Origin of the sequence: Rhizobium sp. YTU87027, from assembly GCF_050644135.1 — a bacterium.
Classification (GTDB): domain Bacteria; phylum Pseudomonadota; class Alphaproteobacteria; order Rhizobiales; family Rhizobiaceae; genus Rhizobium.
The window spans coordinates 3,122,525-3,178,354 of record NZ_CP098440.1; the positions used below are offsets into that span (position 1 = coordinate 3,122,525).

At 60.5% G+C, this 55,830-nt stretch carries 56 protein-coding genes (2 of these 56 only partly in view); 26 read left to right on the forward strand and 30 right to left on the reverse strand.

The features are described from left to right. The 3 genes in view from NBG89_RS15485 to tsaD are tightly spaced (at most 10 nt apart) and all read right to left on the reverse strand, a layout consistent with a single transcriptional unit that may run on beyond the window. Positions 1-183, reverse strand: the 5' portion of a protein-coding gene (locus tag NBG89_RS15485; RefSeq protein ID WP_431320667.1) for a YciI-like protein. It extends 111 nt beyond the left edge of the window; 183 of the gene's 294 nt are visible here — the first part of the coding sequence; it begins with the start codon at positions 181-183; its stop codon lies off the left edge, out of view. Between the two features lie 10 nt (positions 184-193). Continuing rightward, positions 194-1,177, reverse strand: coding sequence for an NAD(P)H-dependent glycerol-3-phosphate dehydrogenase (locus NBG89_RS15490; protein ID WP_431320668.1), 984 nt, complete (start codon positions 1,175-1,177; stop codon positions 194-196). Then, positions 1,174-2,271 carry a tRNA (adenosine(37)-N6)-threonylcarbamoyltransferase complex transferase subunit TsaD gene (tsaD, locus tag NBG89_RS15495; protein ID WP_431320669.1) on the reverse strand — a complete coding sequence of 366 codons (1,098 nt, stop codon included), beginning with the start codon at positions 2,269-2,271 and terminating at the stop codon, positions 1,174-1,176. Before tsaD ends, NBG89_RS15490 begins: the two co-directional genes overlap by 4 nt. Positions 2,272-2,344: 73 nt before the next feature. Between tsaD and hemC the strand changes: the two genes are divergently transcribed. The 7 genes from hemC (at position 2,345) to NBG89_RS15530 (ending at position 8,789) form a co-directional block, all read left to right on the forward strand. Then, the gene (gene hemC, locus NBG89_RS15500; RefSeq protein WP_431320670.1) at positions 2,345-3,274 is read left to right on the forward strand and encodes a hydroxymethylbilane synthase; all 930 of its coding nucleotides are present in this window, start codon (positions 2,345-2,347) and stop codon (positions 3,272-3,274) included. A 7-nt stretch (positions 3,275-3,281) separates the two neighbouring features. Next, complete coding sequence (locus NBG89_RS15505) at positions 3,282-3,989, forward strand: uroporphyrinogen-III synthase (protein WP_431322710.1); 708 nt, start codon at positions 3,282-3,284, stop codon at positions 3,987-3,989. 89 nt (positions 3,990-4,078) lie between these two features. Continuing rightward, the gene (locus tag NBG89_RS15510) at positions 4,079-5,308 is read left to right on the forward strand and encodes a COG4223 family protein (protein WP_431320671.1); all 1,230 of its coding nucleotides are present in this window, start codon (positions 4,079-4,081) and stop codon (positions 5,306-5,308) included. A gap of 3 nt (positions 5,309-5,311) precedes the next feature. Then, entirely contained in the window at positions 5,312-6,904 is a 1,593-nt protein-coding gene (locus NBG89_RS15515; RefSeq protein WP_431320672.1) for a heme biosynthesis protein HemY, read from the forward strand. Positions 6,905-6,919: 15 nt separating this feature from the next. Then, positions 6,920-7,405, forward strand: coding sequence for a TerB family tellurite resistance protein (locus tag NBG89_RS15520; RefSeq protein ID WP_431320673.1), 486 nt, complete (start codon positions 6,920-6,922; stop codon positions 7,403-7,405). Beyond that, the gene (locus NBG89_RS15525) at positions 7,395-8,153 is read left to right on the forward strand and encodes a glutamine amidotransferase (protein WP_431320674.1); all 759 of its coding nucleotides are present in this window, start codon (positions 7,395-7,397) and stop codon (positions 8,151-8,153) included. The genes NBG89_RS15520 and NBG89_RS15525 overlap by 11 nt, the downstream gene beginning before the upstream one ends. A gap of 150 nt (positions 8,154-8,303) precedes the next feature. Continuing rightward, positions 8,304-8,789, forward strand: a complete 486-nt coding sequence (locus tag NBG89_RS15530) for a RidA family protein (RefSeq protein ID WP_088692964.1) — start codon at positions 8,304-8,306, stop codon at positions 8,787-8,789. Positions 8,790-8,795: 6 nt separating this feature from the next. Here NBG89_RS15530 and NBG89_RS15535 read toward each other — a convergent pair whose 3' ends face one another. After that, positions 8,796-10,043, reverse strand: coding sequence for an MFS transporter (locus NBG89_RS15535; protein ID WP_431320675.1), 1,248 nt, complete (start codon positions 10,041-10,043; stop codon positions 8,796-8,798). A gap of 139 nt (positions 10,044-10,182) precedes the next feature. On the opposite strand from NBG89_RS15535, the gene NBG89_RS15540 reads away from it, so the two are divergent. Next, positions 10,183-10,473: a YggT family protein gene (locus tag NBG89_RS15540; protein WP_016556606.1), complete on the forward strand. Its 291-nt coding sequence runs from the start codon at positions 10,183-10,185 to the stop codon at positions 10,471-10,473. Beyond that, positions 10,470-10,784 (forward strand): DUF167 domain-containing protein, encoded by a 315-nt coding sequence (locus NBG89_RS15545; protein ID WP_431320676.1) that lies wholly within the window; start codon positions 10,470-10,472, stop codon positions 10,782-10,784. The genes NBG89_RS15540 and NBG89_RS15545 overlap by 4 nt, the downstream gene beginning before the upstream one ends. On the opposite strand, the gene ppa is transcribed toward NBG89_RS15545, so the two are convergent. The 6 genes from ppa to NBG89_RS15575 all read right to left on the reverse strand — a co-directional run bounded on the left by ppa (position 10,785) and on the right by NBG89_RS15575 (position 20,677). Further along, positions 10,785-11,321: an inorganic diphosphatase gene (gene ppa / locus NBG89_RS15550; protein WP_431320677.1), complete on the reverse strand. Its 537-nt coding sequence runs from the start codon at positions 11,319-11,321 to the stop codon at positions 10,785-10,787. A gap of 112 nt (positions 11,322-11,433) precedes the next feature. Beyond that, the gene (locus NBG89_RS15555) at positions 11,434-14,085 is read right to left on the reverse strand and encodes an AMP-binding protein (protein WP_431320678.1); all 2,652 of its coding nucleotides are present in this window, start codon (positions 14,083-14,085) and stop codon (positions 11,434-11,436) included. A 137-nt stretch (positions 14,086-14,222) separates the two neighbouring features. Beyond that, positions 14,223-14,729: a GNAT family N-acetyltransferase gene (locus NBG89_RS15560; protein WP_088692969.1), complete on the reverse strand. Its 507-nt coding sequence runs from the start codon at positions 14,727-14,729 to the stop codon at positions 14,223-14,225. A 203-nt stretch (positions 14,730-14,932) separates the two neighbouring features. Further along, complete coding sequence (gene typA / locus NBG89_RS15565; RefSeq protein ID WP_088692970.1) at positions 14,933-16,750, reverse strand: translational GTPase TypA; 1,818 nt, start codon at positions 16,748-16,750, stop codon at positions 14,933-14,935. A gap of 124 nt (positions 16,751-16,874) precedes the next feature. Further along, entirely contained in the window at positions 16,875-18,455 is a 1,581-nt protein-coding gene (locus tag NBG89_RS15570; RefSeq protein WP_431320679.1) for an alkaline phosphatase D family protein, read from the reverse strand. A 134-nt stretch (positions 18,456-18,589) separates the two neighbouring features. After that, on the reverse strand, positions 18,590-20,677 hold the full coding sequence (locus NBG89_RS15575; RefSeq protein ID WP_431320680.1) for a M3 family metallopeptidase: 2,088 nt from the start codon (positions 20,675-20,677) through the stop codon (positions 18,590-18,592). A 212-nt stretch (positions 20,678-20,889) separates the two neighbouring features. Between NBG89_RS15575 and NBG89_RS15580 the strand changes: the two genes are divergently transcribed. Then, on the forward strand, positions 20,890-21,321 hold the full coding sequence (locus NBG89_RS15580) for a hypothetical protein (protein WP_431320681.1): 432 nt from the start codon (positions 20,890-20,892) through the stop codon (positions 21,319-21,321). 2 nt (positions 21,322-21,323) lie between these two features. On the opposite strand, the gene NBG89_RS15585 is transcribed toward NBG89_RS15580, so the two are convergent. Next, positions 21,324-21,965 (reverse strand): LysE family translocator, encoded by a 642-nt coding sequence (locus NBG89_RS15585; RefSeq protein WP_431320682.1) that lies wholly within the window; start codon positions 21,963-21,965, stop codon positions 21,324-21,326. Positions 21,966-22,169: 204 nt separating this feature from the next. Between NBG89_RS15585 and NBG89_RS15590 the strand changes: the two genes are divergently transcribed. Beyond that, positions 22,170-23,354, forward strand: coding sequence for a multidrug effflux MFS transporter (locus tag NBG89_RS15590; protein ID WP_431320683.1), 1,185 nt, complete (start codon positions 22,170-22,172; stop codon positions 23,352-23,354). A 48-nt stretch (positions 23,355-23,402) separates the two neighbouring features. Here NBG89_RS15590 and NBG89_RS15595 read toward each other — a convergent pair whose 3' ends face one another. Then, a complete protein-coding gene (locus tag NBG89_RS15595; protein ID WP_431320684.1) occupies positions 23,403-24,626 on the reverse strand; it encodes an argininosuccinate synthase in 1,224 nt (407 codons plus the stop codon). Between the two features lie 187 nt (positions 24,627-24,813). On the opposite strand from NBG89_RS15595, the gene NBG89_RS15600 reads away from it, so the two are divergent. Continuing rightward, positions 24,814-25,668 carry an SDR family NAD(P)-dependent oxidoreductase gene (locus NBG89_RS15600; RefSeq protein ID WP_431320685.1) on the forward strand — a complete coding sequence of 285 codons (855 nt, stop codon included), beginning with the start codon at positions 24,814-24,816 and terminating at the stop codon, positions 25,666-25,668. An 81-nt stretch (positions 25,669-25,749) separates the two neighbouring features. Continuing rightward, positions 25,750-26,391, forward strand: a complete 642-nt coding sequence (locus NBG89_RS15605) for a LysE family translocator (RefSeq protein WP_431320686.1) — start codon at positions 25,750-25,752, stop codon at positions 26,389-26,391. Positions 26,392-26,429: 38 nt separating this feature from the next. Here the strand turns inward: NBG89_RS15605 and NBG89_RS15610 are convergent, their stop codons facing one another. The 5 genes from NBG89_RS15610 to NBG89_RS15630 form a co-directional block, all read right to left on the reverse strand. Next, the gene (locus NBG89_RS15610) at positions 26,430-27,224 is read right to left on the reverse strand and encodes an ABC transporter ATP-binding protein (RefSeq protein ID WP_431320687.1); all 795 of its coding nucleotides are present in this window, start codon (positions 27,222-27,224) and stop codon (positions 26,430-26,432) included. Further along, positions 27,221-28,102, reverse strand: coding sequence for an ABC transporter permease (locus NBG89_RS15615; protein WP_431320688.1), 882 nt, complete (start codon positions 28,100-28,102; stop codon positions 27,221-27,223). The genes NBG89_RS15610 and NBG89_RS15615 overlap by 4 nt, the downstream gene beginning before the upstream one ends. 118 nt (positions 28,103-28,220) lie before the next feature. Continuing rightward, the gene (locus NBG89_RS15620; protein ID WP_431320689.1) at positions 28,221-29,174 is read right to left on the reverse strand and encodes an ABC transporter substrate-binding protein; all 954 of its coding nucleotides are present in this window, start codon (positions 29,172-29,174) and stop codon (positions 28,221-28,223) included. Positions 29,175-29,268: 94 nt separating this feature from the next. Then, a complete protein-coding gene (rlmN, locus tag NBG89_RS15625; protein WP_431320690.1) occupies positions 29,269-30,504 on the reverse strand; it encodes a 23S rRNA (adenine(2503)-C(2))-methyltransferase RlmN in 1,236 nt (411 codons plus the stop codon). A 228-nt stretch (positions 30,505-30,732) separates the two neighbouring features. Further along, entirely contained in the window at positions 30,733-31,296 is a 564-nt protein-coding gene (locus tag NBG89_RS15630) for an invasion associated locus B family protein (protein WP_431320691.1), read from the reverse strand. Positions 31,297-31,630: 334 nt separating this feature from the next. Between NBG89_RS15630 and NBG89_RS15635 the strand changes: the two genes are divergently transcribed. Then, positions 31,631-32,191 (forward strand): sigma-70 family RNA polymerase sigma factor, encoded by a 561-nt coding sequence (locus tag NBG89_RS15635; protein WP_431320692.1) that lies wholly within the window; start codon positions 31,631-31,633, stop codon positions 32,189-32,191. Positions 32,192-32,202: 11 nt separating this feature from the next. Here the strand turns inward: NBG89_RS15635 and NBG89_RS15640 are convergent, their stop codons facing one another. Both NBG89_RS15640 and NBG89_RS15645 read right to left on the reverse strand, forming a co-directional pair. Continuing rightward, positions 32,203-32,592 carry a YkvA family protein gene (locus tag NBG89_RS15640; RefSeq protein WP_088692982.1) on the reverse strand — a complete coding sequence of 130 codons (390 nt, stop codon included), beginning with the start codon at positions 32,590-32,592 and terminating at the stop codon, positions 32,203-32,205. Between the two features lie 51 nt (positions 32,593-32,643). Then, positions 32,644-32,949, reverse strand: coding sequence for a 4a-hydroxytetrahydrobiopterin dehydratase (locus NBG89_RS15645; protein WP_431320693.1), 306 nt, complete (start codon positions 32,947-32,949; stop codon positions 32,644-32,646). A gap of 34 nt (positions 32,950-32,983) precedes the next feature. Here NBG89_RS15645 and NBG89_RS15650 point away from each other — a divergent pair, with 34 nt between their 5' ends. After that, a complete protein-coding gene (locus NBG89_RS15650; protein WP_431320694.1) occupies positions 32,984-33,484 on the forward strand; it encodes a low molecular weight protein-tyrosine-phosphatase in 501 nt (166 codons plus the stop codon). Here the strand turns inward: NBG89_RS15650 and thpR are convergent. Further along, entirely contained in the window at positions 33,391-33,984 is a 594-nt protein-coding gene (gene thpR / locus NBG89_RS15655) for an RNA 2',3'-cyclic phosphodiesterase (RefSeq protein ID WP_083929825.1), read from the reverse strand. The genes NBG89_RS15650 and thpR overlap by 94 nt on opposite strands. A 68-nt stretch (positions 33,985-34,052) precedes the next feature. Then, positions 34,053-34,697, reverse strand: coding sequence for an arylesterase (locus NBG89_RS15660; protein ID WP_431320695.1), 645 nt, complete (start codon positions 34,695-34,697; stop codon positions 34,053-34,055). A 53-nt stretch (positions 34,698-34,750) separates the two neighbouring features. Between NBG89_RS15660 and NBG89_RS15665 the strand changes: the two genes are divergently transcribed. The 4 genes from NBG89_RS15665 to NBG89_RS15680 all read left to right on the forward strand — a co-directional run bounded on the left by NBG89_RS15665 (position 34,751) and on the right by NBG89_RS15680 (position 39,573). After that, complete coding sequence (locus tag NBG89_RS15665; RefSeq protein ID WP_088692986.1) at positions 34,751-35,458, forward strand: ABC transporter ATP-binding protein; 708 nt, start codon at positions 34,751-34,753, stop codon at positions 35,456-35,458. After that, positions 35,455-37,998 (forward strand): ABC transporter permease, encoded by a 2,544-nt coding sequence (locus tag NBG89_RS15670; RefSeq protein WP_431320696.1) that lies wholly within the window; start codon positions 35,455-35,457, stop codon positions 37,996-37,998. The genes NBG89_RS15665 and NBG89_RS15670 overlap by 4 nt, the downstream gene beginning before the upstream one ends. A gap of 178 nt (positions 37,999-38,176) precedes the next feature. Continuing rightward, positions 38,177-38,905: a Bax inhibitor-1/YccA family protein gene (locus NBG89_RS15675; RefSeq protein WP_088692988.1), complete on the forward strand. Its 729-nt coding sequence runs from the start codon at positions 38,177-38,179 to the stop codon at positions 38,903-38,905. Between the two features lie 110 nt (positions 38,906-39,015). After that, complete coding sequence (locus NBG89_RS15680) at positions 39,016-39,573, forward strand: GNAT family N-acetyltransferase (RefSeq protein WP_088692989.1); 558 nt, start codon at positions 39,016-39,018, stop codon at positions 39,571-39,573. Between the two features lie 6 nt (positions 39,574-39,579). On the opposite strand, the gene NBG89_RS15685 is transcribed toward NBG89_RS15680, so the two are convergent. The 3 genes from NBG89_RS15685 to acnA all read right to left on the reverse strand — a co-directional run bounded on the left by NBG89_RS15685 (position 39,580) and on the right by acnA (position 44,003). Further along, complete coding sequence (locus NBG89_RS15685; protein ID WP_431320697.1) at positions 39,580-39,981, reverse strand: DUF2794 domain-containing protein; 402 nt, start codon at positions 39,979-39,981, stop codon at positions 39,580-39,582. A gap of 365 nt (positions 39,982-40,346) precedes the next feature. Continuing rightward, the gene (locus tag NBG89_RS15690) at positions 40,347-41,084 is read right to left on the reverse strand and encodes a DUF1223 domain-containing protein (protein ID WP_431320698.1); all 738 of its coding nucleotides are present in this window, start codon (positions 41,082-41,084) and stop codon (positions 40,347-40,349) included. Positions 41,085-41,312: 228 nt separating this feature from the next. Next, positions 41,313-44,003: an aconitate hydratase AcnA gene (gene acnA, locus NBG89_RS15695; protein ID WP_431320699.1), complete on the reverse strand. Its 2,691-nt coding sequence runs from the start codon at positions 44,001-44,003 to the stop codon at positions 41,313-41,315. A 259-nt stretch (positions 44,004-44,262) separates the two neighbouring features. Here acnA and ccmA point away from each other — a divergent pair, with 259 nt between their 5' ends. From ccmA to NBG89_RS15720, 5 genes are read left to right on the forward strand one after another with little or no spacing between them, the layout of a single operon-like run. Then, positions 44,263-44,910, forward strand: a complete 648-nt coding sequence (gene ccmA, locus NBG89_RS15700; protein ID WP_431320700.1) for a heme ABC exporter ATP-binding protein CcmA — start codon at positions 44,263-44,265, stop codon at positions 44,908-44,910. Further along, the gene (ccmB, locus tag NBG89_RS15705; RefSeq protein ID WP_088692994.1) at positions 44,907-45,566 is read left to right on the forward strand and encodes a heme exporter protein CcmB; all 660 of its coding nucleotides are present in this window, start codon (positions 44,907-44,909) and stop codon (positions 45,564-45,566) included. The genes ccmA and ccmB overlap by 4 nt, the downstream gene beginning before the upstream one ends. A gap of 47 nt (positions 45,567-45,613) precedes the next feature. Beyond that, positions 45,614-46,375 (forward strand): heme ABC transporter permease, encoded by a 762-nt coding sequence (locus NBG89_RS15710; RefSeq protein ID WP_431320701.1) that lies wholly within the window; start codon positions 45,614-45,616, stop codon positions 46,373-46,375. A gap of 2 nt (positions 46,376-46,377) precedes the next feature. After that, positions 46,378-46,545: a heme exporter protein CcmD gene (gene ccmD / locus NBG89_RS15715; RefSeq protein WP_431320702.1), complete on the forward strand. Its 168-nt coding sequence runs from the start codon at positions 46,378-46,380 to the stop codon at positions 46,543-46,545. Then, positions 46,542-47,147, forward strand: a complete 606-nt coding sequence (locus tag NBG89_RS15720) for a DsbE family thiol:disulfide interchange protein (RefSeq protein WP_431320703.1) — start codon at positions 46,542-46,544, stop codon at positions 47,145-47,147. Before ccmD ends, NBG89_RS15720 begins: the two co-directional genes overlap by 4 nt. On the opposite strand, the gene NBG89_RS15725 is transcribed toward NBG89_RS15720, so the two are convergent. The 5 genes from NBG89_RS15725 to dapF all read right to left on the reverse strand — a co-directional run bounded on the left by NBG89_RS15725 (position 47,148) and on the right by dapF (position 52,207). After that, entirely contained in the window at positions 47,148-47,735 is a 588-nt protein-coding gene (locus NBG89_RS15725; protein ID WP_431320704.1) for a DUF2585 domain-containing protein, read from the reverse strand. After that, positions 47,732-48,376, reverse strand: a complete 645-nt coding sequence (locus tag NBG89_RS15730) for a septation protein A (protein WP_431320705.1) — start codon at positions 48,374-48,376, stop codon at positions 47,732-47,734. The genes NBG89_RS15725 and NBG89_RS15730 overlap by 4 nt, the downstream gene beginning before the upstream one ends. Before the next feature lie 64 nt (positions 48,377-48,440). Beyond that, positions 48,441-50,015, reverse strand: coding sequence for a signal recognition particle-docking protein FtsY (gene ftsY, locus NBG89_RS15735; RefSeq protein ID WP_431320706.1), 1,575 nt, complete (start codon positions 50,013-50,015; stop codon positions 48,441-48,443). A gap of 15 nt (positions 50,016-50,030) precedes the next feature. Next, positions 50,031-51,305, reverse strand: a complete 1,275-nt coding sequence (gene mtaB / locus NBG89_RS15740) for a tRNA (N(6)-L-threonylcarbamoyladenosine(37)-C(2))-methylthiotransferase MtaB (protein WP_431320707.1) — start codon at positions 51,303-51,305, stop codon at positions 50,031-50,033. Further along, positions 51,302-52,207 (reverse strand): diaminopimelate epimerase, encoded by a 906-nt coding sequence (gene dapF, locus NBG89_RS15745; protein WP_431322711.1) that lies wholly within the window; start codon positions 52,205-52,207, stop codon positions 51,302-51,304. Before dapF ends, mtaB begins: the two co-directional genes overlap by 4 nt. A gap of 208 nt (positions 52,208-52,415) precedes the next feature. Between dapF and NBG89_RS15750 the strand changes: the two genes are divergently transcribed. After that, positions 52,416-54,374 (forward strand): elongation factor G, encoded by a 1,959-nt coding sequence (locus tag NBG89_RS15750; RefSeq protein WP_431320708.1) that lies wholly within the window; start codon positions 52,416-52,418, stop codon positions 54,372-54,374. Between the two features lie 3 nt (positions 54,375-54,377). Here NBG89_RS15750 and NBG89_RS15755 read toward each other — a convergent pair whose 3' ends face one another. Continuing rightward, entirely contained in the window at positions 54,378-55,382 is a 1,005-nt protein-coding gene (locus NBG89_RS15755) for an MBL fold metallo-hydrolase (protein WP_431320709.1), read from the reverse strand. Positions 55,383-55,686: 304 nt separating this feature from the next. Here NBG89_RS15755 and ffh point away from each other — a divergent pair, with 304 nt between their 5' ends. Then, positions 55,687-55,830: the start of a signal recognition particle protein gene (gene ffh / locus NBG89_RS15760; RefSeq protein ID WP_431320710.1), read on the forward strand. 1,431 nt of this gene lie beyond the right edge of the window; only the first 144 of its 1,575 coding nucleotides appear in the window; it begins with the start codon at positions 55,687-55,689; its stop codon lies off the right edge, out of view.

The following is a 55,830-nucleotide window of genomic DNA, read 5'->3' on the forward strand; positions in this document are numbered from 1 at the left end:
CGTATCGGCATGAATGATGACGAGGCTGCCGCACGGCTTGCCCTCGCCATCGAGAAACGGTCCGGCCATCTTCAGCACACCCTCGGCATTGAGCTTGTTGAGATGTTCCACGTGGGCGGGCCGTGCCTCCATGCGGACATTGAGGTGATCGGGCTTATCCTTGCAGAGGAGAGCAAAAAGCATATCGGAACTCCTATTCAGTCGTAATCGGACGTGTCATGAGCTGATCGATGGCTTCGGCAATACCGAGCTTACCTTCGATGATAGCCGAAACTGCATCGGTGATCGGCATGCTGACGTTGAGCGACTGCGCCAGACGTGACGCCACTGCTGCCGCAAAAGCGCCCTCGACGAGTTCGCCATGGGCGGGATTGACGGTCTCGCCGCGACCGAGCGCAATGCCGAAACGCAGGTTGCGCGACTGATGGCTGGTCGCCGTCAACACCAGGTCGCCGAGGCCAGAGAGCCCTCGCACCGTATCCGCCTGCCCGCCTTTGGCGACGACAAAGCGCGACATTTCGGCAAGTCCGCGCGCAATCAGCGCCGCTCGCGCAGAGTCGCCGATACCGGCCCCCTCGACGATGCCGCAGGCAATCGCCAAAACGTTCTTCAGCGCTCCGCCGAGCTGGACGCCGATCCGGTCAGACGAGGCATAGAGCCGGAACGTCCGCCCGGAAATCGCATGGGCCAGCCTTTCGGCGACATCCATATCCGCCGCGGCGATTGCCATCGCCGTCGGCAATCCCTTCGCGATATCGGCAGCAAAGCCGGGTCCGGACAACACAGCGATCGCGTGGCCGGGTATTTCGCGCTCCAGCATGTCGGTCAGCAGGTTGCCGGTTGCCCGCTCGATGCCCTTGGCACAGGTGACAACAATGGCATTGCTTGCGAGATAAGGCCGGTACTGCCTCGCTGCGTCCGCTTGTGCCTGCGAGGGCATCGCGAAGAGCACGATGTCGGCATCACCGATCGCGTCCGGTTCGGCGGAAAAGTCCAGCGACTCCGGCAACGCAATGCCTGGCAAGGCGGCGTCATGCCGATGCTCGGCCTCCAGGTCGGCGATCAGCTCCGGGTCTCGGCCGATGAGCGTTACCGCATTGCTCTCCGTCAGGGCAATCACTGCGGCAAGCGCCGTTCCGAAAGCTCCAGCTCCGACGACGGCAATCTTTTCACTCATGCTTTCGCTCCACGCTTGCCGAAGCCCAGCAACGTCTCGGCATTGGAATCCAGTGGCCAGCGCGAGCGCGGCTGCACATCGAGGTCATCCGGCTCGACACCTGTCGCCATGCGCTCCAGACCCGCCCAAGCGATCATCACGGCGTTATCCGTGCACAGTCGGAGCGGCGGCGCTACGAAGCGAAAACCATGCTTGTCGCACAGCGACTGCAAGGTACTGCGAACCTCCAGATTGGCCGCGACCCCACCGGCAACCACCAGGGCCGGTCCGCCTTCGACATTTGGGAACTCCGCCTTGAAACGCTCCAGCCCGCGACCGATGCGATCCTTCAGCGTTCGTGAGATCGCCCTCTGGAAGGAGGCGCAGATATCCGCGACATCCTGCTCGGTCAATGGCGCGATCTCGGTTGCCGCCTGACGCACGGCTGTCTTCAGACCGGAAAACGAGAAATTGAGCTTCGCCTCCCCGACCAGAGGTCGCGGAAAATTGAAGCGGTCCGGGTTACCGCTCTTGGCCGCGCGCTCAACCGCCGGCCCGCCTGGATAAGGCAAGCTCAGCAATTTCGCCGTCTTGTCGAAGGCTTCGCCGAGCGCATCGTCGATTGTCGTACCCCAACGCTCGTATTGCCCGACGCCGCGCACGAGAATAAGCTGGGTGTGGCCGCCGGACACGAGTAGCATCAGGTAGGGAAATGCAAGCCCATCCGTCAGCCGCGCCGTCAACGCGTGCCCTTCGAGGTGGTTGACGGCATAGAGCGGTTTTCCGGACGCCTTGGCGATCGCTTTACCGGTCATAAGGCCGACGAGCAGGCCGCCGATAAGGCCGGGCCCCGAGGTTGCCGCGATGGCATCGATATCGGAGAGCGACACATTGGCGCGTTTCAAGGCTTCATCGATCAGCGTGTCGAGAGCTTCGACATGGGCGCGGGCGGCGATCTCGGGTACAACACCGCCATAGGCGCTGTGCTCCTCGAGCTGGCTCAAGACGACGTCCGAACGCACCGTCGGCTGCCCGTCGACAGCTCGCTCGACCACTGCCGCGGCGGTTTCGTCGCAGCTTGTTTCGATGCCGAGGATGCGTAGAAAGGGCGCCATGAAACCTGATCGTTGATTGCGATGGGTCTTAAACCTGTTTACGAGGAACTCCGGTAACAACGGATCAATGCGGATGCAAACAAAACCTTTCCGGATCGGCACTCGAGGCAGCCCGCTGGCGCTCGCTCAGGCTCACGAAGCACGTGACAGGCTGATGGCGGCGCATGGGCTGCCGGAAGAGATGTTCGAAGTCGTCGTGCTGAGCACCAAGGGCGATCGCATCACCGACCGCTCACTGGCCGAGATCGGCGGCAAGGGACTTTTCACGGAAGAGTTGGAGCAGCAGCTTGCGAGCGGCGACCTCGACCTTGCCGTGCATTCCGCCAAGGACATGCCGACACAGCTTCCCGAGGAGCTCTGTCTGTCCGCCTACCTGCCGCGCGAGGATGTCCGCGACGCGGTAATCGGGCGCACAGCGCCAAGGCTGATCGACCTGCCTCATGGCGCGACTGTCGGCTCCTCGTCGCTTCGCCGCCAGGCGCTGATCCGCCGGATGCGTCCTGATATCAACGTCATTACCTTCCGTGGCCTCGTCGATACGCGGCTTAGAAAGCTGCAGGAAGGCCAGGTCGATGCGACGCTGCTTGCGCTCGCCGGATTGAAACGGCTCGGCAAGGTCGAGGTGATAACCGATATCCTCGCCGCGGAAACCTTTCCGCCCGCACCCGCTCAAGGTGCGATCTGCATAGAAAGCCGTATTGGTGATGCCCGCATCGACGCGCTCCTTGCTCCCATCAATGATACGGCAACCTTCGATGCCGTTTCCTGCGAGCGGGCCTTTCTCGCCGCCTTGGACGGCTCCTGCCGCACGCCGATCGCCGGTTATGCCGTCTGCGAAGGTGACCAGGTGCGCTTCTCTGGTTTGATCATCACACCGGACGGCCGTAACCAGCATGCCGTTACCGTCGATGGCCACAGGCGCGATGCGGCGGCATTGGGGACCCGTGCCGGGCAGGAGATCCGCGCACGCGCCGGCGGCAGCTTCTTTGACGACTGGAGTTGATGTGCCGATGCGCGTGCTCGTGACCCGTCCTCGACATTCGGGCGAGCGCACCGCCAGGCGTCTTCGCGACCTGGGACACGAACCGATATTGCTGCCCCTGTCACGACCGGTTCACGATGCAAATGCGGCGTTGCGCGGTTTGCGTATGACCAAGGGCACTATCGCGATCACCAGCGCCGAAGCGATCAGGGCACTCGCAAAGCCTGACGTCGAGCTAGCTACCCATCTCAAACGCCCGGTCTTTGCGGTCGGGGATGCGACGGCCGAAGAAGCGCGAGCGATCGGTTTTATCTCCGTCACGGCATCGGGCGGAAGCGGCACTGAGCTTGCCGAGACGATCGCGAAAAAGGCAGGCGGCCCGGTTCTCTATCTCGCCGGCTCGCCGAGAGCGGAGACCTTCGAGAAGCGCGCGCACGAAATCGGCCTGAAGATCACCGTCTCGGAATGCTACCGGATGGAGCCGACACCGATCGCCCCGCAAACGCTGGACACGATCTTTGAGCAGCAACCGCCGGATGCAATCCTCTTTTATTCACGCCAAACAGCCGAAAATTTCTTCCGCGCGGCCGAAGTGCGGATGCGGTCAGGCCGGACAGATGGAATACGTCTTCTCTGCCTCAGCAAATCGGTTGCCGAAGCGGTCCCGGCGTCGCTGCGGGGCACAGTGAGCATCGCTGTAATGCCGGAGGAGCGCAGCCTTTTGTCGCTCCTCTGAACGCCTTGTGCGCCCAAATTTTATCTAACCTCTTTTCTTGACTGGCATCACTGACTAGTTTCGTTGCAATGCATAAGTAAGAGGATCTCATGGCACCAGGAAATCCGCCTCGCCACTCGAAGAACACCGAAGAGCCGGTCACAATCGATCTGGATACGCAGGAATTTGCTTCTGCCAAGGATACCGAAACGAAAGCCGAGGAGCCGACCGGCGTATCGGATGTGAGCCCTGCGGATGAGCCTCCGGCGCAGCCCGAATTGACCAGCGAACCGTTGCCTGACGAAACGCCAAAGGCTGCTGCCGAACCCGAGCCCAAGACGAATGAGCCGGTTTCGCCAGCATCGCCCGCCCCGCTGCGCAGCAACATATCGGGCCTGATCGCCGCCGGTATTGTCGGCGGCCTGATCGCGCTTGTCGGTGCAGGCGCCATTCAATATGCGGGCTACCTGCCGGGTTCGTCCACGCCCGAGACACCATCCGCCGAGATTGCCAATTTATCCGCCGAGATCGACGGCCTCAAGCAATCGGTCGCCAATCTCGCCGCTGCCCCCGCTACGTCGGATAACGGTGCGCTGGAACAGCGCATCGCAGCGTTGGAGGCGACGGCAAAGACCTCGCCCGCTATGCCCGCCGACACAACCGCGGTCGACGCTCTCAATCAGAAGATTGCCGACCTGACCGCCCAGATCGATCAGTTGCGTGGCGCCGTCACGCAAGCCTCGGAGCAAAAAACCTCCAATAACGCCGATATCGAGCAACGTCTGGCTGAAGCCGAAAAGAAGCTCAACGAACCGCGGCAGGACGTCGCCGTCGCCAAGGCCATCGCCGCCGCCGCGTTGAAGGCGGCGATCGATCGCGGCGGGCCGTTCGTTGCCGAGCTCGACACCTTTGCTGGGGTCTCCCCCGATGATCCTGCCATTGCGGATCTGCGCAATTTCGCGGAGACCGGCGTTCCCTCGCGCGCCGAGCTTGTCCGCCAGGTACCGGACGTCGCAACGGCTATCGTCGATTCCATCAATCAAACCGATGCCAACCAGAGTTGGTCCGACCGGTTGATGGCGAGCGCCAAGTCGCTGGTGACGGTCCGCCCCGTCGGTAACATTGAGGGTGAGAGCGTCGAGGCGATCGCCGCGCGCATGGAAGACAAGGTGAAGAATGGCGACCTGCCAGGCGCCGCAGCCGAATGGGCCGATCTGCCGGCTCAGGCGAAACAGGCATCCGCCGCCTTCAAGCAATCGCTGGAAGCCCGCATCCGCGTCGAGGATCTCGTGGGCAGTGCCCTATCCAAGGCCGTTTCCAATGCTGGCAAGGAGGGCTGAGGCATGATCAGGCTCGTCATATTCGCCGTCCTCGTCCTCGTACTCGGCTATGGATTTTCTTGGCTGGCCGATCGCCCGGGCGATCTTTCATTGATCTGGGAAGGGCAACTCTACCAGACCCGTCTGATCGTTGCGGCAAGCGCCCTGATCGCACTCATTGCGGTCGTGATGATCCTGTGGTGGCTGCTGCGGACAATCTGGACGTCGCCTTATTCGGTTGGCCGCTATTTTCGTGCCCGCAAGCGCGATCGCGGCTATCAGGCGCTGTCGACCGGCCTGATTGCAGCAGGCGCCGGTAATGCACTGTTGGCCCGCAAGATGGCCGCCCGCTCCCGCGGTTTGATTCGCGCCGATCAGGAGCCACTGATCGCGCTCCTCGAGGCACAGGCCGCGTTGATCGAGGGCCGCCACGACGAAGCCCGCGCCAAGTTCGAAGAGATGACCAACGATCCGGAAACTCGTGAACTGGGTTTGCGCGGGCTGTATCTGGAAGCCAAGCGGCTCGGCGCCAATGAAGCGGCGCGCCAATATGCCGAAAAAGCCGCCGACAACGCGCCCTACCTCCCTTGGGCCGCCCAGGCAACGCTCGAGTATCGCAGTCAGGCCGGTCGCTGGGATGATGCGATCCGCCTGCTAGAGCAGCAAAAGGCGGGTCGTGTCATCGAAAAGTCCGAGGCTGACAGGCTTCGTGCCGTTCTGCTGACGGCTCGCGCCACCGAGAAACTCGAGAGCGATCCGGCCGGCGCGCGCGACGATGCCACGTATGCCCTCAAGCTCGCCGCCGACTTCGAACCTGCCGCAATCATCGCCGCCAAGGCGCTGTTTCGCGAAGACAAGCTGCGCAAGGCGGCATCCATCCTCGAACAGGCGTGGAAGTCAGCGCCGCACCCGGACATCGGCCGCACCTATGTTCGCGCCCGCAGCGGCGATTCTGCTGCCGACCGCCTAAAGCGTGCCGAGCGCCTGGAGGGGATGCGGCCAAACAACGTCGAATCCCTGCTTCTCGTGGCGCAGGCCGCTCTCGACACTCAGGATTTTGCCAAGGCCCGCGCCAAGGCGGAAGCCGCTGCCCGTATCGAGCCACGCGAAGCCGCCTTCCTGCTGCTGGCCGATATCGAGGAGGCCGAAACCGGCGATCAGGGCCGCATTCGCCATTGGCTAGCGCAGGCGCTCAAGGCGCCGCGCGATCCGGCATGGGTGGCGGATGGCTTCGTTTCCGACAAATGGTTACCGCTCTCGCCGGTGACCGGTCGATTGGATGCCTTTGTCTGGAAGGCACCGTTCGACCATGTGGATAAAGCGGTCGATGAGAGCACGACAATCTCCATCGACAGCGCATTGAAAACACTGCCGCCGGTCCGCGATGGTCGCACCGAACGCATGGCCAGCGATCACCGCATCATCGAACTGGAGCGAGCTGCCACGATAGCCGAGGCAGTGCGTCCATCTCCCAAACCGCCGGCGCCCAGCAAGCAAGCGGCGGACGCAGCAACTTCACCCGAACCGCGCCCCTTCTTTGGTGGCCTGCCGGACGATCCCGGTGTTCGCAATCCAGCGGCAGAGCCGGAACCCAAGACGCGGCTTCGCCTTTTCTAGACAAACAGGATCTAAATGTTCGAACGCTTCCAGGAATTCTTTCAGAATCTGACTTCCGACAATGCAAAGAAAGGTTTCGCGCCCGACGATCCACGCATCGCGGTGGCCGCGCTCTGCATGCAGGTCATGGAGGCGGACGGGCAGGTCAAGGACAGCGAGACAAAGCGGCTTCGCAAGCTGCTGAAAGACCAGTACGGGCTCGACCGCAAGCAACTCGATGCACTGATGGCCGCTGGCCAGGAGGCGGAAAGCGATGCTGTCGACTACTACCGCTTCACCTCGGATCTCAAACGCCACCTCAACACGGAGCAAAGGCTCGAACTGATCGGGATCCTCTGGGACATCGTCTATGCCGATGGCGAACGCAGCGAGATGGAGGATGATGCGATCTGGCGCATCGCCGAACTTCTCGGTGTTTCCGCGCGCGAACGGATCCAGAAGCGGCAGGAGGCAGCCCGCCGAGTCACAGACGCCGAGGTGGTACAGGACGATGCCGACTGACCGCTTGCCAGAGCCCGGCCAACCTCCGGTCCTGATTGTTCTGCATCAGGAGCACTCGAGCCCTGGCCGCGTCGGTCAACTGCTGGTCGAGAAGGGGTATCGGCTCGATATCCGGCGCCCGGTTCTTGGCGACAAGCTTCCCTCGACGCTTGCCGAACATGCGGGCGCCGTCGTCTTCGGCGGACCAATGAGCGCCAACGATGCGGATGATTTCGTCAAGACGGAGATCAATTGGCTCGATGTGCCGCTGAGAGAAAAACGTCCGCTGCTCGGCATCTGCCTTGGCGCACAGATGCTGGCCAGGCAACTCGGCGGCAAGGTTCAGGCGAATGCCGATGGTTCCACCGAGATCGGTTGGTATCCGCTACGCCCGACCGAGAAAGGCCGTCTGCTGATGCACTGGCCGAGGATGGTTTATCACTTTCACCGCGAAGGCTTTGACTTGCCGCACGGCGCGGAGTTGCTGGCGGAAGGCGACACCTATCCCAATCAGGCCTTTCGCTATGACGGCCATGCCTGGGGTCTGCAGTTCCATGCCGAGCTGACACGCGCGATGATGCACCGCTGGGTGGTTCATGGCGCGCATCGCTTCATCCTTCCGAACGCGCAGCAGGGTCGCGAACATCTGGAAGGGCGCATGCTATTCGACGCGCCGCTGAAAGCATGGTTGAACGAGTTCCTCGATATTGTTTTCGAGGGCAAGACGTCCAAATCCGTCGTAACATCCAAAGCCGCCCTTCCCGCTTAGCAACGTGCGCCCTGCACCACGTCGTGCTAGAATCGCGTGCACTGCCACTCTGGCGATACTCACCAGCAAGAAGGCGTTCCGATCCGAGATGAGATCTTGGAATTGCCGTGCCCGAACAGTGACGACCAAAGCTATTTCCGGAGGAGTTCCATGGCCAACTACGAGCAGAGACTTGCCGCGATGGGATTGGTTCTACCGCAACCCCTGAAACTGCCTTCCAACATGGTCCTTCCATTTCCCTGGGTGAATGTGCGCGGCAATCGCGCATTCGTGTCTGGCCATGGTCCGCAGAATACCGATGGCACGCCCGCCGGCCCGTTTGGAGCCGTCGGCGAGAACATCTCCATTGAGGAGGCCAAGGCATCTGCTCGGAAAGTAGCCCTTTCCATGTTGGGCAGCCTGAAGCGGGAGTTGGGCAGTCTCGATCGCATTACCGGTTGGTGCCGCGTGTTCGGTATGGTGAATTGCGCGCCGCGCTTTGCCAATCCGCCAGCCGTAATCAACGGTTTCACCGAACTGATCATCGAGGTGTTCGGACCGGAGGTTGGCAGTCACTCCCGATCCGCGATCGGCGTTGCCGGTCTGCCGCTGAATTTTCCAGTCGAAATCGAAGCAGAGCTCATCGTCTCTACCTGAAGGCCGTTACACCGGCTCTCGGCGCTCCGGCGCAGCAAGCGTGTCGATTCTGCGCAGCTTCGGGAAGCTCGTTGCCCAGATCGCCGCCACGGCAAGTGTTCCGATGCCGCCAATGACAACAGCAGGCACGGCACCGAAAATGGAAGCCATCGTGCCCGCTCGAAATTCGCCGAGTTCGTTGGAGGCACCCACGAAGACCATGTTGACGGCATTGACCCGGCCACGCAATTCGTCCGGCGTCCAAAGGGCGATCAGGCTCTCCCGCACATAGACGGATATCATATCGGCCGCACCCATGATGGCCAGAGCTGCAATCGACAGTTCCGTGCTGCTCGAGAACCCGAATACGATCGTGCCGATGCCGAACAGGGCGACGCCGATGAACATCGCAAGGCCCGCACTATGCTTGAGGGGATAGGCAGCGAGAAAAATCGCCATGGCGATCGCGCCGACGCCCGGCGCCGAGCGTAGTAGGCCGAGCCCCCAGGGGCCGAGCGTCAGGATATCCCGCGCGAAGATCGGCATCAGTGCCGTCGCACCACCAAGCAGCACCGCAAAGAGATCGAGCGAGATGGCGCCGAGCACGACTTTTTCGACACGGATGAAGCGGAAGCCACCGAGGATCATATCCCAGCTCTTGGCTTCGCCGGTCGTCTTCTGCGGCGGCTTGGGGATCATATAGAGCAGTGCGGCGCCAAGGGCGGCGAAGACGACAGCGACGGTGTAAGCCGTATGCGGGCTGACGCCATAGAGGAGGCCACCAAGAACGGGCCCTGTGATCGCCGCGAGCTGCCACGAAGACGAATTCCAGGCGATGGCATTCGACAAATCCTGCGGCGGCACCAGGTTCGGCGCCAGCGATTGCACTGCGGGCGACATGAAGGCGCGCTCGATGCCGAAAACCAGCAGAACGGCAAATACAGGTAACGGCGAGAACGTGCCCGTTATCGTCATCAATAGCAGGGCCAGCGTACACAAGGCGCTGACGAGCGAGCAGATGGCGGCGATCGCACGTCGGTTATGCCGGTCGGCGACGGATCCCGTGACAAGGATCAGGACCAGCGACGGCAGAAATTGCACGAGGCCAATCAGGCCGAGATAGATCGCGCTGCCAGTCTGGTCGTACATCTGCCAGCCAACCGCGACACTGACGATCTGTTGCGAAAAGGACAGGAGAAATCGGGCGAAAAAGAACCGGGTGTAAGACGGATGCCGGAACGCGGCAAAACGATCTCCGGTTGGCGAAAAGGACATGGAAGTTTTCCAGGACAACAAGCCAGACGCCAACGCACGACGCCGCTGTTAAACATGATTTACAATGCGTTTCGAGAGAGCACTTGCCCGTTTAGTCGCCAATGTCTACATGTCTGTCAACAACGAACTGGAGACGGCAATGCTTGCGCTTTTTCAAACCATTGATTTGGCGTTGAATCTCTACACTTGGGTGCTGATCGCCAGCGCCATCTTTTCTTGGCTGTACGCGTTCAACGTAATCAACTCCAGCAATCAGTTCGTCAATTCGGTCGGCATGTTCCTCTACAACGTGACCGAACCGCTGCTGCGACCGATCCGCCGCGTGCTGCCGAACCTCGGCGGCATCGATATCTCGCCAATCATCCTGCTGCTGATCATCTTCTTCGTGCGCTCGCTGATGTGGAATTCGATCTTCCCGCTGGTGGCATGAACTGGCCCTGGGCCGCATTCACCGACCATATAGCTCTGACGATTCGTCTGACGCCAAATGGCGGACGCGATGCAATCGACAGCGTGGAGACGGACGCCGAGGGCAAGCCCCACCTCAAAGTCAGAGTGACTGCCGTTCCTGAGAAGGGCAAGGCGAACAAGGCGTTGGTAACACTGCTGGCCAAGTCGCTTGGTGTCGCAAAGTCGTCGGTCAGCCTCGCCTCAGGCGAAACCTCGCGTAAAAAAATCCTCCGGATCGATGGCGACCCGGAGGATTTGATCACGAAACTGAAAGCCCTTATCGAGAACTGATCAGGCCTTGTCCTTCTTGAAGCGTTCGATCGCCTCAAGGATCAGCTGTCCGGCTTCCTTTGAGTCACCCCAACCGTAGATCTTCACCCACTTGCCGGGCTCGAGATCCTTATAGTGTTCGAAGAAGTGCTCGATCTGCTTCAGCGTGATCTCCGGAAGATCGGTGTGGTCCTTCACCTTCTCATAGCGCAGCGTCAGCTTTGGCGACGGCACGGCGATGATCTTCTCGTCCTTGCCGGAATTGTCTTCCATCTTGAGAACGCCGATCGGGCGCACGTTGATGACGCAGCCCGGAACCAGCGGACGCGTGCTGGCGATCAGGACGTCGATCGGATCGCCGTCTTCGGAAAGCGTGTGCGGCACGAAGCCGTAATTGCCCGGATAGGTCATCGGCGTATAGAGGAAACGATCGACAACGAGCGTACCGGCTTCCTTGTCCATCTCGTACTTGATCGGGTGGCCGCCAACGGGCACCTCAACGATTACGTTGACATCTTCCGGCGGGTTCTTGCCGATGGAAATCGCGTCAATGCGCATAGAGCTTCCCTCTAAGGTTAAGTCGATGGTTGCCAGATACTGGGAATCATCCCGCAACGCAACACGCCAGTGCGGATTTCAGGTCCGCCTGCGGGCGTCGACAAGCCACCCCTCAAGACGACACACGACTTCCGTGTTGGTCGTGCGCAAGGGTCGTGCCGGACCCGAGCAGCGTCACTTGTTGGCTCAAGGGAATGTGGCGGAGGTGAGGACCGAGTCGCCTCAGCCCTCTCCACAAGTGGTGGCCAAGCATCATTCGACGCTGCAGCCGGTAGGTAAGTATACCGGTCACCAAGCCGGATGCTACCGAGGTCGCGACCGGCAGCGGCGCCGTGAAGGTCTCGGGATTGCCGGTATCAAACAAGGCTTCAGGCAGGATACGATGCAGCAGGTAGATGTGATAGCTCGCGGTTGCGATCGAAACGAGGACGGCAGCAAGCGGCGCCGGCAGCCTCACCCGAGGCAGATAGAGAAGTACCGCAAGCACCGGCACCTGCATGCTGTAAAGGATCCATGAACCCGCCCAGTTTCCGCCTGTATAGGCCATGAGCGGCATGACCACGCACCCAGCGGCGATTACGGCAAGCCGTCTTCCCGCGGAATTCGCAAAAGCCGTGCACCATCCGAAAACCGCAAGGTGCAGCACCCAGGCAAGAGTGAATATCTGCCTTTGGCCAACTGGCCAAAGCGTTGGGATAACAAAGTGTGCGAGCACTGCAAGAGCCAGCAGCAGCATGCCGAAGCGGAACGGATCCTTCCCGGCGAAACGCCGAACGGGCGGCACGACAAACAGTGCGCCCCAAAGCAGCAACAACTGCGCAAAGGCTTCCACGAACCAGTAAAGATAAGGCAGCATCTCGTGCCGCTCTGGCTGCGCGAAGCCGAGGTTTCCAACAAGAAACACGGAGGCCCACGGCATTGCGCCCCAGGCAATACTGAAACCGAAAATGACGAGGTAGTAGGGCCAGAGAACGAGACCAAGCGGTCGCAAAAAGCGCTTGAGGTCACCGGCGAAAAGCGCGCGGGATTGGAAGCGTGCCAGCCCGTATCCGCACAGCACGAGCATTGTTCCGGCACCACCCGGAATGGGCCACGGCGTCGCATGGTGCAGCACGACCAATAGAATGGCAATCGATTTCAAGAGAATATCGCTGGCGATCGTTCGCTGGGCGCTCGTCGAATGCGATCGAGCCGAAAGAGCACCGACACTCATCTTTTCCCAACCATCCGGTACCGTGCCGAGCAGCCGCTCGAGACCGACCGTAAGCTCGAGATAACGCAGCGAATCTCCGCCAAGCTCTGCAAAGCTGTCCTGGGGCGACACCTGCTGGGGGAAAAACACCTCGCGAAACAGGCTGATGACCGTTGCTTTCGCGCGCGCCGGCTCCCCTTCCATGCGCAAGCGGAGTTGTTCGTAGTCGATCTTGCCGTTGGTCAGCCGTGGCAGTTCCTTAGTGGCGATTGCGCGCACCTGCGGCAAGCCGATACCTGCAAGCACCGCCAGCGCCTCCCGAACGTCTTCCTCGGCTTGCGGACCCGCAAAGGCCACAAGCAGTTGCTGGTCATTGCCAACAACAGCGGCTGCAATACCCTTCACAGCCAGCGCCGTTTCCAACGCATCATGACCGAGACGGACACCGCCAATCTTAGACATCCGTCGCAGGCGGCCCGTGATTCGAAACAGGCCGTTCTTATCGCACGTGGCAAGATCGCCGGTCCGAAGCTCCTCGATATCAGCGTCCGCCGCCAGATCTTGGCGCGTCTCAGCGTAACCGAGCATCACGTTTGGTCCGCGATAGACGAGTTCACCGGCAATATCCGAGCCCATGATCCTCATGCCCTCGTCGTCAACCAACCACAGTTCACCGCCCGGCACCGCAACCCCGATCCGATCAGCACTCCCTGGCAGGTGCTCAGGGGGGACATAAGCAATTCGCGCCGTGGCCTCTGTCTGCCCGTACATCGCAAAGAAGCGCTGTCCTTCGCCTTGCAGCCAGCTATGATAGCGTCGGACGGTCTCCGGCTCCATGCGTCCTCCGGCAACTGTCATGAAGCGAAGATCAGGATAGCTCTGTTCGCGAAATCCACGTTGCTCTAAAAGCTCGTAGGAATGCGGAACACCTGCGAAATTCGTGCATCGCGCCGCCCGGAAATCATCCAGGAATGTCGGCTCGAGGACCGATGTCCCGGGCATCCAGACGGCGGCACCGACCGCAAGGTGGGAATTGAGCACCGACAATCCGTAGGAGTAATGAAGCGGCAGGACTAGAGCACCGATATCGCCCGCGTGCAGGCCAAGATAGTCGGTGATCTGCTCTGCATTGGCGGCGACGGCCGTCTTCGACAGTCTCACGGCCTTGCCACTGCCCGTACTGCCTGATGTCACCAGCATCAGGGCGAGGTCAGGATGCACGGCCGCGTCACTGAAACTGTGGTTTGCTTCCATCAACCGCCAGCGCCCGCCTTTGCGGCGGTAGACGATCTCGGGCGCAAATCGCTCCATGAAGGACGACCACGCCACGTCATCCTCGGGCGGCAGCAACGCGACGGCGTGCCCGCCAGCAAGGGCTGCGAGATAGGCAATAATCGAATGCTCGGATTGTGCGGCCTCGATCGCGACGAGTTTCTTGCTCGTGCCCAACGCACCGCTTAGCGACGCAACACGATCGGCGAGTTCACTGTACGTGATTGCAGGTCGAAACGGCAGCAACAGGGCCGGCCTATCGCCCATGCGGTCGATACGCGTCCAAAAGCCGTCCAACATACTTGTTCCCCCACGCGGATCAAAAGCGTGAGGCGCGACTTATATAAGTTGAATATGATTTGCAAGTTTTCGCGACAGACAAAACGCTGTCAGGCAAGCCAATTCCGGTGAAAAAACCTAGCTCAAAGCTCGGCGCTTCAACCCCAGATGAAACCGATTTTCTTCAGCTGCTTTTGGTCGAAAGTTTCCATGCCCTCGCAATAGTCGACGCCGCCGTGGCTGCGATAGAACTGAGCGCCAGTCTCGTTTTCTTCGAGGCACCAGACAACCAGTCCATTGCAGCCGAGCGACTTCAGAAGCCGTCTGGCTTCACCAAAAAGCATGTGTCCGAGGCCAATCCCTTGGTATTCCGGCCGAAGATAGAGCTCGTAGATCTCGCCTTCCTGCGGAAGGGCACGGGCACGATTGAGGCCAAGCGTCGCGTAGCCCGCGACCGTACCAGCGACGTCGAGAACGAGCAGCGTAGCGGGCCCGCGGGTAGCCTTGCGCCACCAATTCTCACCGCGACGCTCGATCATCTGCCGCAATGCACGATGCGGGATGATCCCCGCATAGGTGTGCTGCCACGCAAGCCGATGCACTTCCGATATGGCTCGGGAATCGTGCGGTTCGGCCCGCCGAACATCGATCGACAACGTCTTCATAACGCTTACTCTGGTCCCATTGTCGGCAATTAACCATATGCGCGCCGCGCATTCAGGCCTTTTGCCCACAGGCTTAACATGTGGACGACATGTGAAATTTAACGCTTTTTTAACTATTGCGACAAGCGAGATTCGACGCGGCACACAATAAAAAACCCCGGCACGATGGCCGGGGTTAAGGGACTTCAAGACGCTTGGATGGCTCAGGCCATCTTCGCCTTGGCGAAGCGCTTGCGGTCATTCGCGTCAAGATACATCTTGCGCAGACGGATCGACTTCGGCGTCACTTCCATCAACTCGTCGTCCTGGATCCAGGAGAGCGCGCGGTCGAGCGTCATGCGGATCGGCGGCGTCAGCTTGACGGCTTCGTCCTTGCCGGCGGCGCGGATGTTGGTCAGCTGCTTGCCCTTCAAGACGTTGACCTCGAGGTCGTTGTCGCGGGAGTGGATGCCGATGATCATGCCCATGTAGACCTTTTCGCCGGGCTCGATCATCATGGGGCCGCGATCTTCCAGGTTGAACATGGCATAGGCCACGGCTTCGCCAGCAGCGTTTGCCAAGAGAACGCCGTTCGTACGGCCGCCGATTTCACCCTTGTAGGGCTGGTAGTCCTTGAACAGACGGTTCATCACGGCGGTGCCGCGCGTGTCGGTCAGAAGTTCCGACTGGTAGCCGATCAGGCCGCGGGTCGGTGCGTTGAACACCAGGCGAACGCGGTTGCCGCCCGAAGGACGCAGCTCGGTCATCTCAGCCTTGCGCTCGGACATCTTCTGCACGACGACGCCGGAATGCTCTTCATCAACGTCGATGACGACTTCTTCGATCGGCTCCATCAACTGGTCGTTCTCGTCTCGGTGCATGACGACGCGCGGACGCGACACGGCCAGTTCGAAGCCTTCGCGGCGCATGGTTTCGATCAGAACCGCAAGCTGCAATTCGCCGCGGCCGGAGACGTAGAACGAATCCTTGCCTTCGGCTTCTTCGATCTTGAGAGCGACGTTGCCTTCGGCTTCCTTGTAGAGACGGTCACGGATGACGCGCGAGGTGACCTTGTCGCCTTCGGTACCGGCCAGCGGGCTGTCGTTGACGATGAAGGACATGGTGACGGTCGGCGGGTCGATCGGCTGCGCAGTCAGTGCCTCGGTCACGGCCGGATCACAGAAGGTGTCGGCAACCGTGCCCTTGGAGAGGCCGGCGATCGCGACGATATCACCTGCATGCGCTTCGTCGATCGAGGTGCGCTCGATGCCGCGGAACGCGAGGATCTTCGAGATGCGGCCGTTTTCGATCAACTTGCCATCCTGGCCAAGAACCTTAACGGCCTGGTTCGGCTTGATCGAGCCGGAATTAATGCGGCCGGTGATAATGCGGCCGAGGAATGGGTTGGCTTCGAGGATCGTGCCGATCATCGTGAACGGGCCTTCGTGGACGGTCGGCTCGGGAACATGCTTGAGCACGAGGTCGAGAAGCGGCGTAAGACCCTGATCCTTCGGGCCCTCCGGATTGACGTTCATCCAGCCATCGCGGCCCGAACCGTAGAGGATCGGGAAATCGAGCTGTTCGTCTGTTGCGTCGAGGTTCGCGAAGAGGTCGAAGACCTCGTTGATGACCTCTTCGTGGCGACCATCAGGACGGTCGATCTTGTTGATCGCGACGATCGGGCGGAGGCCGACCTTCAGCGCCTTCGACACGACGAACTTCGTCTGCGGCATCGGGCCTTCCGACGAGTCGACCAGAACGATCGCGCCATCCACCATCGACAGGATGCGCTCGACTTCGCCACCAAAATCGGCGTGGCCGGGGGTGTCGACGATGTTGATGCGGACACCCTTCCACTCGACTGAGGTCGCCTTGGCAAGAATCGTGATGCCGCGTTCCTTTTCCAGATCGTTGGAGTCCATGACGCGTTCTGCGACGCGCTGGTTCTCGCGGAACGAGCCGGACTGTTTCAGGAGCTCGTCAACCAGTGTCGTCTTGCCATGGTCAACGTGCGCGATAATCGCGATGTTGCGAAGTGCCATATGTCTGTATCTCTGAAGCTGGGGCGCCGCGCTGGGAGAAGGCGCCAATTTCATTTGGGCGGCTCATACAGTGTTTTTCGCGTTTGCGAAAGGGGGAAAGCCGGATTGCCTGCCATGCATGACGTCAACTCGATATCTGCGGGTCAAGCGTCATCCGCCACAGTTCAGTATCGTTCCGGTCCATCAGCCTCACGGTCAGTTGCTCGGTCTGCCCATCGATGTCGACGAGCCCAAAGAACTGCATGCCGACCGACGGCGGCAAGTTCTGCTCCGCGCCACCGGGCGCTGCTTTCATGAACTTCACCTGTGGCCCGAAAGTCATGTCGAGTTGCTGCGGACCGTAGGTACCGGAATGAAGGGGACCGGCAACGAATTCCCAGAACGGCAGGAATTCGTGGAATTTGGCCTTGCCGGGGTCGTAGTAGTGCGCGGCCGTATAGTGCACATCAGCCGTCAGCCAGATCATGTTGAAGATGCCGGCATCGTGGATGAAGCGTAGCAGATCGGCGAACTCCAGCTCGCGGCCAAGCGGGGCACCATTGTCGCCATTCGAGATCGACTCGCTGCCACTCCGGCGACCATAGTCGTCCCAGATCACCAGCCCGATCGGCAAATCGCAGGCAATCACCTTCCAGGTCGCCGTCGAGCGCACCAGCTCGCGCTTCAGCCACGCCACCTGACGCTCGCCCAACAGACGGGAGGCATCGGAGACAGTGGCGTCACCGCCATGGCTGTTGCGTCCGCGATAAGAGCGCAGGTCGACGAAGAAGAGATCGAGCAGCGGCCCGTATGAAACCTTGCGGTAGATCCGGCCCGGCTCATCGGCGACATAGCGGATGGGAGTCATCTCGTGAAACGCCCGGCTGGCGCGACCAGTGAGCGCCGAAACGGACTTTTCGGTGTAGCGGTCGTCGTCGCGCAGGTCCGTCGAGGGCGACCAGTTGTTCAAGACCTCGTGGTCATCCCATTGATAAAAGACCGGACAGACGGCATTGAGCGCCTTCACATGCTCATCGAGCAGGTTATAGGACCATTGCCCGCGAAACTGCTCCAACGTCTGGGCGATCTCGCGCTTTGCGTCGGTGACGATCCTGTTCTTCCAAACTCCCCCGTCTCGCAACCTGATCTCGTCGGGCATGGGATTGTCGGCATAGATCGTGTCACCGGAATGGATCATGAAGTCCGGGCGATGGTAGGCGATCGTCGCATAGGCGCGCATGCCGTCATCGTCGATGCCCCATCCCTGCCCGGCCGTATCGCCCGACCAGGCAAACCGGATGCTACGCTTGCCCACCGATGCCGTGCGAAACTGCCCTTGGATTGACTCGGACAAATCATTGATGTCCTGCAGGTTGGCCGCACAGAACCGGTAAAATATCTCCTGATCGGGCGGGAGATCCCGAAGCAGCAGCTTTCCGGCAAGACCGGTTTGCGGCGTGACGTCTATCGGCGCTATGCGCACCGCATTGGCGAACCTGTCGCTCGTTGAATACTCGACAGCGAGTCGCGCCGGCCGGTCCACCTGCGTCCAGATCACGCCGGAACTCGCATCGACGTCGCCGGATTGCACACCATACGTGAAGAGCGGTCGGCTGGAAGAGCCCCGCGCATAATAGGGCATCGCCAGCCCTGCCACCGCAAATCCGCCGACCTCGCCCATTGATGAGAGAAAGCGTCGGCGGGTCGTCGTCTCGGTCAATTTCATGCCATGGCGTATCCGGCTTGCGGGAATGGAAGAGATTCTCCCGCACCGACCCTACGGCGGCCGTCATGTCATCACCTTGAAGATGGCATGACGGTTTTTCGAAACTTCGACGACAGTTTTGTTAGGCGATCGCCTCAAGCATCACTGCCGGACAGTTCTTCGAAGGTCGCTAGACCCTTCTTCACCAGCATGGCATCCGGGCTCGGCAGCTTGCCTCGGAAAGCCTTGTAGGCGTCCTCGGGATCGATCGCGCCGCCGACGGAATAGATGTTATCCTTGAGCTTGGCAGCCATCTCGCGATTGAACGCGTCGCCGGTTTCCTCAAAGGCGGCAAAGGCATCGGCATCGAGAACCTCGGACCACATGTAGGAATAGTAGCCGGCTGAATAACCACCCGAGAAGATGTGCTGGAAGTGCGGCGAAGCATGTCGCATGACGATCGACTTCGGCATGCCGAGCTCCGACAACACCTCGGCCTGTACCGCCATCGGATCCTCGACCTTGTCGCGAGTGTGGAACGCCATGTCGACGAGCGCGGACGAGGTAAACTCGACCGTATTGAAGCCGGAATTGAACGTCCGCGCCGCCAGAACCTTGTCGAGCAGGGCCTGCGGCATTGGCTCGCCGGTTTCAAAGTGCACGGCATATTGCTTCAGGATCGCAGGCACCGTCAGCCAGTGCTCGTAAAGCTGCGACGGCAGCTCAACGAAATCGCGTGAGACACCCGTGCCCGAAACCGAGGGGTAGGTGACGTTTGACAGCATCCCGTGCAGCGCATGGCCGAACTCGTGGAACAGCGTGCGCGCGTCATCGAGCGACAGTAGCGCCGGCTTGCCCTCGGCGGGCTTCGCGAAGTTGCAGACATTGTAGATGATCGGCAATTCGCCATTGCGGCCGTTCTTCAACGGCAGCTTGTGCTGCGACTGGAAAGAGCTCATCCAGGCGCCCGAGCGCTTCGAGCTGCGGGCGAAATAATCGCCGAGGAAGAGCGCGACCAGCCTGTCTTCGCGATCGCAGATCTCGAAGACGCGGACGTCGGGATGGTAGGCTGGAACGCCCTTCTTCTCGACGGCGCGAATGCCGAATAGCCGGCCAGCGACATCGAAGCAGGCATCGATGATCTTCTCAAGCTGCAGATAAGGCTTCAGCTCCGCCTCGGAGAAATTGAACCGCTGCGCCCGGATCTTCTCTGCATAGTGCCGCCAATCCCAGGGCATGACGTCGTGGTTCTTGCCTTCGTCCGCGATCAACTTGGCGATGTCGGCTTCTTCCTCGCCGGCACGCTTTACCGCCTTCGCCCATACCTCCCGAAGCAGGTGGTTCACGGCTTCAGGCGTCTTTGCCATTGTATTGTCGAGCTTCAATTCAGCGAAGTTGCCGTAGCCGAGCAGCTTTGCCACCTCGTCGCGGAGCGCAAGCGTATCCCTGATAATGCCGCGGTTGTCAGTGGCGCCATCGTTCTCGCCGCGCGCAACCCAGGCCTTGAAGGCCTGTTCCCGCAGGTCCCGCCGCTCGGAGAAGGTCAGGAACGGCTCGATGATGGAGCGCGACAGCGTCACGGCAAACTTGCCCTCTTCGCCACGCTCGCGCGCAGCCGCCGCCATCGCATCCTTCAGAAATTCCGGAATGCCGTCGAGATCCGCGCCGTCGGAAAGGATCAGCGCCCAGCTCTTCTCGTCGGCAAGCACGTTCTGACCGAACTGGGTACCGAGGCCGGCAAGCTTCTCGTTGATCCCCGCAAGCTTCTCCTGCTCAGCCTTCGGCAGTTTCGCGCCCGATTTGACGAAGCCCTTCCAGTGCCGCTCCAGCACCCGTGTCTGCTCCAGCGTCAATCCGAGGCTTTCGCGCGCTTCCCACAAGGCGTCGATGCGCGCAAACAGCGCCGCATTCATGCCGATCTTGGAATAGTGGCGCGACATCTTCGGCGAGATATCCCGCTCCAGCGCCTGGATCGTATCATTGGTATGAGCGCCCGCCCGGTTCCAGAACAATGCCGACACACGCGACAGCTCGTCGCCCGCGATCTCGAGAGCAACGACGGTATTCTCGAATGTCGGCGCCTCTGGATTCCCCGCGATCGCGTCGATCTCTTCCTCATGCGCGGCAAGTGCTGCATCGAAGGCCGGAGCGAAGTCGCCATCATTGAGGGCATCGAAACGCGGCAGGCCGTGGAGACCGTTCCATTCAACGAGTGCGGGATTGTATTCTGGTGTGGAAGGCATGCGGGGATCCTTTGTGGCAGGCAACTGAACAGGCAATATAGGGATGCGGATCCGCAATTGGTATCGCCGATCAGACGCACATCTCCCGGCCGGACTACGGAAAGTTCATGGCAAGAAATGATGCATAAGAATTAACTAATCGTTAACGATTGACGTACGTTCGCCATGCGCGGTAGCTTCACGCATCATCTTTTTGCAAGTGGATACGCGTCATGGAAATCCTTTCTGTGCGGTCTTCGCCGAATTTTCTTTTCAGAGAAAACTCCGATAATTCCAGCAGTTACACCGAATTAGAAGCGCAATTCGGCACGGCGACGAAGGCCCAGACGGCATTTCACATCGATGAAACGAACGCGGATACGCCTGATTTTTCCGCCATCAGCGCCAGCGAACTGCGCCAATATGCGAGGCAGAGCTTCGATGCTGGCGCGATCGATCAGGATACGTTTGCCGCGATCTCCGAGCCGCTGCCGATGCGGACGATCGATCCGTCAGGCAACATCCTTGATCTGTCCGATATTACCGACGCGACGAGCTTCAATTTCCGGGATTACTACAAGGACCAGCTCCAGATCGCGACATCGATCGGCGACCCGCAAACGGTGGCACGGCTCGATTCCGTCGTCAGCTTCCTTAACGTCTGATCTCAGGCTTTCCGCCATCCGAGCAAGCCGGGCGTCGCATGCCAGAGCGCCTGTGCTGCAAAGCCCATGAAGAGAACACCGGAGCAGCGCACGATCAGCCGTTCGTGCGAACGATAGAAACGTCGGACCGTTCCTGCGCCAATAATGGTGATCAGGAACATGTCCGCTACGATGAAACCCAGGAACGAAACCGCCAGCAGGATCGGCAACGTGTGAAACTGCAGTGCGCTCGCCGAACCCGCAACGAGCGCGGTAAACGTCGCGAGTGCAACCGGATATCCCTTCGGATTGGTAACGCCGAAGATCAGGCCGCGGCGGAACGGCCGCTCCACGACCATGAGAGCCTGCCCCTCACCCTTCGGCTTTGCCCGCACGGCATTCCAGCCGATCCAGGCAAGGTAGAAACCACAGACAAGGCCAAGCGCGTCAAAGACGAAGGTACCGATCGTCTTCGCACCGATGATCGCAATCAGCGCCAGCGATGCCCACAGCAGATCACCGACCAGATGGCCGCCGACGAACAGAGCGCCAGCACGGCGTCCCTGCCCTGCCCCGATACCAAGCAGCGCCAGAAACGCAGGCCCAGGAATGAGCACGTAGAGAAGAGCTGCCAGAAAGGCGCCCGCGAGCAAGGATTGCGTCATCGACAAACTCCGGAAAGGACAGTCGCAGCTTATGCGCCAATCGAAAGGCGTCAAGCTGTCATGGCGATCCATCAGATTTTTGAATTGCCGTATCACGCGGCTTCCGACAGAAGGGAAGCGGCCGCCCTCACGCGGATTGCGCATGTCACCAAAGACCGAGTATCCTCTATGCCCCCATTCCGGATGAGTGAACGGCGAACGAGCATGCTCGGAGCGCTTCTCGCAACCATCGGCCCGATCTCGATGTCGATCTATACGCCGGCGATGCCGGAGCTTGTCCATGCGTTCCAGACGTCCGACTCGGCGATCAAGATGACGCTCTCGGTCTATTTCGCCGGCTTCTCCGTTGCGCAACTGCTTGCCGGTCCGCTTTCGGATGCCTTCGGCCGCCGTGCGGCGACGCTCCTGTTCATCGGCATCTATGTCGTCGGCAGCATGCTCGCCGCCTTTGCGCCCGGCATTGAATGGCTGCTTGCCGGTCGCCTGATCCAGGGAATTGGCGCCTCCGTCGGGATTACGGTGGCGCGCGCCATTGTGCGTGACCAGTTCACCGGAACGGAAGCCTCCCGCATCATGAACCTGATCGGCATCATGATCGCGATCGGACCGGCCGCTGCACCGACGGTCGGCGGCCTGGCGCTGGCCGCCTTCGGCTGGCAGTCGGTCTTCTTCCTGCTGATCGGCTTCGGACTGCTGATCTGTTTTGGGGTGATCGTGTTCATGCGCGAAACAAGCGTGCCGGACCCGCGCCGCGCGCTCCCTGTCCCTCTGATTCGCGCTTATCTGGAGCTTGCGCGCGAAAGCCGCTTCGTCTCCGCCTCGTTCGTCCTTGGCGGCTCGATCGGCGCACTCTACGCGCAGGCGACGCTGCTCCCGTTCATCCTCATCAAGGTCGTCGGTCTGTCACCGACCGCCTTCGGCCTCGGCATGCTGATGCAATCAGGCTCCTACTTCCTCGGCTCCGTCTGCCTTCGCTACGCCGCACCCCGCTTGGGCGGCGACGGCTCCGTGCGCGTCGGGCTTGGGCTGCTCGGGCTCGCCGGCATCATGATCGCACTGTCAGTCCACTTCGTCACGCCATCCTATCTCTCGATCATGGGGCCGATCGCATTCCTGGCCTTCGGATTGGCGTTCCTGACGCCGCACATGACGACATCCGGCCTTTACCCCTTCCCGCATATCGCCGGCTCGGCGTCCGCAATGATGGGCTTTATTCAGATGGGTGGCGGCTTTGCCGGCGGCGTCGCGGGCTCGTTGATCGGCATGCCGCTGCTTGCCTTCGGATCGGTGATCCCGATCATGGCAATGATTTCGATCATGAGCTACCTCTGGTTCGTGCGCGCCTCGCAACGCGCAGCAGCACTTTCCCACGCCACAACGGGCGAATGAAAAAGGCCCACACGAGGCGGGCCTTTGATCTCTTGCGGCTGCTCTCGGTTACTTCGAGAGGTTGCGCTTGGCGAGCGTTCGCAGACGCAGCGCGTTGAGCTTGATGAAGCCGGCGGCGTCCTTCTGGTCGTAGGCGCCCTGATCGTCTTCGAAAGTAACCAGCTTGTCGGAATAGAGCGACTTCGGGCTCTCGCGGCCGGTGACCATGACATTGCCCTTGTAGAGCTTCAGCGTCACTTCGCCTTCGACATGCTCCTGGCTCTTGTCGATCAGCGCTTGCAGCATTTCGCGCTCCGGCGAGAACCAGAAGCCGTAGTAGATCAGCTCGGCATAGCGCGGCATCAGCTCGTCCTTGAGGTGCGCGGCACCGCGGTCGAGCGTGACGGATTCGATGGCGCGATGCGCGGCAAGCAGGATCGTGCCGCCTGGCGTCTCATAGACGCCGCGCGATTTCATGCCGACGAAACGGTTCTCGACGAGGTCGAGGCGACCAATGCCGTTGTCACGGCCGTAGTTGTTGAGCGTTGCGAGCAACGTTGCCGGGCTCATGCGTACGCCGTTGATCGAAACAGCGTCACCCTTCTCGAAGCCGACCTTGATAACAGTTGCCTTGTCGGGAGCCGCTTCCGGAGAAATCGTGCGCATATGCACGTATTCAGGCGCCTCCTGCGCGGGATCTTCGAGAACCTTGCCCTCGGACGAGGAGTGCAGCAGGTTGGCGTCGACGGAGAACGGCGCTTCGCCCTTCTTGTCCTTGGCGACCGGGATCTGGTGCTTTTCAGCGAACTCGAGCAGGTCGGTACGGCTCTTGAACGACCAGTCGCGCCACGGCGCGATGATCTTGATATCGGGGTTCAGGGCATAAGCGGAAAGCTCGAAACGAACCTGGTCGTTGCCCTTGCCGGTAGCACCATGCGCGATCGCATCGGCGCCGGTCTTGCGGGCGATATCGATCAGGTGCTTGGAGATCAGCGGACGGGCGATCGAGGTGCCGAGCAGATAGACACCCTCATAGACCGCATTGGCGCGGAACATCGGGAACACGAAGTCCCTGACGAACTCTTCGCGCACATCCTCGATGTAGATCTCCTTGATGCCGAGCATCTCGGCCTTCTTGCGTGCCGGCTCCAACTCTTCGCCCTGGCCGAGGTCAGCCGTGAAGGTTACGACTTCGGCGCCGAGCTCGGTCTGCAGCCACTTCAGGATGATCGAGGTGTCGAGGCCGCCGGAATAGGCGAGGACGACTTTCTTTACGTCTTTGTGCGATGCCATGATGATGAGGTCCGTTGCAAGAGGGCGGCGGCAAACCCGCCAAGCCCGGTATGGCTGGGCACTTTTAGCGAGATCGGCGCAGGACGCAAGGGCAACGGCGACCATAGGCAGCCCGGATAATGTTTGACAGGCCGAAAGCGCAACCCATATCTGCCAGCGTCCTGACAATGCTGAGGAGAGGCTGGCCGTGACGAAAATTCAAGACATCATCAAGAAATCCAATGTCGCCGTCATCACCGGCGGTGCTTCCGGCATCGGGCTTGCCGCGGCAAAACACTTTGCTCGTGCGGGCATGAGCGTCGCCATCGCCGATCTCGGCGGCGACCGGCTGGCGGAGGCTGCAAGCGAGCTGAAGTCGATCTCCGGAGAGGAGCATGTGCTCGCCGTTGAGACCGACGTGGCGCAGAAGGACTCGCTGGACGCGCTTGAACGCACCGTGATTCAGCGCTTCGGCCGCGTGCATGTCCTCATGAACAATGCTGGCATTGGCCCGGAGACGTCGATCTTCAGCGCCCAGGCCAATTGGGACAGCATCCTCGGCGTCAACCTGCTTGGCGTCATCAACGGAACGCGAACCTTCGGCCAGCATATGCTCTCGCACGGCGAACCGGGCCTTATCATCAACACCGGTTCCAAGCAGGGCATCACCACGCCACCCGGCAATCCGGCCTATAACGTCTCGAAAGCTGGTGTGAAGGTGTTCACCGAAGCGCTCGAGCATGAACTGCGTAACACAGAAGGCTCGAAGATCTCGGCCCACCTGCTGATCCCCGGCTTCGTCTTCACCGGCCTCACCAAGGGCGACCGCACCGAGAAGCCAGCCGCCGCATGGACTGCGGAACAGACGGTCGACTTCATGATCAAGAGCCTGGAACGCGGCGACTTCTACATCCTCTGCCCCGACAACGACGTCGCCCGTCCGGTGGACGAACGCCGCATGGCCTGGGCGATGGGTGACATCATCGAGAACCGCCCACCGCTGTCGCGCTGGCACAAGGATTATGCCGACAAGTTCAAGGCCTATCTCGAACGGAAGGAATAGTTCGTATTAGAAGGTTTGATTAGACATTTTCTGAGAGCCGGATAAAAGCACCCAACGTTATTCCGGCTTTCAGAGTGTAACATGGACTTTCTGCCCAGCATTGCCACGCTTCTCGCCTTTGCTGCCGCAACCCTTCTGCTTGCGGCAACGCCTGGCCCAGACATGACGCTTTCCATCAGCCGTGCGCTGGCACAGGGCAAGAAGGCTGCACTCTTCGTCGTCCTTGGCACCAGTCTCGGGATTGTCGTTCATACCATGCTGGTGGCTTTCGGTGTCTCAGCGCTGATCACCGCGTCGCCGACCGCCTTCCTGATCCTGAAGACCGGCGGTGCCGCCTATCTGCTTTGGCTTGCCGTCCAGGCGATCCGCTATGGCTCGAAGTTTTCGGTCAACAAGGTGGAAGCCTCAAAAGGCACGCCGCTTGCCAACATCTCCTCGGGTTTCTGGGTCAACCTGCTGAACCCCAAGGTCATCATCTTCTTCATGACCTTCCTGCCGCAGTTCGTCAGTACTGGCGACCCGACGGTGACGCAGAAGCTGCTGTTTCTCGGCTTCTGCTTCATCCTGATCGGCATGCCTGTGAACGCTGCTGTGGTCTTTGCGGCCGACTGGCTGGCCAGCTGGCTGCAGACCAACAAGAAGGTTTTGCGCGGCATGGACTTTACCTTTGCCGGCGTCTTCTCCGTCTTCGCGGCAAAGATCCTGCTGACGCAGGCGCGTTAAGCGACCTCCGGGAAGCTGGCTTCCCGGAATGCCTAGCCTCAGCCGATCAGCAGTGCGTCATCGTCCAGCGTCTGGCCGCGCATCTTGCGGAACATCGCGATCAGGTCTTCGACCTGCAGCGTCTTGCGGCTGTCGCCGCTGACGTCGAGAACGATCTCGCCACCGTGCAGCATGATCGTACGGTGGCCATAATCGAGCGCCTGCCGCATGGAGTGCGTGACCATCAGCGTTGTCAGCTTGCGTTCAGAAACGATCTTCTGCGTGAGCCCCATGACGAATTCGGCCATCCCAGGATCAAGCGCCGCCGTGTGCTCGTCGAGTAGCAGCACTTCCGAGCCGGCAAGCGTCGCCATCACAAGCGAAACCGCCTGACGCTGACCGCCGGAAAGCAGGTCCATGCGGTCCCGCATGCGGTTCTCAAGGCCGAGATTGAGCTCGGCGATCCGCTCGCGGAAATGCTCGCGCCGCTTCGGGCCAAGCGCCGAGACGAGCCCCCGCTTTTCACCGCGACGCGCCGCAAGTGCAAGGTTTTCCTCGATCGAGAGCGAGCCGCAGCTTCCCGTCAGAGGATCCTGGAAGACGCGGGCGACTAACCCGGCGCGAGCGGCCGTCGATTTGCGTGTGACGTCGGTATGGCCGATCAGAACCTGGCCTTCGCTGGCAAGCACATCGCCGGCAAGAACGCCGAGCAGGGTCGATTTGCCCGCGCCGTTCGAGCCGATGACGGTGACGAAAGAACCTTCCTCGATTGTCAGGCTGACGCCGTTCAGCGCCTGCTTCTGCAGTGGCGTACCCTTGCCGAAGACGACCTTGATATCCTTGAGCGTGATCACGATGCAGCACCTCCGCGGCGAAGGCGGGGAAGGATGAGCGCGATCGTCACCAGCACCGCCGTCACGAAATTGAGGTCCGACGCCTGCAGCCCGATGACATCGGTCGAGAGAGCGAGCTGGATGGCGATGCGATAGAGAATGGAGCCGAGCACACAGCCAATCAGCGCGATCAGCAGCCCGCGCCGACCGAGCAGCGTTTCACCGATAATGACGGCCGCGAGACCGACAACGATCGTACCGACGCCAGAGGTGACATCAGCAAAGCCGTTCGTCTGCGCAAACAGCGCGCCACCGAAGGCAACCAAGGCGTTGGAGATCGCCATGCCGAGATAGATCTGGCGGCTGGTGTCGACGCCCTGTGCGCGGGCCATGCGGGCATTCGCACCCGTCGCGCGCATCGCCAGACCCGAGTCGCTCTCAAGGAAGCGCCAGACAAGGATGACAGCGACGACGACGAGGACGCCGACGAAGAGTGGCCGAACGTAGAAGTCGCGCAGCCCATGACCAAAAAACGGACTGATCATCGTATCCGCATTGATCAGTGCGACGTTCGGCTTGCCCATGACACGCAGGTTCACCGAAAAGAGCGCGATCATCGTCAGGATCGAGGCAAGCAGGTTGAGGATCTTGAACCGCACATTGAGCATCGCCGTAACGATGCCGGCCGCAGCACCCGCAACCATGGCGACGAGCGCCGCAAGCCAGGCATTGACGCCGGCGATGATGAGAACCGCCGTTACGGCAGCACCCAGCGGAAAGGAGCCGTCAACCGTCAGATCCGGAAAATCCAGCACACGAAATGCGAGGTACACGCCGATGGCAACGAAGGCGTAAACCAGCCCCAATTCCACCGCTCCCCAGAATGCGATCTGGCTCAAGGCTCCTGCCCTTTCTTCTGACTTGTCCCGCCTCTAGCGGACCCAAGCTTCTAATACCATCAGCCGCCCCCGCGTAAAACGGGAGCGGCTGGACGGGTGGTTCTGAAATCTACTTCGATCAGTCGATGTTCTTCGTCGCACGCTTCAAGACGCTTTCGGGCAGCGTGACGCCCATCCGTGTGGCCGCACCCTTATTGACGACGAGATCACTGCCGGCAGCAACCTTCACCGGAATATCGCCGGGGTTTTCACCCTTAAGGATACGGACGACAATTTCGCCGGTCTGCTTGCCGACGTCGTAGTAGTTGAAGCCGAGTGCTGCAATCGCACCGCGCGAAACAGAGTCCGTGTCGGCCGTGAAGAGCGGCAGCTTGCTTTCTTCGGCGACGGCAACCGCACCTTCCAGTGCGGAAATGATCGTGTTGTCGGTCGGGATGTAAATGGCATCGGCACGGCCGACGAGCGCGCGGGCCGCACCCTGCACTTCCGCAGACTTGGTGGCCGCCGATTCAACAACCTTCAGGCCAGCCTTCTCGGCTTCCGTCTTCAGGACGGCGAGCAAAGATACCGAATTGGCTTCGCCGGAATTGTAGAGGTAGCCGATCGTCTTGGCGTTCGGTAGGATTTCCTTGATCAGCGCAACGTGCTCGGCAACCGGTGACATATCGGACAGACCGGTGACGTTACCGCCGGGCTTGTCCATGTTCTTCACGAGCTGCGCACCGAGCGGATCGGAAACGGCGGTGAAGACAACCGGAATGTCGCGCGTCGCGGAAACGACGGCCTGAGCGGAAGGCGTGGAGATCGGCACGATAACGTTCGGGCCCTCGCCTGCGAACTGGCGGGCGATTTGCGCAGCCGTTGCCGGGTTGCCCTGGGCCGACTCGAACATGAACTTCAGGTTCTCGCCTTCCTTGTAGCCCGCCGCCGTCAGCACATCGAGGACGCCCTTGCGTGCGGCGTCGAGAGCCGGATGCTCGACAATGGCCGTGACCGCGACGGTCACGTCTTCGGCCTTCGCAGGCAGGGTCAAGGCCAGCGTGGCCGCGACAGCAAGCAAAATTGAGCGCATTGGGTATCCTCCAGATATGATTTTGGCCTGCTTCTAGGAAAAGCAGGCCATGAAATCAATCATTAGAAAACACTGAACGGATCAAACTTGCTGATCAATCATCCGCACCGTGGTTGGCGATCATCATCGCCTCGAAGGCCAGCCGCTCGGTCTTGCGCATGCGCTCCGACTCCGACTTCAGCTGACCACAGGCCGCGAGAATGTCGCGGCCGCGCGGCGTGCGGATCGGCGAGGCATAGCCGGCCGAGTTGATGAAGTCGGCAAACTTCTCGATCTGCGCCCAGTCGGAACACTGGTAGTTGGTGCCGGGCCACGGGTTGAAAGGAATAAGGTTGATCTTCGCCGGCACGCCCTTCAGCAGCTGGACGAGACCCTTGGCGTCCTCAAGGCTGTCGTTGACGTCCTTCAGCATCACATACTCGAAGGTGATGCGACGGGCGTTCGACAAGCCGGGATACTTCCGGCAGGCGTCGATCAGCTCCTTCAACGGATACTTCTTGTTGATCGGCACTAGGATGTCGCGCAAGTCATCGCGCACCGCATGCAGCGAGATCGCCAGCATCACGCCAATCTCATCGCCGGTGCGGAAGATTTCAGGCACGACGCCCGAGGTGGAGAGTGTTACGCGGCGCTTGGAGAGCGACAGGCCGTCGCCGTCGGTTGCGATCAGCAACGCCTGTTTCACGGCATCGAAATTGTAGAGCGGCTCGCCCATGCCCATCATGACGATGTTGCTGACCTTGCGGCCTTCCGCCGGCATGATGGTGCCCTGCGGCGCTTCACGGTCTGGGAAATCGCCCAGCCGATCGCGGGCGAGCAGAAGCTGCGAGAGGATTTCTTCCGCAGTTAGGTTGCGGACCAGCCGTTGCGTGCCGGTGTGACAGAAGGAACAGGTCAGCGTGCAGCCGACCTGGCTCGAGATGCAGAGTGTGCCGCGCCCCTCCTCCGGGATGTAGACTGCTTCGATCTCGACTGGCCGGCCCGCACCGCGCGCCGGAAAGCGCAGCAGCCACTTGCGGGTGCCATCGTTGGAAACCTGCTCCTCGACGATTTCAGGGCGCGCAATCGTGAAATGCTGCTTCAGCATCTCGCGCATGTCCTTGGCGACATTCGTCATGTGATCGAAATCGGAGACGCCGCGCACATAAATCCAGTTCCAGAGCTGCGCGACACGCATCTTGATCTGCTTGTCCGGCACGCCTTTTTCACGCAGCGCAGCGCCCATCTCTTCGCGGCTGAGGCCGATCAGCGAAGGCTTCAATCCAGCGGCAACACCGCTGGTCGCTGCGCCCAAGGGCTTGGTAACAGTCATCGCATCCATGACGGACATAGTCTCTTATCCCGAATTCAACATGTAATCGCCCCGGTAAGCCGGATGACTTGCGGGCACGACAGGCATGGTGGCAGAAATTGAATGCGGAGCATACGGCAAGGACCGCGATCTATCCGCTGTTGCGCGGGCCTTTAGCATCATTTTTGCCGCGCGTCACTAGAGATGGAAACGGCGAAGGCCGGCACAAGGCCGGCCTTCTGAAAATTTCGTCACCGTGCAGAAAGCTTACTTGCAGCCTTCAACCTGCTTCAGTGCAGCAGAAATGCCAGACAGCGAGTAGCTGTACGACGTCGATGTACCCTTGCGCGATGTCGCGTTGACGGTCATCGAGTGGCCGCTCTTCATGGCGGCGACGAGCGCCGGCTCCTGAGCTGCATTCTCGACCCAGCCGGCCTTGTCCTTGGTGAACATCACGAAGGTCTTGTTGTCGATGACGACGTCGATCTTCGAGTTCTCCTTGACGGTGTAGCCCATCATTGCCTGCGGCTCGTAGGAAATGTTCTGACCGGGGCGCTGCGAAACGATGAAGAAGTTATCACCATGATCAATGCCGGCGGGCTTCTTTTCCGTCGGCACCGACAGAACGTAGCAGACGGTGTTCGCGCCCGACTTGTAGGAATAGGCGCCCCAGGCCTGGAACTGCTGGATGCGTGTCGGCGCTGTCGAAGCCGGGGTGGCCTGCTGCTGCGCTGCGGGCGCTGCAGGCTGCGACTTCTTGGACTGAGCGGATGCAATGCCGGCGCCGGCGAGAACGAGGGAAAGGGCGATTGCGGTACTTCTAAGAAACATGGATATCCTGCCGGTTCTTGCGATTCGAGCCCGAAGCGAACGGGCGGCGCATAATCACGATCTGCTTTATTTTGACTTAATTCAGGTTACCAAAGCGTCAACAGGGACTGCGAGAAGTCCCTGCCTGTGCCATTTTTGCCCAAGTGTCAACGTCGGGCGCTGGCGCCTCGCCCGTGATGACGTGATACTGTGTGCGCACACAGACCATCGTCACGGATGAATCTAAGACATAAAGATTCAGGCAAGAGTTTGACGTTTTTAGAAACCGTTGTACGTCAGTAAGCGTTGGAAATCCGTTGGAGAATTCGCCGAGCTAGGGGACTTTGGACGGGATATGAATGCCGAGGAGAAACAGCGCTTCGCCGACCTCGCCAAGGCCGTTGCGGAACGCCGCGACCAAGAGGCATTCGCCGTGCTGTTCGACTACTTCGCGCCGCGCCTGAAATCCTGGCTACTGCGCCAAAGAATGTCGAGTGGCGAAGCCGAGGAACTGGTCCAGGAAGTAATGATCGTGCTCTGGCACAAGGCTGAATTTTACAATGCAGCGAGATCGTCTCTTTCCACCTGGCTTTTTCGCATAGCCCGCAACCGCCGGATCGATCTTCAGCGCCGGGCCAGAACGCGCACTCTGGATGAGGCAGACCCGGCATTGCAGCCGGTCGCGGAAAACGGCGCAGACGAGATCCTCGCAAATGACGATCGCGACGCACACGTGCGCGCCGCTGTCAGCCAACTTCCGGAAGAGCAGCAGGAAATGCTCCGCGCCGCATTTTTTCTCGGCCAATCCCATTCGCAGATCGCCGAGGCGACGGGCTTGCCGCTCGGCACCGTAAAGTCGCGGATCCGGCTTGCCTTCGGAAAGCTCCGGAAGGTTCTTGAGGCCGAAAGCGCCTGACCGAGACCCGGCTAGATTGTCTTCATGCCTTCAGGCTTGTCGGCGAGCGCGCGGTCGGCAGCTTCATAGTGCTTCGGCTGCAGGTGCCGGCTGACCATGGCAAAAGCGGCGGAAAGGACTGCCACGTCGTCCGAAAACCCGATCACGGCAAAAACATCGGGAATCATGTCGACCGGCATGACGAAATAGGCAAGTGCGGCTAGGAGCACGCCGCGGACCCTTGTCGGCGTCTGCGGATCCATGGCGCAATAGAAAGCGGCGACGACGTCGCGTGAGAACGGGATCTGGCGGACCGCCTTCTTGAAGGTCGGCCAGAATTTCTTGCGCACGGTCTCTTCGCGCCGGCTCTGTGTATCATCATCGCCCGGCAGCAGGATCTCACCGAATTTGACGTCGTCCATTCCGATCGGTCCTCTCGTTCATGCGCACATATGGTGATGGTGGCAACGGATTCAATCGAGCCGGCGCGCAGCCGCCTTCTCCATTGCCGCAGCCAGCCTGAAGTCGAGCTCGGTAAGCCCGCCCGCATCATGGGTATTGAGCTTCACGTCGACGCGCGAATAGACATTGAACCATTCCGGATGATGATTGAGCCGTTCTGCTGCGAGCGCCGCTTCCGTCATAAAGCCGAAAGCCTCGACGAAATTGCGAAACTTGAAGCTTCGCGATATCGACGTGCCAGTGTCGTCGAGCGACCAGCCGTCAAGCTTGGCGAGTTCGGTAGCGATGGCTTGCCGTTCCAGTTTTTCCCGTTTCATGCGATTGTCCCTTCTCTTCCGTCATGGACCACTGATGAAACGCATTAGCATCCTGTTTGTTTGCATGGGCAATATCTGCCGTTCTCCTCTTGCCGAGGGGATTTTCTCGCATCTCGTCGATGAGTCCGGCTTTACCGATCGTTTCGAGATCGACTCGGCTGGCACGGGCGGTTGGCACGAGGGCGATCATCCGGGTCGGCGTTCGATCGCAACAGCCAAAGGCCACGGGATCGATATTTCTCAGCAACGCGCCCGCCAGATTAGGACGAAGGATTTCAGCGACTTCGACCTGATACTCGCGATGGATCGCGCGAATATCGCCGAGTTGCATCGGATGAGCCCGGGAGCCGCAAACATCCGCCTGTTCGGCGATTTCGCATTGGCAAGCGGCGAGGATATACCCGACCCCTATTTCGGCAGCAGCGACGGCTTCGAACTCGTCTACGCCAGGCTCTTTGCTGGCTGCAGGAAGCTGCTCGAGACGCTGGGCACCGACAATGCCTCATGGAGCGGGAAGATCTCTTCCGTCAGATAAGGCCCACCGCCGACCGATTCCCTCGACGAGAGCAGAACGAAGCGCGGAACCGTGAAGGCCGAAGTCTGGAAATTTCCACGTCCGGCGAGATAGTGCACGACGTCGTCGACTCGCGACGATTTCAACCGCGCCAGCGTGACATGAGGGGTGAACTTGCGGGGATCCGGCGGCAACCCGATACGCTGGCAGATCCGCTCAATTTCCGCCTGTAGGGCGTACATCTCGGGTGAAGGCGAGACACCTGCCCAAACCGAATGCGGCTTCTTGGATCCGAATGCACCGATACCATCAAGACGAATCTGGAATTCGGGGCGGTCGATGCGGTCAAGCCGATCGACAATTTCGTCTGCCGTCCGTCCATCGACATCGCCGATGAACCGCAAAGTGATGTGGTAATTCTCCACATCGATCCATCTTGCACCAGGGAGACCACCGCGCAGCAATGAAAGGCTCATCGCGGCATTGCGCGGAATTTCGAGGGCGGTAAACAGTCTCGGCATAACGAGCACTCCCCGAATCTTTTGCAGGTGCTCACACGGAATCACGCATTGGGCACCTGTGCAAGCCCCTAATTCTTCACAGTAGAAATCGTTCCCAAGAATTGCGTGATAGCCGGCTCCATCTTTTCGACCATCACATCGACACCCTTGCTGTTGGGATGCATCCCGTCCTCGAGCTTTAAGGCGGCCTCAAGAGCGACGCCGTCCAGAAAGAATGGATAGAGCGCAACACTATGTTTTTGCGCGAGTTTCTGGTAGATTGGGTTGAAGCGTGCGGCGTAGTCGTCCCCCATGTTCGGCGGCGCCAGCATACCGACGAGAAGAACGGCTATCCCGCGTTCCTTTAGCCGGGCAATCATCTGCTCGAGATTCTTCTCACTTTCTTCAGGAGGAATGCCACGCAGCGCATCATTAGCGCCGAGTTCGAGGATTACGCCGTCAGTGCCGTCTGGAACCGACCAGTCGATTCGCGCAAGACCGCCTGTCGTCGTGTCGCCCGACACACCAGCATTGGCGATTGATATATCCACCCCCTTGGCTCTCAGGGCTGCTTGCAATTTTTCCGGAAAGCCGTCACCGGGAGGAAGCTGGTAGCCCGCCATCAGGCTGTCTCCAAAACCGACCAGGCTGATTGTCCTGGCACTGGCCGCGACCGCAAAGGTCAGCGAAGCAACAATGACGGCGATGTGAAGGCCGGCAACTTTAAAACTCATTCCGCTTTCCCTAGATTGGCAGGACGATCGGCATCTATATAGGGCGAATACTGTTGGCAAAAACCATCATCGAGTTGAAGCGCGCCGATTTGACGCTTGGCAACGCCGCTGCATCCGTCCATGTGCTGAAAGGCATTGACCTGACGATTGCCGCCGGGGAGTCGGTCGGCATCGTGGGACCGTCGGGCTCCGGAAAATCCACCCTGCTTATGGTGCTTGCCGGGTTGGAAAAACTCGATAGTGGCGAAATCAACGTCAGCGGCACACCATTACATGCCCTGAGCGAAGACGAGGTGGCCGACTTCCGCGGCCGCAACATCGGCATCGTTTTCCAATCCTTCCACTTGATTGCCAACATGACGGCGCTGGAAAACGTCGCTGTGCCGTTGGAACTCGCCAACCTTCCCAATCCCTTTGAGATTGCGCGCCGCGAGCTAAAATCTGTCGGCCTTGGCGATCGATTGAACCACTATCCCGGCCAGTTGTCCGGCGGCGAACAGCAGCGCGTAGCAATTGCGCGCGCCCTTGCGCCCTCGCCGGCGTTGCTGATTGCCGACGAACCGACCGGCAACCTCGACACTGATACAGGCCGCCAGATAGCCGATCTCCTTTTTTCCAAACAGGCCGAGCGCGACATGACGCTGCTGCTCGTTACCCATGACACTGCACTCGCTAAGCGTTGCTCCAGGCAGATCAGAGTTCGTTCCGGCCAGATCGAGGGTGATAGCGCGCCGGTGCAGCCTGAGGCGGCAATTGCATGACATTGCTGAGCCCGCGCGTCTCCCTCGCCTTTCGTCTCGCGCTCCGCGAGTTGCGGGGCGGGCTAGGCGGCTTCTACATTTTTCTGGCCTGCATCGCTCTCGGGACCGGTGCCATTGCGGCGGTCAATTCGGTTTCGCAGTCCATCACCGACACGATCGCGACGCAAGGTCAGGAGATTCTGGCCGGCGATGCACGCTTCGAGCTCAACAACCGCGAGGCCACCGAAGCGGAGATGGACTTCCTACGCGGCTTAGGAAAGGTATCCGTATCAACAGGCCTGCGCTCGATGGCGCGCAAACCCGACGGCTCGGACCAGGCTCTCGTCGAAGTCAAGGCGGTCGATGGCGCCTATCCGCTCTACGGCACCTTCGAAGCGCAACCGAACTATCCTTTGCACACGCTCCTTTCCGGGCAGAGCGGCACCTACGGTGCAGTCGCAGCGCCGCTTCTTTTGGAGCGGCTCGGCCTTTCCATTGGTGACGAAATCCTCCTCGGCAACGTCATTTTGAACGTCACCGGAACGATCAAGACCGAACCGGACGCGGTTTCGGAAGGCTTCGGTTTCGCGCCGCGCCTTCTTGTGAGCAGGGAGGCGCTGAAGGCGTCCGGCCTCATCCAGACCGGCAGTCTGGTCGAACACGCCTACAAGATCCGCATGGACGACCCCGCCGAGAGATCTATGATCGGCGATCGGGCCGCGAAGGGATTTCCGTCGGCCGGCTGGTCAATCCGCACCAGCGACCGGGCTGCCCCGTCGCTAACCGAGAACATTGAGCGGTTTTCGCAGTTCCTGACGCTGGTCGGACTGACAGCGCTGATCGTCGGTGGAGTCGGCGTTGCCAATGCCGTGCGGGCCTTCCTCGATTCCAAGCGCACAACGATAGCGACGTTCAAATGTCTCGGCGCACCGGCGGCAACCGTCGTGCTGATCTATCTCTTTCAGATCGCAATCATTGCTCTCGGCGGCATGGTCGCAGGCTTGGTCATCGGCGCGCTGGCGCCGATCGTAGCGTCACAATTCCTGGCGCAATTTCTGCCTGTTTCCACCGATCTGACATTCTACCCCGGGGCCTTGGCCCTCGCAGTCCTGTTTGGCATTTTGACAACGCTGGCCTTTGCCATCATGCCGCTCGGACATTCCCGCGAGGTTCCGGCGACAGCGCTCTTCCGCGAGCAGGGTTTCGAAGCGCGGGGGCTACCCTCCTGGCCGTATATCCTTCTTGCCGCAGTCTTTCTGCTTGCCCTCGCCGGCCTCGCGATCGCAACTGCCTATGATCGCTTCATTGCAATCGTCTTTGTCGGGGCAATCGTCTTTGCCTTCGTGATCCTGCGGCTCGTCGCAGCCGGCATTGCTTGGCTCGCGCGCCGCAGCCCACGGGTGAATTCGCCAGCCCTGCGGCTCGCAATCGGCAACATCCACAGGCCGGGCGCGCTGACGCCCTCCGTCGTCCTGTCTCTCGGCCTTGGCCTGGCCCTGCTCGTGACCCTTACCTTGATCGACGGCAATATGCGGCAGCAATTGACTGGACGCATGTCTGCTGGGGCGCCGAACTTCTTCTTCGTCGACATTCAGGGATCGGAACTCGAGAAATTCCGCAGCGTCGTCAAAGCCAGTTCGCCGGATGGCAAGCTGGTCGAGGTGCCGATGCTGCGCGGCCGAATCCTAGCGCTTAACGGCGAGGATGTAGCGAAGCGGAAGGTGCCGCCGGCCGGCCAGTGGGTGCTGCGAGGCGACCGAGGCATCACCTATTCGGAAGCAATCCCAGAAAATGCATCTTTGACCGAGGGTTCGTGGTGGCTGAAGGATTACAGCGGTGAACCACTCGTGTCCTTCTCTGCCGAGGAGGCAAAGGAACTCGGCCTGAAGATCGGCGATACCGTCACCGTCAACGTGCTAGGGCGGAACATTACCGCCAGGATCGCAAACCTGCGCAAGGTCGAGTGGGAAACGCTCTCCATCAACTTCGTGATGGTGTTCTCGCCGAATACATTCCGTGGCGCGCCCCATGCCTGGCTGGCGACGCTCACCGACCCGACGGCGACCTCCAGCCAGGAGGCCGCGATCCTCAAGTCCGTGACAAACACCTATCCGACGATCACCAGCGTGCGGGTCAAGGATGCGATCGACATCGTCAATACCCTGGTGGCGCAGTTGGCAACGGCGATCCGCGCCGCCGCCTCGGTCGCACTCGTCGCATCGGTCCTCGTCCTTGCTGGCGCTCTGGCGGCCGGCAATCGCGCTCGTACCCACGATGCGGTCGTCCTCAAGACACTGGGCGCGACGCGGCGAATGCTGATCCGTGCCTTCTGCTACGAGTACCTCATCCTCGGCGCTGCGACCGCGGTCTTTGCGCTCTTTGCCGGCGGCGTCGCGGCCTGGTTCATCACCGCCCGGATCATGCGCATCTCCTCGCACTTCCTGCCCGATGTCGCCGGCCTGACGCTCGTAACGGCCCTGGTGCTGACCGTCGGTATTGGACTCATCGGCACCTGGCGCATCCTGGGGCAGAAGGCGGCACCCGTTTTACGCGAACTCTGATTGACCAAACAGAGAAATTTCCTTCACCTTACGGCGATTTAACCCGATCTCGGGTTGCAAGGGCCTTGTTTGCGAAAGCCGAAAGGCTCATATTGTCTGCAGGCATGCTGGGCTCCGCAGCGGCGCCCGGGTTTCGCGCCCGCCACCGTGTCCACACCGGAGCTTGTAAGAGGAAACTATGGCTGACCTTCGTAATTACCAAGGCCGCGTACAGACTGGCGAGATGATCGACCAGGGCCTACGCAGCTATATGCTCAAGGTCTACAACCTGATGGCGCTGGGTCTGGCGATCACGGGTGTAGCCGCCTATCTGGGCTTCAATTTCGCCGTTCAGGACGGCCAACTGACGCAGTTTGGCGTATTGCTTTTCCAGTCGCCGCTCCGTTGGGTGGTGATACTTGCACCGCTGGCCGCCGTGTTCTTCCTGAGCTTCAGGATTAACCGGATGAGCGTTGCCGCCGCGCAAACGACCTTCTGGGTCTACGCCGCGCTGGTGGGGCTATCGCTTGCGTCCATCTTCCTGGTCTACACGCAGTCGAGCATCACGCAGACGTTCTTCGTGACCGCGGCCTCCTTTGGCGCGCTCTCGCTGTACGGCTACACGACCAAGCGCGATCTCTCTGCGATGGGCTCGTTCCTGATCATGGGTCTTTTTGGCCTGATCATCGCGTCGATCGTGAACATCTTCCTGGCATCGTCCGCGCTTCAGTTCGCGGTTTCGGTGATCGGCGTCCTGATCTTCGCAGGCCTTACCGCCTACGATACGCAGCGCATCAAGGAACTGTACTACGAAGCCGACGGCGCGGATGTTGCTGGCCGCAAGGCTATCATGGGTGCACTGACGCTGTATCTCGACTTCATCAACCTCTTCATGTTCCTCCTGCAGTTCATGGGCGACCGCAAGTAAGGAACAGGAATGCTATCGAAAAAGGCGGCTTCAGCCGCCTTTTTTGTTGCCTGGTTTTGCGGAGAGTGATTTCTGGAGGAATCCATTGTCATTTCCGACCGGCTGACTGAATGCCCATCTCCCTCCGCGACGCTTCTTCATTCGACCTCCCCACCATCACCGCGATCTATCGAGAATCCGTTCAGAATGGTGTCGCAAGCTATGAGATCGTCCCGCCTGAACAGGGTGAGATGGCGGCACGCTTTTCCGCAATCACCGGTCAGGGCTATCCATACATCGCCGCGATCGATGAGGATGGTAGCCTGCTTGGTTACGCCTATGCCTCGGCCTTCCGCACGAGGCCGGCCTATCGTTGGATGGTCGAGGATTCAATCTACCTGGGGCCCGAGGCACGCGGCAGGGGAATTGGAAGGCTGCTGCTCGCCGAACTGATCCGACGTTGCACAGATCTTGGCTTTCGCCAGATGGTGGCCGTGATCGGCGGCGCACATCCGGCGTCGATCGCCTTGCATCAGGCACTCGGCTTCGAGGAAACCGGCCGCCTGAAAGGAACGGGCTACAAGCATGGCCGCTGGCTCGATACGATGATCATGCAGCGCGCCTTGGGTGATGGGTCGGCGACGGACCCCGACACCTCGACCTATCCAGGCACCCTGTTCAAGGCCTGAGCCGAGCTACTTCTCGACCAGCTTCAAAACCTTGTTGAAGACCTTCAAGACCTGCTGCAACTCGTGCCCGCGCTTCAGGATGACGCCGTGCGTATTGATAACGGAGTAGGCACCCTGCTTGGCGGCGAGCTTTGGATTCTTCTCGATACGAAAGAGCGGCATTTCGCCCGATCGTTTGAAAATCGAGAAGACGGCACGGTCTTTCAGGTGATCGATCGCATAGTCACGCCAGTCACCCTCGCCGACCATCCGGCCATAAATCCACAAAATTGCGTCGAGCTCGCGTCGGTGGAACGTGACCGGCGCTGGGTCCCTACTCTGCTTATATTCCTTGAGATCTACGACGACTGAGGAACTGCTGTCGGCTAACCGGCTCTCGCCGTGCCGCAAATCCTGCTGATCTGTCATCAGTCTCCCTGTGCCTCCGCTTGTGACAGGTGAATGACAGTTTGCCTTAGCGTTTATAAATTGCAAGCAGGCGATCAGTCACATTAATCATAGTCTGTGCAATCTCCCGCGTGCCTCAATTCAGTCAAAACAGCGCCTCATTTGCAAGGGAAATTCCCTCACGACTGCGTCGCGGGGCCGTTCGGATCCGCGTCGCACACGAATTGCGCATGATCTTTTTGCCAGATTCGGTCTGCCAAAGGGGTCGTGTGCGAGTTTGGCGCCAGCGCGCCAAAGGGCCCGGCTGACCGTATCGACCTTAACCCCAGCCCCGAATACGATCAGCCGGGCCGCCCCGTTTTCCATCCGCTAACGCGGATGAAACGTCAGATGTTCTTCCCGGCCATGACGACCGTCGCTCCGAGAATCGCTGACGGATTACCGTCAGCGGTGGAGGATTGAAGTAGAATCGCACAGCCCTCGAGATCCGGCTTCTGCATTACGCTTGCCGGCAGCGTCAAGCTCGTTTCCTTGCCCTCCCACATGCCGACGGTCTCCACATCGGCAACGCTGTTGAGATAGGCAATCTTCTGGCCGCTGTTTTCGCCCTTCTCCACGTCGATGGTTTTCTCGCGGTTGAAATAGACCATGACGACATTGGCTTTGCCTTGTCCTGCCCCGATCTTTATCTCGAGCTGATCGCCGCGCATCTCAGCCTTCACCGGCACTGTCAGGCCCATGCCTTCTGCTGCATAGCCATCGATCTTCTTATTGATCGCGCCGAGATCGGCGCCTGCAACGTGGTCGCGGCCATTGATGATGACCTGAGGCGTATAGACGTTGGCACGGCCCATCGACTGCGCATAACCATACTGGCGCTCGGTATTCTCCTTGGAACTCAGCGTGTCGGCCCATCCCATGTAGTTCCAGTAATCAACGTGATAGGCGAGAGCGATAACTCCCCCCGCCTCGACGAGCTTACGGAAAGCTGCATCGGCTGGAGGACAAGAAGAACATCCCTGTGAGGTGAAGAGTTCAACCACACCCTTCGGCGCGTCCTGGGCAAAAAGTGGGCTGGCAAGCGCCACACTTGCAACCAGAGAAATCAGAAACCGCGGGGACATTCATGCACCTTTTCTTCAGCACCTACTGCCACGCTTCGCCGCAGGTTCCGATGTCTGAACGTAGAGATAATGGTTCTAAATCGAAACGGAAAGTCACGAAGGGGTGAGACCAAGCTTCATGGCAGCCAAGCCGAGACACATCGCCGTGAGCAGGCATTCGATACCTCGCGTTCAAACAACCGCCGGAAATCTCTTTCCGGCGGCCAGGTCATGGAAGTCTGTTAACAATCAGGCAGCGAGATCGCGCAGAACCGTCTGCAGGATGCCGCCGTTGTTGAGGTAGATCACTTCGTCGAGCGTATCGACCCGCGACAGCAGCGAAACTTCCTTCACCGTGCCGTCACCGTAGGTGATCTTGGCGATCTTCTTTTCACGCGGCTTGATGTTTTCGAGACCTTCAATGGTGACGAGTTCGTCGCCCTTCAGGCCAAGGCTTGCCCAGGTGGTGCCCTCTTCGAAGACGAAGGGGATGACGCCCATGCCGACTAGGTTCGAGCGGTGAATGCGCTCGAAGGACTGTGCGATGACCGCCTTCACGCCGAGCAGATTGGTGCCCTTCGCAGCCCAGTCGCGGGACGAACCGTTACCGTATTCGACACCAGCGAAGATGACGAGCGGGACGCCCTCGGCCTTGTACTGCATGGCCGCGTCGTAGATCGATTCCTCTTCCTTCGACGGATAGTGGATGGTGTAGCCACCTTCCTTGCCGTTCGGGCCGAGCATGTGGTTGCGGATGCGGATGTTGGCAAACGTGCCGCGCATCATCACTTCATGGTTGCCGCGACGCGTGCCGTACTGGTTGAAATCAGCGACGCCGACATTGTTCTCGAGCAGGTAAGAACCGGCCGGAGACGCAGCCTTGATCGAACCGGCCGGGGAAATGTGGTCGGTGGTGATCTTGTCGCCGAAGAGGCCGAGAACACGGGCCCCCTTGATATCGGAAATGCCCGTGCCCTTCTTGCCCATGCCCACGAAATAGGGTGGGTTCTGCACGTAGGTCGACTTGTCGTCCCAGGCGTAGGTCTGCCCGGCCGGCACGTTGACGGCCTGCCAGTTTTCGTCGCCCTTGAAGACGTCGGCATACTTGGTCTCATAGAGCTCGCGAGTGACATACTTCTGGATGAAGTCCTGAACCTCATGCGAGGAAGGCCAGATGTCCTTGAGATAAACCGGGTTGCCGTTCTGGTCTTCGCCGATCGGTTCCTTGGTCAGATCCTTCTGGACAGAGCCTGCGAGCGCGTAGGCAACGACGAGCGGCGGCGAGGCCAGGTAGTTCGCCTGGACATCAGGCGAGATGCGGCCTTCGAAGTTACGGTTACCGGACAGAACGCCTGAAACGATGAGACCCTTGTCGTTGATCGTCTTCGAGATCGGCGCCGGCAGCGGGCCGGAGTTGCCGATGCAGGTGGTGCAGCCGAAGCCGACGAGGTTGAAGCCGAGTTTGTCGAGGTCGGCCTGCAGGCCGGACTTTGCGAGGTATTCGCCGACGACCTGCGATCCGGGCGCCAGCGAGGTCTTGACCCACGGCTTGGACTTCAGGCCCTTGGCAACGGCGTTGCGGGCGAGAAGGCCGGCGGCGATCAGAACCGACGGGTTGGAGGTGTTGGTGCAGGACGTGATCGCGGCAATCGCCACGTCGCCATGGCCAAGATCGAAGTCGGTGCCTTCGACCGCGTAACGGTTGGCGAGCTGGCCGGGCTTCTTGTAGTCGGTGTCCATCGAGCCGGCGAAACCGGACGCGATGTTTTCCAGCGGGATGCGGCCTTCGGGACGCTTCGGGCCGGCCATGGCGGGCACGACGTCGCCGAGGTCGAGTTCGAGTGTGTCGGTGAAGACCAGATCAGAGCCGTCGCCGTCGCGCCACATGCCCTGCGCCTTCGAATAGGCTTCGACCAGCGCGATGCGGTCCTTGGTGCGGCCCGACATGTTGAGGTAGTTGATGGTTTCGCCATCGACCGGAAAGAAGCCGCAGGTCGCGCCGTATTCCGGCCCCATGTTGCCGATCGTCGCACGGTCTGCGAGCGGCATGTTGTCCAGACCGGGGCCGAAGAATTCGACGAACTTGGAAACAACGCCCTTCTTGCGCAACATCTGCACGACCATCAGCACGAGGTCGGTCGCCGTGACGCCTTCCTTGAGCTTGCCGGTGAGCTTGAAGCCGATGACTTCAGGCAGGAGCATCGAGACCGGCTGACCAAGCATGGCCGCTTCCGCTTCGATACCGCCGACGCCCCAGCCGAGAACGCCGAGACCGTTGATCATCGTGGTGTGCGAATCGGTGCCAACGCAGGTATCCGGATAAGCGACGGTCTCGCCATCCTCTTCCTTCGTCCAGACGGTCTGGCCGAGATATTCGAGGTTAACCTGGTGACAGATGCCGGTGCCCGGAGGAACGACGCGGAAATTCTTGAATGCCTGCTGGCCCCACTTCAGGAAGCGGTAGCGCTCGCCGTTGCGCTGATATTCCAACTCAACGTTCTTGGCGAAGGCCTGCGGCGTGCCGAATTCGTCGACGATAACAGAGTGGTCGATGACGAGATCGACGGGAACCAGCGGGTTGATCTTCTCGGGGTCGCCACCGAGCGAAACCATCGCATCGCGCATCGCGGCGAGGTCGACGACGGCGGGAACGCCGGTGAAGTCCTGCATCAGCACGCGCGCCGGGCGGTAAGCGATTTCGTTTTCGACAGCACCCTTGTTGTTGAGCCATTCGGCAACGGCCAGAATGTGCTCCTTGGTCACCGACTGGCCGTCTTCGAAGCGCAGCAGGTTCTCGAGCAGAACCTTCATCGAATAGGGAAGCTTCGAAACGCCCGGAAGGCCATTCGCCTCAGCCTTGGGAAGGCTGTAATAGACGTAGTCCTTACCGTTCACGGTGAGCGTGGAACGACAATTGAAGCTGTCAAGAGATTTAGACACGAGAGACCCCGTTTCTGATAGCGAACACAATCGTGCGGACGCCTATGCACTTTATGCACATCAGGATGCGGGTACGGCCATTTCCGCTGTCCGCACGTGGAGCGAAGCCCCATGTTCGGCGCAAGGATGAAATTCACGCCGACCGCTGGCGTGGTTGCGGGTCTTATAGATAATTTCTAAGAAAGGTGCCAGAGAGTGCGTGACCCATTTCGGATTTTTTTGCATTGCGATGACTGAAAAATTAAACCACGGAAAAGTCATGCATCTCGAGACCGCCAATCTGGCCGCGCGCCGGGGGGAAGACCTGATTTTCGAAGGCGTGTCCTTTCGCCTGGAATCGGGCGAAGCGCTGGTTTTGACAGGCAAAAATGGATCCGGAAAGTCAACTTTGCTCCGTGTCGTCGCCGGTCTGCTGCATCAGGAAAGAGGATCGGTGAGCTTCACCGATTCGCATGGCAACACTCACGGACGCGTCGGCGAAATCAGCCACTACCTCGGCCACCGCAATGCAATGAAAAGCGAGCTGACGGTCGCCGAAAACCTCGACTTCTGGCGCCGCTTTCTTGGAGAAGCGCACGGCGCTTCGACCGTTTCCATCGATGAGGCTGCCGAGGCGGTAGGGCTCGAGGGGATCACGCACCTTCCGTTCGGCTACCTCTCCGCTGGACAGCAACGCCGCTTCGCCTTTGCAAAGCTGCTTATCGCCTACCGGCCGGTATGGATCCTTGACGAACCGACCGCAGCGCTGGACACAAGCGGCGACCGCCTCTTTGCCGAACTGATCGAGACCCATCGCCACAAGGGCGGGATCGTGCTTGCGGCAACCCACCAGCCACTCGGCCTGGAAGGCGCGCAGGAATTGCGGATGGCGGGATTTGCCCATTCCGGACCGGGAGTATGGGCATGACCGCACTTCTGCTGCGCGACCTCAGACTGTCCATCCGCGCCGGCGGCGGCGCGCTGATCGGCGTCCTCTTCTTCCTGACCGTCGTCGCGGTCATCCCCTTCGGCGTTGGGCCCGATCTCGCACTGCTGTCCCGCATCGGCCCGGCCATCGTCTGGATCGGTGCACTGCTTGCAGCACTTCTCGGCCTTGACCGCCTGTTTCAGGCCGAACGTGACGATGGCTCGCTCGACCTCATGCTGATGCAGGAAACCCCACTGGTCCTGACGGTGCTGGTCAAGTGCCTGGCACACTGGGTCGCAACCAGCCTACCGCTGGTCATTGCTTCACCGCTGCTCGGCCTGTTCATGAACATGAGCGAGACGGCGATCGGCGCGACGATGCTGACACTGCTCGTCGGTTCGCCTGCGATTACCTTCATTGGCGCTGTCGGCGCAGCCGTTGCCGTCGCTCTGCCGCGCGGCGGACTGCTGGTCTCGATCCTGGTGCTGCCGCTGACCATCCCCGTGCTGATCTTCGGCGTCAGCGCCACCTACGCGGCGGTCGAAGGACCCTCTCCCTTCCTGCCACCCTTCCTGATCCTCATCGCACTGACACTGTTCTTCGCCGTCATCGGCCCGGCGGCGGCGGCATTGGCGCTCCGCAACACGTCGGATTGATGGAGCGCTCGATTGCGGCATAAGGCATATCGAGGTAAGGAAACGGCATGAACGAAACGAGCCTTGCCATCACAAAATTCAGCGATCTCGCCAACCCGACGCGGTTTCTGGCGCTGGCCGCGCGCATCCTGCCCTGGATGGCCGGGTTCACGACTCTCTGTTTTATCGTGGGGCTGTATCTCAGCTTCACGACCGAAGGCGACTACCAGCAGGGCGAAACGGTTCGCATCATGTATATCCACGTGCCGGCCGCCTGGCTGTCCATGATGGGCTATACGATCATGAGCCTCTCGGCGATCGGCACACTCGTGTGGCGCCATCCGCTGGCGGATGTATCGGCGAAGGCAGCAGCCCCGCTCGGCGCCGCCTTCACGCTGATTGCCCTCGTTACCGGCTCCCTCTGGGGCAAGCCGATGTGGGGCACCTGGTGGGTCTGGGATGCCAGACTCACATCCGTCTTCATCCTGTTCCTGATGTATCTCGGGCTTATCGCCCTCAATCGCGCCATCGACGACCCGTCCAAGGCCGCCCGCGTCGGCGCCGTGCTGATCCTTGTTGGCTTCGTCAACATCCCGATCATCAAGTTCTCGGTGGACTGGTGGAACACGCTACATCAATCCGCAAGCGTCCTGCGCCTCGACGGCCCGGCCATCGATCCGGAGTTCCTGCGGCCGCTGCTGGTGATGGCCGTCGCATTCACCGCGCTCTTCTTCACCCTGCACATCATGGCCATGCGCAACGAAATCTGGCGTCGCCGCGTCGCGACACAACGCCGCATGGCGGCCCGCATGGCGAGCCGCGAGGGATAGCCATGACACACGCTTTTTATGTCTACGGGTCCTACGGCTTCGCTGCGCTTGTTACAGCAGCGGTTACCCTTTGGACCTGGGCGGACGGCCGTGCTCGCCGCAAGGAACTAGCAGCCCTTGAGGCTTCCGGGATCCGCCGCCGTTCGGCACGAGCAAAGGATGGCGAATGAGCCCCGCGCCTGAAACGAGCCCCGCCAAGCGCGGATTTGGACGCTATGCCGTCGCCTTGATCCCCTTGGTTGTTTTTGCCGGGATCGCCGCCACAGCGGCAAAGATGCTTTACGATCAGGGCGTCCATGGCAGGGATATCTCGGAAATACCCTCGGCCCTGATCGGCACGAAGGCGCCGGCGCTGGACCTGCCGCCGCTCGAAGGCGCCAACCGGCCGGCCCTGACCGACAGTGCAATCAAGGGCAAGCTGACGCTCGTCAACGTCTTCGCCTCCTGGTGTATCCCCTGTCGTGAAGAGCATCCAATCTTGATGGAACTGGCAAAGGACAACCGCCTTAACGTGGTTGCCATCAACTACAAGGACAAGAACGACAACGCGCTCCGCTTCCTCGGCGAACTCGGCAATCCCTTTGCGGCTATCGGTATCGATCCCAAGGGGCAGGCAGCCATCGATTGGGGCGTCTACGGCATCCCCGAAAGCTATCTCGTCGCCCCTGATGGCACGATCCTCTACAAGCGAGTAGGCCCGTTCGACGATATCAGTTTGAAGGAAGGCCTTTTCCCCGCCATGGAAAAGGCGCTGGGCAGGCCTGTTTCCTGATCAGATCGCGCTTTGCCAAGTCTTGATCGCCTCGACAGGCCAGATCAGCATCAGCACGTTAAGCGTCAGGTTATCGCGAATAAGGTAGCCGGTCAAAAGCTCGAAGAAGATCGCTATCGCCACCGTCAACGCCACCGGAGCCCGCGAGGCGAAGACGAAGCCGACCATCATGAACACCGTGTCCATCAGCGAATTGATGATGCTGTCGCCGTAGTAGTCGAGCGAGATCGTCGCAGAACGATAGCGATCGATGATGATGGGCGAATTCTCCAGCAGCTCCCAGCCCGACTCAATAACCAACGCCAACAGCAGGCGTGCCGCAAACGGCTTTCCGCGCAGGACGAGATGGGCAATGCCGTAGAAGATGAACCCGTGGATGATATGCGACGGCGTGTACCAGTCCGACAGGTGCTGGGAATTGCCGCTTGATTTGACGACGCCTTCCCACAGTTTGACATAGCCGCAGGTGCAGATCGGCGTACGGCCCATCAGATACTCAACGACCACCTGCGTCAGCAGAACCAGCAGACAGGCTGCAAACCAGAACGTCTGATGGCGAACCCTTGTCTGCGCCTCTGCGACTGTCACTTCTCGGCCTCTCCGGCCGGCGTCACCGTGTGCCTCATGATGAGCGGCATCTGCGCCATCGTGAAGATGATGGTGATTGGCATCGTACCCCAGACCTTGAAGGCAACCCAGAAATCATCGGAGAAATTGCGCCAAATGACCTCGTTCAGCACCGCGAGGAACAGGAAGAAGATGCCCCAGCGGATCGTCAGCTTGCGCCATCCCTCGGCATCGAGCTGGAAGGCCGCATTGAAGACGTAGCCGAGCAACGACTTGCCGAAAGCCAGGCCGCCAAGCAGCGCAACGCCGAAGAGCGCGTTGACGATGGTCGGCTTCATCTTGATGAAGGTCTCGTTCTGCAGGTAGATCGACAACGATCCGAAGATGACGACGACGATGCCCGACACGAACGGCATGATCGGCAGATGCCCGAGCACGACCTTCGATACGATCAGCGAGATCACCGTCGCCCCCATGAAGAGGGCCGTTGCCACGAACAGCGGTCCGCCGAGCTCCGAGAGAGCCGGAAACCGCTCGACAAGCCACGCGCCGCGCAGGTTGGCGAAGAAGAAGATCAGCAGCGGGCCAAGTTCCAGCGCCAGCTTCAGCATCGGGTGATGCCGGTCGGCCGCGCTTGGGGTAATATCGCTCTCTGTCGTCATTCTATCTCAAATCCGTTTGTGCCACACGAGACGCTTGCCCGTGTTTGTCGGCATATCTGTGGCATTATTGGCCGAGCCCGGCAATGGCGTGCGCGAAATCCTCAGCCTCGAAAGGTTCGAGATCGTCGACGCCTTCCCCAACGCCAATGAAATAGACCGGCAGCTTGTGCTTGGCGGAGATCGCCACGAGAATGCCGCCGCGGGCCGTGCCATCGAGCTTCGTCATGATCAGCCCGTTGACGCCAGCCACGTTGCGGAAGATTTCGACCTGCGAAAGCGCGTTTTGCCCTGTCGTTGCATCAAGTGTCTGCAGCACCGTATGCGGCGCATCCGGATCGAGTTTGCCGAGAACACGAACGATCTTCTCAAGCTCGGCCATCAGCTCCGCCTTGTTCTGCAGGCGGCCAGCGGTATCGATGATCAGGACATCGCACTTCCTCGCCTTGGCCTGCTCGAAGGCGTCATAGGCAAGACCGGCGGCATCGGCGCCGAGCTTGGTCCCGATGAACTCCGACTTGGTGCGGTCAGCCCAGATCTTCAGCTGCTCGATCGCAGCGGCGCGGAACGTATCGCCGGCAGCCACCATCACCTTGAGGCCGGCGCCCGAGAGCTTCGACGCCAGCTTGCCGATCGTCGTCGTCTTGCCTGTTCCGTTGACGCCGACGACAAGGATGACGTGCGGCTTGTGGCTGAGATCGAGCTGCAACGGCTTGGCAACTGGCTTCAGCACCTTGGCGATCTCGCTTGCCATGATGCGGCTGACATCCTCGCCCGTCACGTCCTTGCCGTAGCGCTCGGAGGCCAGCGTATCGGTGACGCGCATCGCCGTCTCGACGCCAAGATCGGCCTGGATCAGCAGATCCTCGAGATCCTGCAGCGTGTCATCATCCAGCTTCCGCTTGGTGAAAAGGGCCGCGATTTGGCCGGTGAGCTGAGACGAGGTGCGGGCGAGGCCAGCGCGCAGGCGCTGAAACCAGGAAAGTTTTGGCGCAGGCACCAGAGGTGCGGCTTCGGAAGCCGCGGGACCGGTGGCGAATCCCTTCGGAAGGACGGGAGCGGCGGGGGAATCGCTGGAAGCGTCGTCGTACTCCGCCGGCGTAGATATTTCTTGCTCGGCAGGAGCGGCCCGATCGGCCACGGGCTGCTGTTCCGCATCGGCTTCCGCTGCAAGCTCTGCAGCCGACGTCTCTTCGGTTTCGCCAGCGAATGCTGCTTCCGCGACTTCTTCCTCTGCCCGGTCGCCGATTTCCGGCCGCAGGGAAGACGCAACAGGAACCGTCCGTTCCAGCGTGCTTTCAGCAGGAGTATCGACCTCGGCTTCGGCTTCAAGCAGCGAGAGCGGCAAAACGCCCATATCGCTCGCCTGCACCTCAGACGGCAGGGCCTCGGAAACGTCGTCCTCATCCGCGAGCCCTTCGGCCCGCTCGGCAAGCTCCTCGATCGGGGCATCATCGGCGGGACCGCCGGCCGTATCCATCTCCTGCGCCAGAACAGGATCGGCGGCAACAGGAAGGTTCTCTTCGCGCGAATGCGGCTCCGGTTCGGATTCGAGCGCCTTCGTCTCGACCGGCTCCGGCGCCTGCTCTTCCTCCGGCTTCGGGCCGAAGGTGAAGACCTTTTTAATGAAACTGAACGCCATGAGGATTCCGTAAACTCAGGCCGCGTCGGCGACCGTCAATTGCATGTCGAGGTGTTTGCTGTTGTGCCCGGTGATGACAGCCTGCACGAAGCTGCGAGGCGCAAGTCCCGCCGCTGCGACAAGCGTGAAGTTCTCCGTATGCGCCAAACCGTTGTTTTCCACCAGCAGCCATTGCCGCGTTCCAACCATCCCGTCGAGATGGGACTGATGCAGGCGATGTCCAGTGGCGCGCAGTCGCGCGGCCCGCTCCTTGACTAGCGCACGATCGAGCTGCGGCATGCGCGCAGCGGGCGTTCCCGGCCGTGGGCTATAAGGGAACACGTGAAGATGGGCGATATTGGCCTCTTCTGCCAGCCGCACGGCATTGGCGAACATGTCTTCGCTCTCGGTCGGAAAGCCGGCGATCATGTCCGCGCCGAAGCTGATCTCCGGCCGCAGACGGCGCACGTCGTTGACGAACGCCAGGGCATCCGCGCTCGAATGGCGACGCTTCATCCGCTTCAGGATCATGTCGTCGCCATGCTGCAACGAAAGGTGGAGATGCGGCATGAAGCGTGCCTCGTCGGCGATCAGATCCAAGAGATGCTTGTCCGCCTCGATGCTGTCGATCGATGAAAGCCGGAGGCGACGAATATCGGGCACCTGCTTCAGAAGCGTCTTCGCGAGCAACCCAAGCGTCGGCTCGCCGGGCAGGTCGGCGCCATAGCTGGTCGCATCGACCCCGGTCAGCACGATCTCCCGGTAGCCGCTTTCGACGAGCCTACGCGCCTGGTCGACGACCGCCCCCATCGGCACGGAGCGTGAGTTGCCGCGGCCATAGGGAATGATGCAGAAGGTGCAGCGGTGGTCGCAACCGTTCTGGACCTGGATGAACGCCCGCACATGACCATCGATGTGCTTGACCATCTGCGGCGCCGTTTGGCGCACGCTCATGATGTCGTTGACGCGCAGCTTCTCTTCCGCCGAAACGCCGAAATCCGGCAGGGCGCGATAGGAAGCGCTCTTCAGCTTCTCCTCGTTGCCAAGGACAGCATCGACCTCTGCCATGTCGGCGAAAGTCTCTTTTTCCGTCTGGGCCGCGCAGCCGGTCACGATGATCCGGGCATTAGGATTGTCGCGCCGGGCGCGTCGGATCGCCTGGCGAGCCTGGCGCACAGCTTCGCCGGTAACCGCACAAGTATTGACGAGGATGGCATTGTTGAGCCCGGCCTTCTCGGCCTCCGCCCGCATCACTTCGGATTCGTAGGTATTGAGACGACAGCCGAAGGTGATGACCTCAACGCCGCTCACCGCGCTTCCGCTCCCTGCGCCGCATCGCGCGACCACGCACCCGTCGACGGATCGAGCGTCCCTGACCATTCCCATTCGGCCGGACCCGTCATGATGACGTGACCATCGCGTTCGCGCCATTCGATCGTCAGAACACCCTGGTTGGGGCTGCTGGCAACCTTCACCGCGACTTCGCGCCCGGTCCGTCCGGTGCGAGCGGCGGAAACGGCGGTCGCACAAGCGGCAGAACCGCAGGCCAGCGTCAGTCCCGCGCCCCGCTCCCAGGTGCGCGTCGTGATCGAGCTGCGAGAGGTCACTTGCGCCAGCGTGATGTTGGCGCGCTCCGGGAACATCGGATGGTTTTCAAGCAGCGGTCCAAAACGGCCGAGATCGAACGACATCGGATCGCGGTCGACCCAGAAGATCGCATGCGGATTGCCCATCGAAGCGACAGAGGGCGAATGCAGCACAGGATTGTCGATCGGCCCGAGCTGCAGTTCGATGCGGCTGGTATCGTGAAATTCTTCGGCGAGCGGAATCTTGTCCCACTCGAAGACCGGCTTGCCCATATCGACGGAGATCGTCCCATCCTCGTGCTCAACGGCATTGAGAATGCCGGCCACCGTCTGGAAGGTGAAAACCTTCTTGCCGGTTTCCGAAGCAAGCGCCTGCACAACGCAGCGCGTACCATTGCCGCAGGCTTGCGCCTTCGAGCCGTCGGAGTTCAGGATGTCGATCCAGGCATCCGTGCCCGCGGCCTTCGGGTCGTGGATCGCCATGATCTGGTCGAACTGCGTGTCCGGCGCGGCATTCAGCGCGATTGCTGCGGCGGGCGTCACCTTGTCGGCGCGACCGCGCATGTCAACGACCAGGATCTTGTTGCCAAGCCCGTTCATCTTCGCGAATTCGACCGTTGCGCTCATAGGTGTCATGTCCGTCTCTGTTTGGGCTGTATATGGCGGAAATGCCGAGGAATTACCAGTGGCTTGACGGACCCGAGCACCGCGACACATTCATGGGAGAGCCATACCGAGACCTCATATTTAAGAATGACTGCAAATATCTAGCGCTTTTCACCGCTTCGAGGCATTCTTGGTCTCGGATGCGTGCTTTTGGCAGGGAGGATCGCCGATGCGCTGCTTCACGGTACTTGGGCCCTCGCAGACGGGAAAAACGACACTCGTCGCAAAGCTGGCCTCGCTCGAGGGAATGCCCAGAAAGTCAGCCTCTCCATACGGATCAAGCCTTACAGAGTTCGATTTCAAGGACGAAGCGTGGTGTGCGATCGACACCCCCGGGGCAAACGAGGCGCTCGCCCTGGCGCAGGATGCCCTGCTCGTCAGCGACGCCTGTATTCTCTGCATATCGCCGACGCCGGATGATGCCGTTCTGGCCGCACCTTATCTGCGCGCCATCGAGGCCTCCGGCACCCCCTGCCTCGTCTTCATCAATCGGATGGACGAGCCGCGCGGTCGACTGCGCGATGTCATTGCCGCGCTTCAGACCTATTCAAACCACCCCCTCGTCATGCGGCAGGTCCCGATCCGCGAGGGTGATACGATTGTCGGCAGCTGCGACCTCATTTCCGAGCGCGCCTGGCGCTACCGGGAGGGGCAGCCCTCCGCACTCATCGAACTGCCGCAGGATACTGTCGAGCGCGAGCACGAGGCACGGGCAGAGATGCTCGAGCAGCTTTCGGAGTTCGACGACTGGCTGCTCGAGGAGCTGATCGAGGACCGCGAACCGGCAAGTGATACAATTTTTGCGATCTCCTCGCGCATTCTCAAAGAGAATCGAGTCATCCCCGTGCTGTTTGGCGCCGCCTCACACAGCAACGGCATCATGCGCCTGATGAAGGCCCTTCGCCACGAAGCGCCGCCGGCAGCAGCGTTGCGAAAGAGGCTCTCTGGAAGTTCCGGCGCGCAAGAGGCGGAACTTTCTGCCGTTAGTTTCCACGCCTATCACAAGGCCAATGTCGGCAAGACGGTCCTCGTACGGGCGCTGGCCGACGGCTTGAAGCAGGGCGCCTCTTTGGGTGGCTCTACTCTGGGTCCCTTGCAGGAAGCCGGCAGCGGAAAACCGATCGTCGGCACTGTCCAGTCAGGTGGCATCTTTGCCGCTCTGAAATCGGACCATCTGCCCGCACTCGCGCTGCTGACACAATCAGCCAGCGTCGAACCGCCGGACTGGACTACACCGCCGACACCGATGCTGGAACGAATTCTCGTTCCCGGCAGTGAGCGTGACGAAACCAAGCTCTCGGCAACACTGGCGAAACTGGTGGAAACCGATCGCGGCCTGAAGGTGATGCAGGAAGAAGGCACGGGCGCAGCATTGATCTGCGCTCAGGGACCGGTCCATCTGCGCGATCTACGCAAGACGCTGTCGGAGGTTTTTCGGGTCGAAGTTTCGGACCGCGCACCGAACCCGATCTACCGGGAAACAATCTCCAAGCCCTCGGACGTGCGCTATCGCCACCGCAAGCAAACGGGGGGCGCCGGCCAGTTCGCCGATGTGCAGCTCAGCGTCCGGCCGAACGAGCGCGGCCAGGGTTTTACCTTCGGCGAAAGTGTCAAGGGCGGTACCGTACCGCGAAACTACATACCGGCAGTCGAGGCCGGTGCACGCGAAGCCATGGAAAAGGGGCCGCTCGGTTTCCAGGTCGTCGACGTCGATGTGACATTGACCGACGGCCAGTATCACTCGGTCGACAGCTCCGATTTCGCCTTCCGTGCGGCCGGGAAGATGGGCGTCAAGCAGGCGCTGTCACAGGCATCCGCCGTGCTCATGCAGCCTGTCGTGCGAGTCGATATCCATATCCCCTCGGTCTATTCCGGCGGCATGGTGACGCTCGTTTCCTCACTCAAAGGACAGGTACTCGGCTTCGACCGAGACGAGAACGCGAAGGGCTGGGACATATTCCGGGCATTAGTACCGGGTGGTGTCCTGGAAGAGCTGGCACGATCACTGAAATCCGCGACCCAAGGCATCGGCCATTTCTCCAAGACCTTTGATCACTTCGAGGAGCTTTACGGCAAGGAGGCCGACACCATCATCAATACGCATGGTTCAGGGGCTCAGTCGCACTGATTCTCATGCGACCGGCACGTCAAAGACCTCGCCTGCCCTAAGCGGCCGGAACCGCTCCGGCGGTACCCCATGCTCGCTCATGGCTGCTTCCAGCGCCTTGATCGGCGCATCAATCGCCTCGTCGGTGAGTTGGAAGGTGGCAAAGTGATGCCCTGCCACATAGGCCGCGTTGGCCAACTGCATGCCCGTCACCGCTTCCTTAGGATTCTGATGCTGCCCCTTCATGAACCAGCGCGGTTCATAGGCTCCGAACGGCAGGACGGCGAGGCGAAAGGCGCCATGCTTCTGCTGGGCAGCCTTGTAGTTGACGCCACCATGAAAGCCCGTATCCCCGACATGATAGATCTTCCCTGCCGGTGTCGACAGGACGAAGGCCGCCCATAGCGCCATGCGACGATCCCCGGTGCCACGCGCCGACCAATGATGCGCCGGCTCGGCGTCGATCCTGATGCCGGCAAGCGCGATGCGCTCGCCCCAATCCATCCCCGTCACCTGCATGGTGGGAACGGCGCGACGAATGATCGTATCGTTGCCAAGCGGCGTTACGACATGCGGCCGATGTCTCGCCTGCAACCGCTTAAGTGTCGCGATATCGAGGTGATCGTAATGGTTATGGGAAACGAGAACGAGGTCGATCGGTGGCAGGTCGTCGAACGCAATACCGGGCGCCACAACACGCTTCGGTCCGGCGAAGGCGAAGGGGCTGGCGCGGTCGGACCATACAGGATCGGTCAGGATATTGAGCCCCGCGACCTGCACCAGCATCGTCGCGTGGCCGACCATGGTCACCCGCAGATCGTCGCCATCAACGCGCGCATCCGGCTTGGCCGGTACGAAGGGGCTCGGAACCGACTTCGGCCAGCGATCGCGGCCGCCGCCGAACTGCCATCGCATCAGATCGCGAAAACCAAGAGGCTCGATACCATCCGGATTGAAGAAATGCGTGCCGTCGAAGTGATCGGAGACAGGCCCTTGATAGTAGGGATTGCGTCTTTTGGCCGTAGGCATACAAAGCGATTCCGTTGCAGGGAAAGCAGATCTGGGATCGGGCGCTCGCTTTTGAAAGGTCGAAACGCCGTCTTTTCTCGGCTTTCCCTTGACTCCCGGCCCGTTTTCCTGTTTACCGCCGCTCAATCTGCGACGAGCTTCAAGACTCGAGCCACCGACCGGGACCCGTAAAGGTATAAAGAGATCCCGGAGGTCCACACCCGACAGCGCGATGCGCCCTCGGGTGCTTTTTGGCTTTGCGTCTTGTTTTCGTCAAGGAAAAGCACAAGGTTTCCGCCATCCCGGAAATCACAAGGAAGAGCCGATGTTTGAAAACCTCCAGGACCGTCTTGGATCCATTCTGAATGGACTGACAGGCCGTGGCGCGCTTTCGGAAAGCGATGTTTCCGCGGCGCTGCGCGAGGTGCGCCGTGCGTTGCTGGAAGCGGACGTGGCGCTCGATGTCGTG

Excerpts from the sequence above, each read along its gene's own strand:
- ftsY (WP_431320706.1), bottom strand. The coding sequence starts at position 50,015 with ATGGCGTTCAGTTTCATTAAAAAGGTCTTCACCTTCGGCCCGAAGCCG.
- NBG89_RS15635 (WP_431320692.1), top strand. The coding sequence starts at position 31,631 with ATGAATGCCGAGGAGAAACAGCGCTTCGCCGACCTCGCCAAGGCCGTT.
- dapF (WP_431322711.1), bottom strand. The coding sequence starts at position 52,207 with ATGAGCGCAACGGTCGAATTCGCGAAGATGAACGGGCTTGGCAACAAG.
- NBG89_RS15755 (WP_431320709.1), bottom strand. The coding sequence starts at position 55,382 with ATGCCTACGGCCAAAAGACGCAATCCCTACTATCAAGGGCCTGTCTCC.
- NBG89_RS15670 (WP_431320696.1), top strand. The coding sequence starts at position 35,455 with ATGACATTGCTGAGCCCGCGCGTCTCCCTCGCCTTTCGTCTCGCGCTC.
- NBG89_RS15640 (WP_088692982.1), bottom strand. The coding sequence starts at position 32,592 with ATGGACGACGTCAAATTCGGTGAGATCCTGCTGCCGGGCGATGATGAT.
- NBG89_RS15630 (WP_431320691.1), bottom strand. The coding sequence starts at position 31,296 with ATGTTTCTTAGAAGTACCGCAATCGCCCTTTCCCTCGTTCTCGCCGGC.
- NBG89_RS15505 (WP_431322710.1), top strand. The coding sequence starts at position 3,282 with ATGCGCGTGCTCGTGACCCGTCCTCGACATTCGGGCGAGCGCACCGCC.
- NBG89_RS15710 (WP_431320701.1), top strand. The coding sequence starts at position 45,614 with ATGAACGAAACGAGCCTTGCCATCACAAAATTCAGCGATCTCGCCAAC.
- NBG89_RS15560 (WP_088692969.1), bottom strand. The coding sequence starts at position 14,729 with ATGAAGACGTTGTCGATCGATGTTCGGCGGGCCGAACCGCACGATTCC.
- hemC (WP_431320670.1), top strand. The coding sequence starts at position 2,345 with ATGCAAACAAAACCTTTCCGGATCGGCACTCGAGGCAGCCCGCTGGCG.
- thpR (WP_083929825.1), bottom strand. The coding sequence starts at position 33,984 with ATGCCGAGACTGTTTACCGCCCTCGAAATTCCGCGCAATGCCGCGATG.
- NBG89_RS15750 (WP_431320708.1), top strand. The coding sequence starts at position 52,416 with ATGCGCTGCTTCACGGTACTTGGGCCCTCGCAGACGGGAAAAACGACA.
- NBG89_RS15515 (WP_431320672.1), top strand. The coding sequence starts at position 5,312 with ATGATCAGGCTCGTCATATTCGCCGTCCTCGTCCTCGTACTCGGCTAT.
- NBG89_RS15590 (WP_431320683.1), top strand. The coding sequence starts at position 22,170 with ATGCTCGGAGCGCTTCTCGCAACCATCGGCCCGATCTCGATGTCGATC.
- ccmA (WP_431320700.1), top strand. The coding sequence starts at position 44,263 with ATGCATCTCGAGACCGCCAATCTGGCCGCGCGCCGGGGGGAAGACCTG.
- NBG89_RS15525 (WP_431320674.1), top strand. The coding sequence starts at position 7,395 with ATGCCGACTGACCGCTTGCCAGAGCCCGGCCAACCTCCGGTCCTGATT.
- ppa (WP_431320677.1), bottom strand. The coding sequence starts at position 11,321 with ATGCGCATTGACGCGATTTCCATCGGCAAGAACCCGCCGGAAGATGTC.
- NBG89_RS15595 (WP_431320684.1), bottom strand. The coding sequence starts at position 24,626 with ATGGCATCGCACAAAGACGTAAAGAAAGTCGTCCTCGCCTATTCCGGC.
- NBG89_RS15530 (WP_088692964.1), top strand. The coding sequence starts at position 8,304 with ATGGCCAACTACGAGCAGAGACTTGCCGCGATGGGATTGGTTCTACCG.
- NBG89_RS15580 (WP_431320681.1), top strand. The coding sequence starts at position 20,890 with ATGGAAATCCTTTCTGTGCGGTCTTCGCCGAATTTTCTTTTCAGAGAA.
- NBG89_RS15605 (WP_431320686.1), top strand. The coding sequence starts at position 25,750 with ATGGACTTTCTGCCCAGCATTGCCACGCTTCTCGCCTTTGCTGCCGCA.
- NBG89_RS15620 (WP_431320689.1), bottom strand. The coding sequence starts at position 29,174 with ATGCGCTCAATTTTGCTTGCTGTCGCGGCCACGCTGGCCTTGACCCTG.
- NBG89_RS15680 (WP_088692989.1), top strand. The coding sequence starts at position 39,016 with ATGCCCATCTCCCTCCGCGACGCTTCTTCATTCGACCTCCCCACCATC.
- ccmB (WP_088692994.1), top strand. The coding sequence starts at position 44,907 with ATGACCGCACTTCTGCTGCGCGACCTCAGACTGTCCATCCGCGCCGGC.
- NBG89_RS15690 (WP_431320698.1), bottom strand. The coding sequence starts at position 41,084 with ATGTCCCCGCGGTTTCTGATTTCTCTGGTTGCAAGTGTGGCGCTTGCC.
- NBG89_RS15730 (WP_431320705.1), bottom strand. The coding sequence starts at position 48,376 with ATGACGACAGAGAGCGATATTACCCCAAGCGCGGCCGACCGGCATCAC.
- NBG89_RS15675 (WP_088692988.1), top strand. The coding sequence starts at position 38,177 with ATGGCTGACCTTCGTAATTACCAAGGCCGCGTACAGACTGGCGAGATG.
- typA (WP_088692970.1), bottom strand. The coding sequence starts at position 16,750 with ATGGCACTTCGCAACATCGCGATTATCGCGCACGTTGACCATGGCAAG.
- NBG89_RS15535 (WP_431320675.1), bottom strand. The coding sequence starts at position 10,043 with ATGTCCTTTTCGCCAACCGGAGATCGTTTTGCCGCGTTCCGGCATCCG.
- NBG89_RS15490 (WP_431320668.1), bottom strand. The coding sequence starts at position 1,177 with ATGAGTGAAAAGATTGCCGTCGTCGGAGCTGGAGCTTTCGGAACGGCG.
- NBG89_RS15645 (WP_431320693.1), bottom strand. The coding sequence starts at position 32,949 with ATGAAACGGGAAAAACTGGAACGGCAAGCCATCGCTACCGAACTCGCC.
- NBG89_RS15575 (WP_431320680.1), bottom strand. The coding sequence starts at position 20,677 with ATGCCTTCCACACCAGAATACAATCCCGCACTCGTTGAATGGAACGGT.
- NBG89_RS15720 (WP_431320703.1), top strand. The coding sequence starts at position 46,542 with ATGAGCCCCGCGCCTGAAACGAGCCCCGCCAAGCGCGGATTTGGACGC.
- NBG89_RS15650 (WP_431320694.1), top strand. The coding sequence starts at position 32,984 with ATGAAACGCATTAGCATCCTGTTTGTTTGCATGGGCAATATCTGCCGT.
- NBG89_RS15685 (WP_431320697.1), bottom strand. The coding sequence starts at position 39,981 with ATGACAGATCAGCAGGATTTGCGGCACGGCGAGAGCCGGTTAGCCGAC.
- NBG89_RS15585 (WP_431320682.1), bottom strand. The coding sequence starts at position 21,965 with ATGACGCAATCCTTGCTCGCGGGCGCCTTTCTGGCAGCTCTTCTCTAC.
- NBG89_RS15520 (WP_431320673.1), top strand. The coding sequence starts at position 6,920 with ATGTTCGAACGCTTCCAGGAATTCTTTCAGAATCTGACTTCCGACAAT.
- NBG89_RS15660 (WP_431320695.1), bottom strand. The coding sequence starts at position 34,697 with ATGAGTTTTAAAGTTGCCGGCCTTCACATCGCCGTCATTGTTGCTTCG.
- tsaD (WP_431320669.1), bottom strand. The coding sequence starts at position 2,271 with ATGGCGCCCTTTCTACGCATCCTCGGCATCGAAACAAGCTGCGACGAA.
- NBG89_RS15540 (WP_016556606.1), top strand. The coding sequence starts at position 10,183 with ATGCTTGCGCTTTTTCAAACCATTGATTTGGCGTTGAATCTCTACACT.
- NBG89_RS15545 (WP_431320676.1), top strand. The coding sequence starts at position 10,470 with ATGAACTGGCCCTGGGCCGCATTCACCGACCATATAGCTCTGACGATT.
- NBG89_RS15555 (WP_431320678.1), bottom strand. The coding sequence starts at position 14,085 with ATGTTGGACGGCTTTTGGACGCGTATCGACCGCATGGGCGATAGGCCG.
- NBG89_RS15510 (WP_431320671.1), top strand. The coding sequence starts at position 4,079 with ATGGCACCAGGAAATCCGCCTCGCCACTCGAAGAACACCGAAGAGCCG.
- ccmD (WP_431320702.1), top strand. The coding sequence starts at position 46,378 with ATGACACACGCTTTTTATGTCTACGGGTCCTACGGCTTCGCTGCGCTT.
- NBG89_RS15570 (WP_431320679.1), bottom strand. The coding sequence starts at position 18,455 with ATGAAATTGACCGAGACGACGACCCGCCGACGCTTTCTCTCATCAATG.
- rlmN (WP_431320690.1), bottom strand. The coding sequence starts at position 30,504 with ATGTCCGTCATGGATGCGATGACTGTTACCAAGCCCTTGGGCGCAGCG.